General features: G+C 71.1%; 53 protein-coding genes and 1 riboswitch. Of the genes, 28 read left to right on the top strand and 25 right to left on the bottom strand.

Going from position 1 to position 56,051, the window contains the following annotated elements:
* Positions 1-102: 102 nt before the first annotated feature.
* Positions 103-1,047, bottom strand: a complete 945-nt coding sequence (locus ACWGN5_RS10445; protein WP_453513267.1) for an alpha/beta fold hydrolase — start codon at positions 1,045-1,047, stop codon at positions 103-105.
* Positions 1,048-1,409: 362 nt separating this feature from the next.
* Here ACWGN5_RS10445 and ACWGN5_RS10440 point away from each other — a divergent pair, with 362 nt between their 5' ends.
* From ACWGN5_RS10440 to ACWGN5_RS10425, 4 genes are read left to right on the top strand one after another with little or no spacing between them, the layout of a single operon-like run.
* Positions 1,410-2,567, top strand: a complete 1,158-nt coding sequence (locus ACWGN5_RS10440) for an acyl-CoA dehydrogenase family protein (RefSeq protein WP_453513265.1) — start codon at positions 1,410-1,412, stop codon at positions 2,565-2,567.
* A 39-nt stretch (positions 2,568-2,606) separates the two neighbouring features.
* Entirely contained in the window at positions 2,607-3,773 is a 1,167-nt protein-coding gene (locus tag ACWGN5_RS10435) for a thiolase family protein (protein WP_453513263.1), read from the top strand.
* 16 nt (positions 3,774-3,789) lie between these two features.
* Positions 3,790-4,659 (top strand): acyl-CoA thioesterase, encoded by an 870-nt coding sequence (locus ACWGN5_RS10430; protein ID WP_453513262.1) that lies wholly within the window; start codon positions 3,790-3,792, stop codon positions 4,657-4,659.
* Between the two features lie 46 nt (positions 4,660-4,705).
* Entirely contained in the window at positions 4,706-5,863 is a 1,158-nt protein-coding gene (locus ACWGN5_RS10425; protein WP_453513261.1) for an acetyl-CoA C-acyltransferase, read from the top strand.
* Between the two features lie 154 nt (positions 5,864-6,017).
* Here the strand turns inward: ACWGN5_RS10425 and ACWGN5_RS10420 are convergent, their stop codons facing one another.
* The 6 genes from ACWGN5_RS10420 to ACWGN5_RS10395 all read right to left on the bottom strand — a co-directional run bounded on the left by ACWGN5_RS10420 (position 6,018) and on the right by ACWGN5_RS10395 (position 11,281).
* Positions 6,018-7,148 (bottom strand): CaiB/BaiF CoA transferase family protein, encoded by a 1,131-nt coding sequence (locus tag ACWGN5_RS10420; RefSeq protein ID WP_453513259.1) that lies wholly within the window; start codon positions 7,146-7,148, stop codon positions 6,018-6,020.
* The gene (locus tag ACWGN5_RS10415; protein ID WP_453513257.1) at positions 7,145-8,302 is read right to left on the bottom strand and encodes an acyl-CoA dehydrogenase family protein; all 1,158 of its coding nucleotides are present in this window, start codon (positions 8,300-8,302) and stop codon (positions 7,145-7,147) included. The genes ACWGN5_RS10420 and ACWGN5_RS10415 overlap by 4 nt, the downstream gene beginning before the upstream one ends.
* A 110-nt stretch (positions 8,303-8,412) precedes the next feature.
* Entirely contained in the window at positions 8,413-9,219 is an 807-nt protein-coding gene (locus tag ACWGN5_RS10410) for an SDR family NAD(P)-dependent oxidoreductase (protein ID WP_453513256.1), read from the bottom strand.
* A gap of 27 nt (positions 9,220-9,246) precedes the next feature.
* Positions 9,247-9,636: a MaoC/PaaZ C-terminal domain-containing protein gene (locus tag ACWGN5_RS10405; RefSeq protein ID WP_453513255.1), complete on the bottom strand. Its 390-nt coding sequence runs from the start codon at positions 9,634-9,636 to the stop codon at positions 9,247-9,249.
* Positions 9,636-10,091 (bottom strand): MaoC family dehydratase N-terminal domain-containing protein, encoded by a 456-nt coding sequence (locus ACWGN5_RS10400; protein WP_453513253.1) that lies wholly within the window; start codon positions 10,089-10,091, stop codon positions 9,636-9,638. The genes ACWGN5_RS10405 and ACWGN5_RS10400 overlap by 1 nt, the downstream gene beginning before the upstream one ends.
* Before the next feature lie 2 nt (positions 10,092-10,093).
* Positions 10,094-11,281, bottom strand: a complete 1,188-nt coding sequence (locus ACWGN5_RS10395) for a lipid-transfer protein (protein WP_453513250.1) — start codon at positions 11,279-11,281, stop codon at positions 10,094-10,096.
* Positions 11,282-11,480: 199 nt separating this feature from the next.
* Between ACWGN5_RS10395 and ACWGN5_RS10390 the strand changes: the two genes are divergently transcribed.
* The 10 genes from ACWGN5_RS10390 (at position 11,481) to ACWGN5_RS10345 (ending at position 21,915) form a co-directional block, all read left to right on the top strand.
* Positions 11,481-13,652: a SpoIIE family protein phosphatase gene (locus ACWGN5_RS10390; protein ID WP_453513248.1), complete on the top strand. Its 2,172-nt coding sequence runs from the start codon at positions 11,481-11,483 to the stop codon at positions 13,650-13,652.
* 64 nt (positions 13,653-13,716) lie between these two features.
* Positions 13,717-13,845 (top strand): hypothetical protein, encoded by a 129-nt coding sequence (locus ACWGN5_RS10385; RefSeq protein WP_453513246.1) that lies wholly within the window; start codon positions 13,717-13,719, stop codon positions 13,843-13,845.
* Positions 13,846-14,247: 402 nt separating this feature from the next.
* Positions 14,248-15,039 carry a fatty acid desaturase gene (locus ACWGN5_RS10380; RefSeq protein ID WP_453513244.1) on the top strand — a complete coding sequence of 264 codons (792 nt, stop codon included), beginning with the start codon at positions 14,248-14,250 and terminating at the stop codon, positions 15,037-15,039.
* Positions 15,040-15,147: 108 nt separating this feature from the next.
* Complete coding sequence (locus ACWGN5_RS10375; RefSeq protein WP_453513243.1) at positions 15,148-16,281, top strand: inosamine-phosphate amidinotransferase 1; 1,134 nt, start codon at positions 15,148-15,150, stop codon at positions 16,279-16,281.
* Positions 16,282-16,357: 76 nt separating this feature from the next.
* Positions 16,358-17,641 carry a hypothetical protein gene (locus ACWGN5_RS10370; RefSeq protein ID WP_453513241.1) on the top strand — a complete coding sequence of 428 codons (1,284 nt, stop codon included), beginning with the start codon at positions 16,358-16,360 and terminating at the stop codon, positions 17,639-17,641.
* Positions 17,638-18,501, top strand: a complete 864-nt coding sequence (locus ACWGN5_RS10365) for a DUF3865 domain-containing protein (protein ID WP_453513239.1) — start codon at positions 17,638-17,640, stop codon at positions 18,499-18,501. The genes ACWGN5_RS10370 and ACWGN5_RS10365 overlap by 4 nt, the downstream gene beginning before the upstream one ends.
* Positions 18,501-18,935 carry a GFA family protein gene (locus ACWGN5_RS10360; RefSeq protein WP_453513237.1) on the top strand — a complete coding sequence of 145 codons (435 nt, stop codon included), beginning with the start codon at positions 18,501-18,503 and terminating at the stop codon, positions 18,933-18,935. Before ACWGN5_RS10365 ends, ACWGN5_RS10360 begins: the two co-directional genes overlap by 1 nt.
* Before the next feature lie 128 nt (positions 18,936-19,063).
* Positions 19,064-19,936, top strand: coding sequence for a dimethylarginine dimethylaminohydrolase family protein (locus ACWGN5_RS10355; RefSeq protein WP_453513234.1), 873 nt, complete (start codon positions 19,064-19,066; stop codon positions 19,934-19,936).
* Positions 19,937-20,047: 111 nt separating this feature from the next.
* Positions 20,048-21,328, top strand: a complete 1,281-nt coding sequence (locus tag ACWGN5_RS10350) for a cation:proton antiporter (protein WP_453513232.1) — start codon at positions 20,048-20,050, stop codon at positions 21,326-21,328.
* A complete protein-coding gene (locus tag ACWGN5_RS10345) occupies positions 21,325-21,915 on the top strand; it encodes a nitroreductase family protein (RefSeq protein WP_453513229.1) in 591 nt (196 codons plus the stop codon). Before ACWGN5_RS10350 ends, ACWGN5_RS10345 begins: the two co-directional genes overlap by 4 nt.
* A gap of 55 nt (positions 21,916-21,970) precedes the next feature.
* On the opposite strand, the gene ACWGN5_RS10340 is transcribed toward ACWGN5_RS10345, so the two are convergent.
* The 10 genes from ACWGN5_RS10340 to ACWGN5_RS10295 all read right to left on the bottom strand — a co-directional run bounded on the left by ACWGN5_RS10340 (position 21,971) and on the right by ACWGN5_RS10295 (position 31,738).
* Complete coding sequence (locus ACWGN5_RS10340) at positions 21,971-23,290, bottom strand: transcriptional regulator (RefSeq protein ID WP_453513227.1); 1,320 nt, start codon at positions 23,288-23,290, stop codon at positions 21,971-21,973.
* Positions 23,291-23,564: 274 nt separating this feature from the next.
* Positions 23,565-24,179 (bottom strand): DUF6624 domain-containing protein, encoded by a 615-nt coding sequence (locus tag ACWGN5_RS10335; protein ID WP_453513226.1) that lies wholly within the window; start codon positions 24,177-24,179, stop codon positions 23,565-23,567.
* Positions 24,180-24,420: 241 nt separating this feature from the next.
* Positions 24,421-25,002, bottom strand: a complete 582-nt coding sequence (locus tag ACWGN5_RS10330; RefSeq protein WP_453513225.1) for a DNA-binding protein — start codon at positions 25,000-25,002, stop codon at positions 24,421-24,423.
* Positions 24,999-25,943 (bottom strand): helix-turn-helix domain-containing protein, encoded by a 945-nt coding sequence (locus ACWGN5_RS10325; RefSeq protein WP_453513224.1) that lies wholly within the window; start codon positions 25,941-25,943, stop codon positions 24,999-25,001. The genes ACWGN5_RS10330 and ACWGN5_RS10325 overlap by 4 nt, the downstream gene beginning before the upstream one ends.
* Positions 25,940-27,847 (bottom strand): glycoside hydrolase family 15 protein, encoded by a 1,908-nt coding sequence (locus tag ACWGN5_RS10320; protein WP_453513223.1) that lies wholly within the window; start codon positions 27,845-27,847, stop codon positions 25,940-25,942. The genes ACWGN5_RS10325 and ACWGN5_RS10320 overlap by 4 nt, the downstream gene beginning before the upstream one ends.
* Positions 27,844-28,041, bottom strand: a complete 198-nt coding sequence (locus ACWGN5_RS10315) for a DUF5999 family protein (protein WP_453513221.1) — start codon at positions 28,039-28,041, stop codon at positions 27,844-27,846. The genes ACWGN5_RS10320 and ACWGN5_RS10315 overlap by 4 nt, the downstream gene beginning before the upstream one ends.
* Positions 28,042-28,209: 168 nt before the next feature.
* Positions 28,210-29,103, bottom strand: a complete 894-nt coding sequence (locus ACWGN5_RS10310) for an endonuclease/exonuclease/phosphatase family protein (protein ID WP_453513218.1) — start codon at positions 29,101-29,103, stop codon at positions 28,210-28,212.
* An 82-nt stretch (positions 29,104-29,185) separates the two neighbouring features.
* The gene (locus ACWGN5_RS10305) at positions 29,186-29,920 is read right to left on the bottom strand and encodes a hypothetical protein (protein WP_453513216.1); all 735 of its coding nucleotides are present in this window, start codon (positions 29,918-29,920) and stop codon (positions 29,186-29,188) included.
* 413 nt (positions 29,921-30,333) lie between these two features.
* Positions 30,334-30,798 (bottom strand): hypothetical protein, encoded by a 465-nt coding sequence (locus ACWGN5_RS10300; protein ID WP_453513214.1) that lies wholly within the window; start codon positions 30,796-30,798, stop codon positions 30,334-30,336.
* A 253-nt stretch (positions 30,799-31,051) separates the two neighbouring features.
* A complete protein-coding gene (locus ACWGN5_RS10295; protein ID WP_453513212.1) occupies positions 31,052-31,738 on the bottom strand; it encodes an ATP-binding protein in 687 nt (228 codons plus the stop codon).
* 207 nt (positions 31,739-31,945) lie between these two features.
* Between ACWGN5_RS10295 and ACWGN5_RS10290 the strand changes: the two genes are divergently transcribed.
* Together ACWGN5_RS10290 and ACWGN5_RS10285 are read left to right on the top strand one after the other, a co-directional pair.
* The gene (locus ACWGN5_RS10290; RefSeq protein ID WP_453513211.1) at positions 31,946-33,328 is read left to right on the top strand and encodes a Tat pathway signal protein; all 1,383 of its coding nucleotides are present in this window, start codon (positions 31,946-31,948) and stop codon (positions 33,326-33,328) included.
* 72 nt (positions 33,329-33,400) lie between these two features.
* The gene (locus ACWGN5_RS10285) at positions 33,401-33,889 is read left to right on the top strand and encodes a TrmO family methyltransferase domain-containing protein (protein ID WP_453513209.1); all 489 of its coding nucleotides are present in this window, start codon (positions 33,401-33,403) and stop codon (positions 33,887-33,889) included.
* Positions 33,890-33,984: 95 nt separating this feature from the next.
* Here ACWGN5_RS10285 and ACWGN5_RS10280 read toward each other — a convergent pair whose 3' ends face one another.
* Positions 33,985-34,884 carry an ATP-binding protein gene (locus ACWGN5_RS10280; RefSeq protein ID WP_453513207.1) on the bottom strand — a complete coding sequence of 300 codons (900 nt, stop codon included), beginning with the start codon at positions 34,882-34,884 and terminating at the stop codon, positions 33,985-33,987.
* A gap of 156 nt (positions 34,885-35,040) precedes the next feature.
* Between ACWGN5_RS10280 and ACWGN5_RS10275 the strand changes: the two genes are divergently transcribed.
* The 6 genes from ACWGN5_RS10275 to ACWGN5_RS10250 all read left to right on the top strand — a co-directional run bounded on the left by ACWGN5_RS10275 (position 35,041) and on the right by ACWGN5_RS10250 (position 39,393).
* Complete coding sequence (locus tag ACWGN5_RS10275) at positions 35,041-36,144, top strand: helix-turn-helix domain-containing protein (RefSeq protein ID WP_453513205.1); 1,104 nt, start codon at positions 35,041-35,043, stop codon at positions 36,142-36,144.
* Positions 36,145-36,160: 16 nt separating this feature from the next.
* The gene (locus ACWGN5_RS10270) at positions 36,161-36,826 is read left to right on the top strand and encodes a YdcF family protein (RefSeq protein WP_453513203.1); all 666 of its coding nucleotides are present in this window, start codon (positions 36,161-36,163) and stop codon (positions 36,824-36,826) included.
* On the top strand, positions 36,795-37,655 hold the full coding sequence (locus ACWGN5_RS10265; RefSeq protein WP_453513201.1) for a WbqC family protein: 861 nt from the start codon (positions 36,795-36,797) through the stop codon (positions 37,653-37,655). The genes ACWGN5_RS10270 and ACWGN5_RS10265 overlap by 32 nt, the downstream gene beginning before the upstream one ends.
* 83 nt (positions 37,656-37,738) lie before the next feature.
* Positions 37,739-38,212 (top strand): NUDIX domain-containing protein, encoded by a 474-nt coding sequence (locus ACWGN5_RS10260; RefSeq protein ID WP_453513199.1) that lies wholly within the window; start codon positions 37,739-37,741, stop codon positions 38,210-38,212.
* Between the two features lie 72 nt (positions 38,213-38,284).
* Positions 38,285-38,782 (top strand): GNAT family N-acetyltransferase, encoded by a 498-nt coding sequence (locus ACWGN5_RS10255; protein ID WP_453513197.1) that lies wholly within the window; start codon positions 38,285-38,287, stop codon positions 38,780-38,782.
* Positions 38,776-39,393 carry a nucleotidyltransferase domain-containing protein gene (locus ACWGN5_RS10250; RefSeq protein WP_453513195.1) on the top strand — a complete coding sequence of 206 codons (618 nt, stop codon included), beginning with the start codon at positions 38,776-38,778 and terminating at the stop codon, positions 39,391-39,393. Before ACWGN5_RS10255 ends, ACWGN5_RS10250 begins: the two co-directional genes overlap by 7 nt.
* A gap of 18 nt (positions 39,394-39,411) precedes the next feature.
* Here ACWGN5_RS10250 and ACWGN5_RS10245 read toward each other — a convergent pair whose 3' ends face one another.
* Entirely contained in the window at positions 39,412-39,534 is a 123-nt protein-coding gene (locus tag ACWGN5_RS10245) for an Lsr2 family DNA-binding protein (RefSeq protein WP_453513192.1), read from the bottom strand.
* Between the two features lie 948 nt (positions 39,535-40,482).
* On the opposite strand from ACWGN5_RS10245, the gene ACWGN5_RS10240 reads away from it, so the two are divergent.
* Together ACWGN5_RS10240 and ACWGN5_RS10235 are read left to right on the top strand one after the other, a co-directional pair.
* Positions 40,483-40,680, top strand: coding sequence for a helix-turn-helix transcriptional regulator (locus tag ACWGN5_RS10240; protein WP_073224270.1), 198 nt, complete (start codon positions 40,483-40,485; stop codon positions 40,678-40,680).
* Positions 40,671-42,065 (top strand): tyrosine-type recombinase/integrase, encoded by a 1,395-nt coding sequence (locus ACWGN5_RS10235; protein ID WP_453513190.1) that lies wholly within the window; start codon positions 40,671-40,673, stop codon positions 42,063-42,065. The genes ACWGN5_RS10240 and ACWGN5_RS10235 overlap by 10 nt, the downstream gene beginning before the upstream one ends.
* Positions 42,066-42,237: 172 nt before the next feature.
* Here the strand turns inward: ACWGN5_RS10235 and exaC are convergent, their stop codons facing one another.
* Positions 42,238-43,761, bottom strand: coding sequence for an acetaldehyde dehydrogenase ExaC (gene exaC, locus ACWGN5_RS10230; protein ID WP_453513188.1), 1,524 nt, complete (start codon positions 43,759-43,761; stop codon positions 42,238-42,240).
* Between the two features lie 42 nt (positions 43,762-43,803).
* Positions 43,804-45,126: a GAF domain-containing protein gene (locus ACWGN5_RS10225; protein ID WP_453513185.1), complete on the bottom strand. Its 1,323-nt coding sequence runs from the start codon at positions 45,124-45,126 to the stop codon at positions 43,804-43,806.
* 92 nt (positions 45,127-45,218) lie between these two features.
* Positions 45,219-45,326: riboswitch (ZMP/ZTP riboswitch) on the top strand.
* 28 nt (positions 45,327-45,354) lie between these two features.
* Here ACWGN5_RS10225 and ACWGN5_RS10220 point away from each other — a divergent pair.
* On the top strand, positions 45,355-46,209 hold the full coding sequence (locus ACWGN5_RS10220) for a bifunctional 5,10-methylenetetrahydrofolate dehydrogenase/5,10-methenyltetrahydrofolate cyclohydrolase (RefSeq protein ID WP_041133111.1): 855 nt from the start codon (positions 45,355-45,357) through the stop codon (positions 46,207-46,209).
* A gap of 239 nt (positions 46,210-46,448) precedes the next feature.
* Positions 46,449-47,432, top strand: a complete 984-nt coding sequence (locus ACWGN5_RS10215; protein ID WP_453513181.1) for a hypothetical protein — start codon at positions 46,449-46,451, stop codon at positions 47,430-47,432.
* Here the strand turns inward: ACWGN5_RS10215 and ACWGN5_RS10210 are convergent.
* Both ACWGN5_RS10210 and ACWGN5_RS10205 read right to left on the bottom strand, forming a co-directional pair.
* On the bottom strand, positions 47,413-48,777 hold the full coding sequence (locus ACWGN5_RS10210; protein WP_453513179.1) for an SWIM zinc finger family protein: 1,365 nt from the start codon (positions 48,775-48,777) through the stop codon (positions 47,413-47,415). The two genes, ACWGN5_RS10215 and ACWGN5_RS10210, sit on opposite strands and share 20 nt — an antisense overlap.
* Positions 48,774-51,821, bottom strand: a complete 3,048-nt coding sequence (locus ACWGN5_RS10205) for a DEAD/DEAH box helicase (RefSeq protein WP_453513176.1) — start codon at positions 51,819-51,821, stop codon at positions 48,774-48,776. Before ACWGN5_RS10205 ends, ACWGN5_RS10210 begins: the two co-directional genes overlap by 4 nt.
* A 345-nt stretch (positions 51,822-52,166) precedes the next feature.
* Here ACWGN5_RS10205 and ACWGN5_RS10200 point away from each other — a divergent pair, with 345 nt between their 5' ends.
* Both ACWGN5_RS10200 and ACWGN5_RS10195 read left to right on the top strand, forming a co-directional pair.
* On the top strand, positions 52,167-53,255 hold the full coding sequence (locus ACWGN5_RS10200) for a fatty acid desaturase family protein (protein ID WP_453513173.1): 1,089 nt from the start codon (positions 52,167-52,169) through the stop codon (positions 53,253-53,255).
* Between the two features lie 83 nt (positions 53,256-53,338).
* Positions 53,339-53,884, top strand: a complete 546-nt coding sequence (locus tag ACWGN5_RS10195; protein WP_453513170.1) for an MOSC domain-containing protein — start codon at positions 53,339-53,341, stop codon at positions 53,882-53,884.
* 13 nt (positions 53,885-53,897) lie between these two features.
* Here ACWGN5_RS10195 and ACWGN5_RS10190 read toward each other — a convergent pair whose 3' ends face one another.
* Both ACWGN5_RS10190 and ACWGN5_RS10185 read right to left on the bottom strand, forming a co-directional pair.
* Positions 53,898-55,274: a tannase/feruloyl esterase family alpha/beta hydrolase gene (locus ACWGN5_RS10190; RefSeq protein WP_453513167.1), complete on the bottom strand. Its 1,377-nt coding sequence runs from the start codon at positions 55,272-55,274 to the stop codon at positions 53,898-53,900.
* A gap of 132 nt (positions 55,275-55,406) precedes the next feature.
* Positions 55,407-56,051: hypothetical protein (locus tag ACWGN5_RS10185; RefSeq protein ID WP_453513164.1), on the bottom strand; the 645-nt coding region annotated here is incomplete at its 5' end.

Here is a 56,051-nt window from a genome sequence, read left to right as displayed (position 1 = left end):
ACTGGGGTCACGCGCGGCGGAGGCCTCCACACATGGTGTCCCCCGGGGGGGGGGGCCCCCCCCCCGTGGGGGCCCCGCCCCGTCCGCATTCCCGTGAGGATGTCAGCCGTTGAAGGAGACCGGGTAGCAGGGGACGGAGCGGGGGTGCGCCGGGTCGAGGGCGTTGAGCACCATGGCCAGCGCCCGGTGGCCGAAGGCGATCTCGATGTGGCCGGAGAAGTCGATCGGACAGCCGTCCTGCAGCGTGATGTTCGTGGTGTTGGGGCCGCTGAGGAAGGCCGTGGTGTACGGGGAGGCCAGCTCGTCGTATCGGGTGGCGATCACGGTGTAGTTCACCCCGGGGACGGTGTCGCCGCCGGTGTTCAGGTCGGTCAGGAACTGCGATCCGGTGTACTGCTGGGCGCAGCCGGGGCAGCCGACGGCGGTGAGGTCGGCGTACATGTCCAGGGTGCCCAGGAACTCCTGGAGGGTGATGAAGCCACTGATCGAGCCACCGTGGTTGGTGGGGGCGATGCCGACCAGGGTGTGGACCTTGGCGGCGCCCCCGAGGTTCTTGACGTAGTAGCGGGGCATCAGGCCGCCCTGGGAGTGGCCCACGATGTCGACCTCGGACGAACCGGTGGCCGCCAGCACCTGGTCGACGAAGTCGCGGAGCTGCACGGCGCTGCTCTCGATCGGCCACAGGGCCTTGGTGATCACCAGGTCGGAGGCCCCGTAGTTGAGGGCGAAGACGCAGTAGCCGTTGTTGCGCAGCAGTGGGGAGAGGGAGTCCCAGTTCATCCGGGCGTTGGCCGCCGTGCCGTGGACGAGGACCACGGGCCGAGGGTGAGCGGCGCTCGGCTTGCAGGACCAGTCGTTGGCGCCGGGCGGCGAGGAGTTCGGCGCCAGGTTCCCCGCGGCGGCTCCGGTGGTGAAGAGGTACGGAACCGGCAGCGGGTCGTCCGCGGCAGCGGAGGACGCTCCTGTGAGGGCGAACGCCGCGGTGGCGACGAGGGTGGTGGCGAGCGTGGTGAGGAAACGAGGTCGGGGGATCCCGAACGTGCGCATGGCGACCTCCTGAGTGGGCTGTGTAGGGTTCGCTGGAATGCCAGCCGGAAGTGTGCGTCGAATCACATCTGACGTCTACGCCTCGGAGCATGCGCCTCATCCGGCCGGGCTGATCTTGTGTGAAAGCACACCGAGCGCACGCTGGAACTGTGCTCCCCGCCACTGTCGACACCTTGTGTACCAGCGACTTCGACTCTCAGGACGGATGAGACGGGCTCTCGCGGTTCAGGGGGGCGCCACAGGAAGTGGGTGCTTCGGGCAACTTTCTGGCCCTGGTGGAGTCATGGACGTCATGGTTATTGTGGATTAACTTATCGTTGCCTGGTCAGCTACCGGGCCAGGGAGAGAGAGGGCGACGTCCCGTGCGCCGTAACGTCTTCACCGAGGACCACGAGGCATTCCGGTCCACCATCAGAGAGTTCATCGCCAAGGAGGTCGTCCCGGACTACCCGGACTGGGAGCGCCAGGGCCACGTGCCCCGCGACCTGTACCGAAAGCTCGGCGACCTCGGTGTCTTCGGCATTCAGGTTCCCGAGGAGTACGGCGGGGCCGGCGTGACCGACTTCAAGTACCAGGCCGTGCTGCGGGAGGAGACCGCGCGGGCCGGAGTGGGCTTCGGCGCGGAGTCGGTGCACACCTGCCTGGTGCTGCCGTACCTGCTGGAGTTCGGCAGCGAGGAGCAGAAGAGACGCTGGCTGCCCTCATTCCTCTCGGGCGAGATGATGACCGCCATCGCCATGACCGAGCCGGGCACCGGCTCCGACCTGGCCGGCATCAGCACCCGCGCCCTGCTCGCCGAGGACGGCACTCACTACGTCCTCAACGGCGCCAAGACCTTCATCACCGGCGGCGCACAGGCCGACCTGATCCTGGTGGTCTGCCGCACCTCGCCGTACGACCCCGAGAACCGGCGTGCGGGACTGTCCATCCTGTGTGTGGACACCACCTCGGAGGGCTTCGCCGTCGGCCGCAAGCTCGACAAGATCGGCCTGCGCGCCCAGGACACCGCCGAACTGTCCTTCACCGACGTCAGGGTCCCGGTCGAGAACCTGCTGGGGGAGGAGGGCCGGGCGTTCGCGTATCTCAGTCACAACCTGGCGGTGGAGCGGCTGGGCGCGGCGCTCGGCGGCTACGCCTCTGCCGCCGCCGCGGTCCGGTTCGCCAAGGAGTACGTCCAGGAGCGCCAGGTCTTCGGCAGGCCGGTCGCCGCCTTCCAGAACACCAAGTTCGTCCTCGCCGAGTGCGCCACCGAGGTCGAGGCCGCAGAGGCCATGGTCGACCGAGCGCTGGAGCTGCACGCGAACGGCGAGCTGACCCCCGCGGACGCGGCCAAGGCCAAGCTGTTCTGCACCGAGGTCGCCGGCCGGGTCATCGACAAGTGCCTCCAGCTGCACGGCGGTTACGGGTACATGCTCGAGTACCCCATCGCCCGCCTGTACGCCGACACCCGTGTCTCCCGGATCTACGCCGGGACCAGCGAGGTCATGAAGTCGATCATCGCCAAGGACCTCGGCCTGTAGGGCCCCTTCCCTCCCGCTTCCTCACCAAGGAGATCCCTCATGCGCGACGCAGTGATCGTCGACGCCGTGCGTACGGCCGTCGGCAAGCGCAACGGCTCACTGTCCCAACTGCACTCGGCCTCCCTCTCCGCCCATGTGCTCAAGGCCCTCACCGAGCGGACGGGGCTCGACCCCGCCCTCGTCGACGACGTGATCTGGGGCTGCGCCGGGACCGTGGGCATGCAGACCGGCTGTGTCGGTCGGGCCGCGGTGCTCGCCGCAGGCTGGCCGGAGTCCGTGCCCGGTGTGACCATCGACCGGCAGTGCGGCTCGTCCCAACAGGCCGTCCACCAGGCCGCGGCGGGTGTCATCTCGGGGCAGTACGACGTGGCGGTGGCCGGTGGCGTGGAGATCATGAGCACGATCCCGCTCGGCTCCACCCGGGCCGACGGCCGCTTCGGCGAGCCCATGGGACCGGACGTCTGGGCCCGCTACGACGGCATCCGCTTCAGCCAGGGCATGGGCGCGCAGATGATCGCCGACGAGTACGGCATCACCCGCGCCGAGATGGACCAGCACGGCCTCGACTCCCACGAACGCGCGGCCCGCGCCATCGACGAGGGGCGCTTCAAGGACCAGATCGCCCCGATCACCGTCACCGGCACCGATGGTGCGGCCCGCGTCTTCGACACCGACGAGGGCGTACGCCGCGGCTCCACGATGGAGACGCTCGCGGGCCTCAAGCCCGCGTTCAAGGAGGACGGCACCATCACCGCCGGCAACGCCTCCCAGGTCTCGGACGGGACGGGAGCCCTCCTCGTCACCACCAGCGAGTTCGCGCGGTCCCAGGGCTGGACCCCGATGGCCCGCATCCACACCGCCGTGGTCGCCGGGACCGACCCCGTCACCATGCTCAAGGGCCCCATCCCCGCCACCGCCAAGGCACTCAAGAAGGCCGGTCTCACCCTCGACGAGATCGGGGTCTACGAGATCAACGAGGCGTTCGCCTCCGTCACCCTGGCCTGGCTCCGTGAGACCGGAGCCGACTACGACCGCATGAACCCGCTCGGCGGCGCGATGGCCCTCGGCCACCCCATCGGCGGCTCCGGCGCCCGCATCATGACCACCCTCGTCCACCACATGCGCGACAACAACATCCGCTACGGCCTCCAGTCCATGTGCGAAGGCGGTGGCATGGCCAACGCCACCATCCTCGAACTTCTGTAACCACCGGAGGCAACCGATGCTCGACACCGTCCCTCCACACGACCCGGGCCTGGTCGACTTCCTGTCCCTGGAGGCGCATGAACCGGACCTGTTCCGGGGCTGGTGCCACGAAGGCATGCCGATGCGTGCCTTCGGTGGGCAGGTCGCGGCCCAGGCGCTCACCGCGGCCGGCCGGACCGTGCCGGAGGGACGGTCCGTGCACTCCCTGCACGGCTACTTCCTGCGGGCCGGCAACACCACCCGTCCCATCGTCTACGCGGTGGACCGACTGCGCGACGGCGGCTCGTACCACACCCGCCAGGTGTCGGCCTCACAGGACGGAGAGCTGATCTTCTCCCTCAACGCGTCGTTCAAGCGCCCCGAGGAGACCTGGCAACGGCAGGCCGTGATGCCGCACACCCCCGGGCCCGACGCCACCCCGGACCTCTTCGAACTCTGGGCGGCGGCCGACCCGGAGGACTGCTCCCGGACGCCGTACCACCAAGTCCTGGAGATGCGCCACGTGCCCCCGAGCGCCGAACCCGGAGCGGCCGGAGTCACCGAGCAGAAGCTGTGGATCCGCGCCGCCGACCGGCTCCCGGACGATCCGCTGCTCCACGCCTGCGCTCTCGCCTACGTCTCGGACCTCTTCCTCTCGCCGTCCACCGCGTTGCCGATCGAGCCGCCGAGGCCGCTGCGCGAGCAGCCGTCGACGGTGTATCTGACATCGCTCGACCACGCCGTCTGGTACCACCGCCCGTTCCGCGCCGACGAGTGGATGCTCTTCTCCCAGCGCAGCCCGACGGCGGGTGACGGCCGCGCCCTGGCATTCGCCGACGTCTGGGACCGCGACGGCCGGCTCATCGCCGGCGTGGTGCAGGAAACCGTGCTGCGCCCCCTGCGATGAGACGGCGTACCTCCGTAAGAAGCAGACACCAACGATGGGAGTCAGTATGCGCGACGCAGTGATCGTCGACGCGGTCCGCACACCGATCGGCAAGAGAGGCGGAGTACCGTCCGGCATCCACCCCGTGGACCTCTCCGCCCATGTGCTGGGCGCGCTCGCCGACCGCACCGGGCTGGACCCCGCCGCCGTCGACGACGTGGTCTGGGGGTGCGTCAGCCAGATCGGCGAACAGGCGTCCAACGTCGGCCGTTACGCGGTCCTCGCGGCCGGCTGGCCCGAGGAGGTGCCCGGCGTCACCGTCGACCGCGCCTGCGGCTCGTCCCAGCAGGCCGTGCACTTCGCCGCCGCCGGCGTCGTCTCCGGACAGTACGGCATCGTCGTCGCCGGCGGAGTGGAGTCGATGAGCCGGGTGCCGATCGGCTCCGCACGCAACGCCACCCAGTACGGCCGTCCTTTCGGCCCCAAGGTGCGCGAGCGGTACGGCGTCGAGGAGTTCAACCAGGGCCTCGGCGCCGAAATGATCGCCGAACGCTACGGCTTCACCCGCGCCGAACTCGACCAGCTGGCGCTCGACTCCCACGAGCGCGCCGCACGGGCGATCGACGAGGGCCGATTCGACACCCAGATCGTCCCGGTCACCACGACCGACGACGGCACTGTCGTCACGACGGACGAGGGGGTCCGCCGCGGCTCGACCCTCGAAGGCATGGCCGGGTTGAAGACCCCGTTCAAGGCGGACGGAGTGATCAGCGCAGCCAACTCCTCTCAGATATCTGATGGTTCGGCGGCCCTGCTCATCACCACCAGCGAGATCGCCGCCCAGCGGGGCTGGCACCCCTTGGCCCGCATTCACACGGCGGTCCTGGCCGGCGCCGACCCGATCACCATGGCCCTCGGCCCCATCCCGGCCACGGCCAAGGCGTTGAAGCGCTCCGGCCTGACTCTCGACGACATCGGCGCCTACGAGATCAATGAGGCGTTCGCCCCCGTTCCGGCAGCCTGGCTGCGGGAGACCGGTGCCGCATACAGCCGGATGAACCCCAACGGAGGCGCCATGGCCCTCGGCCATCCCCTCGGCGGCTCGGGCGCACGCCTGATGGCCACGCTCGTCCACCACATGCGCGACAACGGCATCCGCTACGGCCTCCAGGCCATGTGCGAAGCGGGCGGTCTGGCCAACGCCACCGTCCTGGAACACCTCTGACCCGGCCCGCAAAGACATCGCTGACGACGGCCCGTACAGCCTCCGAAGGGGCTGTACGGGCCGTCGTCGTGTTGGCGGGTCGGGGCGCGGAAGGAGAGGCGTTCCCCTCGACGGGAACGCCCCTCCGGAGTTGCGGCGAATCAGCTCCTCGACGTCAGGCCCTCGACATCAGACCCTCGATGTCAGCGGCGTTCAGACCGATCTCGGTGAGCACCTCGCGGGTGTGGCTGCCGATGACCGGGGCGGGCGCGGGCCTGGCCGCCGGGGTGCCCTGGTAGCGGGGCGCGGGTGCGGGCTGGAGCAGGCCCGCTTCGGTGTAGTAGGTGCCGCGGGCGACGTTGTGCGGATGGGTGGCGGACTCGGTCAGCCCGTACACCGGCGTGACGCAGGATTCCGTTCCGTCGAAGGCCGCGGCCCACTGGTCGCGTGTACGGGTGGCGAAGACCTCGTCCAGCCGTGCGCACATGGCCGGCCATGCCTCACGGTCGAGTTGTGCGGCGAACAGCGGCTCGTCGGTGAGCCCCAGCACATCGAGCAGTACGGCGTAGAACTGCGGCTCGACGCTGCCGACGGCCATGTAGCGGGCGTCGGCGGTGCGGTAGGTGCGGTAGAAGGGAGCAGCGCCGTCGAAGAGGTTCGCGTCCCGCTCGTCCTTCCACCGCCCGACCGCGAGAAGCCCGTGGATCAGGGAGAGTTGGACGGCGGTTCCATCGGTCATGGCCGCGTCGACGACCTGCCCCCGACCGGTGCGCTGGGCGTGGACCAGCGCGGTGGTGACGCCGAGGGCGAGCAGCATGCCGCCGCCGCCCATGTCGCCGAAGAGGTTCAGCGGCACGGGTGGGTTCTCGTCGGCGCGGCCGAGCGCACCCAGCGCACCGGCGACGGCGATGTAGTTGATGTCGTGCCCGGGTGCCTGAGCGAGAGGGCCGTCCTGGCCCCAGCCGGTCATCCGGCCATAGACCAGTCTCGGGTTGCGCTCCAGGCAGGTCTTTGGTCCGAGGCCGAGACGTTCGGCGACGCCGGGGCGGAAGCCCTCGATGAGGGCGTCGGCAGTGTCGGTGATCGCCAGGACGGCCTCGGCGCCGGCCGGGTCCTTCAGGTCCAGGGCGACCGAGCGCCGTCCACGGTGGAGCACCGGGTGGCCGGAGGCCCGGCCGGCATCGGCGGGGCGATCGATGCGGATGACCTCGGCGCCCTGATCGGCCAGGAGCATGCCGGCGAACGGGCCGGGGCCGATGCCGCCGAGTTCGACGACGCGGATGCCGTCCAGCGGTCCCGCGCTCACAGCCCGAGGTCCTTGGCGATGATGGTCTTCATGACCTCGCTGGTGCCGCCGTAGATGCGGGAGACGCGCGTGTCGGCGTACAGGCGGGCGATCGGGTACTCCAGCATGTAGCCGTAACCGCCGTGGAGCTGCAGGCACTTGTCGATGACCCGGCCGGCGACCTCGGTGCAGAACAACTTCACCTTCGCCGCGTCGGCCGCGGACAGCTCGCCGGAGTCGTCGAGTTCGATGGCCTTGTCGACCAGCGACTGCAGCGCCTCGACCTCGGTCGCGCATTCGGCGAGCACGAACTTGGTGTTCTGGAACGCGGCGACGGGCTTGCCGAAGACCTTGCGCTCCAGGGTGTACGTACGGGCGAAGTCGATCGCGGCCGTGGCCGTGGCGACGGCACCCACGCCGATGTGGAGTCGTTCACGGGCCAGATTCCGGCCGAGATAGGAGAAGCCCTTGTCCTGCTCGCCGAGGAGGTTGCCGACGGGCACGCGGACGTCCGTGAAGGACAGCTCGGACGTGTCGGAGGACTTGAGGCCGATCTTGTCCAGCTTCCGGCCGAACTCGAAGCCCTCGCTGTCGGTCGGGACGACGAGCAGGCTGAGCCCGTGACGCCGGTCGCTCTCGGTCGGTGCGGAGGTGCGGGCCACGACGACGCACAGCTCGGAGTTCCGGGCGCCGGTGATGAACGTCTTCGAGCCGTTGAGGACGTAGTGAGTGCCGTCCTCGGAGAGCCGCGCCGTGGTCCGGATCCCCGCCAGGTCGGATCCGGTGCCGGGCTCGGTCATGGCGATGCACAGCATCGTGTCACCGGACGCGATGCCGGGGAACCACCGCTTCTTCTGTTCGTCGTTCGCGAGATCGAGCAGGTACGGAAGGACGATGCCGGTGGAGACTCCGTAGTGGCCGAGAGTGACCGCGGCACGGGCGCATTCCTCGGTGATGACGACCTGGTACTTGTAGCTGATGTCGCCCGAGCCGCCGAACTCCTCGGGAATGTCGAAGCCCATCACGCCGAGCGCGCCGAGCTTGCGGAAGATCTCGCGGTCGACCAGATTGTCCTTCTCCCAGCTCTCGAAGTGGGGCTTCACCTCCTTGGCCACGAACTCCCGGATCATCGCCCGGAAGTCGTCGTGCTCCTGGGTGTAGATGCTGCGCTTCATGAAGTGGTCCTTGTGGTCGTGTGAACTCGGTCGTACACGTGCGCCCCGTCGGCGTGATCGTGCTGCCGACGGGGCGCTGTCTGTGCTGCTGCGGCGTGGGTGGCCTGCGGTCAGCGGGAGGCACCGTCCACGTTGAGAACCTGGCCCGCGACGTAGTTGGTCTCCTGCAGGCACAGCGCGTAGATCGCGCCGGCGGCCTCGGCGGGGGTGCCGGGGCGACCGAAGGGGTTGGTGCGCTTGACAGCCTCGGCGATCTGCGGGCTGACGCCCACCTTGATCTGACGGCCCTCGATCTCGACGGTGGCGTCGCCGTCACCCGCGACGGCTTCGGTCATCCGGGTCAGGATGAAGCCGAACGCAACTGCGTTGACATTGACCTTGTAGCGGCCCCATTCCTTGGCCAGGGTCTTGGTCAGACCGATGACACCGGCCTTGGCGGAGGAGTAGTTCGCCTGCCCGGCGTTTCCGAAGACACCGGAGACCGAGGAGACGTTGACCACCTTGCGGTGGTACGCCGTCGGGTTGGCCTTGATATAGGGCTGGGCGGCGCGCAGGATCCGGAACGGGGCCTTGAGGTGGACGTCGAGGATGGCGTCCCACTGCTCGTCGGTCATCTTCTGGATGACGGTGTCCCAGGTGTATCCGGCGTTGTTGACGATGATGTCGAGCCCGCCGAAGGAGTCGACGGCGGTGTTCACGAAGCGCTCCGCGAAGTCCTCCTCCGTCACCGAGCCGACGCAGGCGACCGCCTTGCCGCCGGCGGCGACGATATCGGCGACCGTCTCCTCCGCGGGCTCCTTGTCCAGGTCGTTGATGACGACCGCCGCGCCTTCGGAGGCGAGCTTGAGCGCGACTTCGCGGCCGATGCCCCGGCCCGAGCCGGAGACGAGGGCGACCTTGCCGTCCAGGGTTCCCATGATTTCGGTGTCCTTAGCTGTGAAGGGTCAGTTGGCGGTGACGACGGCGGAACCCTGAAGGGTCACGGTGCCGTCGGGCAGCGAGACGGTGAGGTCGAGGTGCGCGAGCCCGTCCTCGACCGTGGTGACGGTGCCGTGGCAGACAGGCTCCGTATTGACCGGGGTGATCGCGGAGAACCGCACCCCGTAGGAGCGGATGCGATCCTGCGGCACCCAGTCGGTGAGCAGTCGGCCGAGGTAGGCCATCGAGAGCATGCCGTGGGCGAAGACGTCCGGGATGCCGACGGCCTCGCAGGCGTCGATGTCGATGTGGACCGGGTTGTGGTCGCCGGAGGCGCCCGCGTACAGGGCGAGCGCGGTGCGGGTGACCTTCGGGGCGGCGAGGGTGAGGCTGTCGCCGGGGTTCAGCGTGGTCATCACTTGACCGCCTTCGGGTCGCGCACGACAGTCGTGCTGGTGAGCGTGGCGATCGGCTGTCCGTCGCGGGTGACATGGGTCTCCCGCACGATGAACTCCAGCGCGCCGCCCTTCTTGGCGTACACGTCCTTGATCTCGGTGCTGAACGTCAAGGTGTCGCCGGCGTATGCCTGGGCGTGGTAGGTGAACTCCTGGCCGCCGTGCAGGATCGTGCGGATGTCGATGCCCAGATCGGTGAGGAACTTGCCGCGCTCGGGGTTGTCCATCTCCAGACAGAACAGGAACGTCGGCGGGATCGGCAGGTCGGGATGGCCCGCGGTCCCAGCGGCCTCGACCTCGGTGTACACCGGGTCGTGCTGTCCGGTCGCCTTGGCGAAGAACCGGAGCCGGCCGCGCTCGGCGGTGGTGGAGAACGCGTCGGTTCGGCTGCCGATGACGGAGGGGTCGATGGGCATGTTCAGCTCACCTTCTCGAACAGGGTGACGACGCCGGCGGTGCCGAGACCGAGGTTGTGCTGGAGGCCGAGCGTCGCGCCCTCGACCTGGCGGGGACCGGCCGCGCCGCGCAGCTGCCAGGTGATCTCGGCGGTCTGGGCCAGGCCCGTGGCGCCGAGCGGGTGGCCCTTGGAGAGCAGGCCGCCGGAGGGGTTGGTGACGACGCGGCCGCCGTAGGTGTTGTCGCCGTCGAGGATGAACTTCTCCGCGCCGCCCTCGGGGCACAGTCCAAGGCCCTCGTACGTGAGGACCTCGTTGACGGTGAAGCAGTCGTGCAGTTCGACGACCTTGATGTCGCGCGGGTCGACGCCGGCCTTCTCGTAGACCTCCTGGGCTGCGGCGCGGGTGACGTCGCCGCCCACCAGGGAGATGGCGCTCTGCTTGTCGAAGAGGTCGTCGGCGTCGGACTGCAGCGTCTGGGCGGCGATGGCCACCTTCGGTGCGAGGCCGTTGGCCAGGGCGAACTCCTCGGAGCAGACGATCGCCGCCGCGGCGCCGCAGGTGGGTGGACAGCACTGCAGCCGGGTCAGTGGTCCCGCGACGCGCGGCGAGCCCAGCACCTCGTCGAGGGTGATCGGGTCACGGAAGACGGCGTACGGATTGCCGGCCGCGTGGGTGCGCGCCTTGACGGAGACCTTGGCGAAGGTCTCCGGCTTCATCCCGTACTTCTCCATGTACTCGACACCGGCGGCGGCGAAGTACTGCGGGGTCGTCGGCAGGTCCGGGTCGACGTCGTAGACGTCTCTCAGCGACGACATGAAGTCGGTCAGGGGAGCGGGCCGGTCCGCCCACTTCGCACCCAGAGCTCCCGGCGGCATCTGCTCGAATCCCACCGCCAGTGCACAGTCCACCGCGCCGCTCTCGACCGCCTGGCGGGCCAGCCACAGCGCCGACGAGCCCGAGGCGCAGTTGTTGTTGACGTTCAGCACCGGCACCCGGGTCCTGCCGAACCGGTAGACCACACGCTGACCGCAGGTGGAGTCACCGTAGACGTACCCGGCGTAGACCTGCTGGACCTTGTCGTACGGCAGTCCGGCGTCCGCGAGGACGGCCTGTACCGCGTCCGCGCCCATGTCGTCGTACGACTTGCCGGCGCTGGGTTTGGCGAACGGGACCATGCCGACCCCGGCCACCAGCACTCTGCGACCCATCAGACCTCCATCGAGTGGTTATTGCTCCTTCACTTTCTACGGGTGCTTACCTGCTGTCAAGGGATTCTCATAGAGGTGAAGGGGTTTCTCGTTCATAGCATCGGTGAGGAGGGGCGCGCTGCCGCCGGAGTGCCGAGCCAGAGGTCCGCAGCTACGCTTCGGGTACCGACTGAGGCGAGCCGGCGAGAGCGAGGGCGCGATGCCAGAGCCCGTTGCCGTGACCGACGAACACGGTGTCGTGATCCGGTTCAGCCGCTCTGGAGAGCGTCTGCTCGGCCCGGACGTCGCCGCCGTCGGCCGCCCCCTCATGGACCTGCTCGCGGTGATCGACTTCGACGCCCTCGACCAGGGGCTGACGATCGCCCCCGCACCACCCGACGAGCCGGACGCCCGATGGGCCCTGTGGCCCTCGGGCCCCCTTCCCGGAGGGGTCCGTGAAGGGGTGCTGGAGGCGATGTTCACCCGGTCGCACTTCGGGCTTCACGTCATCGGGACCGATCTGCGTGTGCTGCGCGTCAACTCCAGGGCCGTCGGTATGCGAGGAGTGCCGGAGTCAGAGATCGTCGGCCGCCCGTTCCTCGAGGTCTATGCCCGCTACGCCCCTCCCGGGAGAGCGCCGGACGACCGGTTCGTACGGGAGGTGCTGGAGACCGGGACCCCCGTCATCGACCGGCTGGTGCGAGGCCGTCCGCTCTCCGACCCGAACCGTGAGCACGTCTTCTCCGTCTCCGTGTTCCGGCTGGAGGACGACGGCGGCCGCACCCTCGGCGCGGTGGCCGCAACCGTCGACGTCACGGACCGTGAGCGCGCCCGCCAACGGCTCTCCGTCCTCCACCGTGCCCACGAGCGCATCGGCCGCAGCCTGGACGCCCGGAGCTGCGCATACGACCTGGTCGAGAGCGCTGTGCCCCTGCTTGCCGACGCGGCCGCCGTCGCCCTGGCGGACGCGGTGCTGCGTGGCCCGGCCGCCGGTGATGTCGCACCGCACGGGGCGCATCCGGAGCTGCGGTGTACGGCGGCCTGGCCCCCCGGCGCGACCGCCGTCCCCGCAGTCGGTGAGGCTGTCCGCGCGGAGACGTACACCCGGACGCCGGCTCGACTCGACCCGCATCTCGAGGGCGCGAGCACGGACTGCCCCACACTCGTCGCGCCGCTCGTGTACAGAGGGACGCAACTGGGACTGGCGCTGTTCCGGCGGCCCGACCGCACGGAACCGTTCGACGCGGAAGACCTGCACCTCGCGGCGAACCTCGCCGCCTACACCGCACTCTGCATCGACAACGCCCGCCGCTACGAGCACGCGCATGCCGTCGCCCTCGCGCTGCAAGGCCACCTGCTCCGCCCCGCTCCCACGCCGCAGAGCGTTGTCCGGACCTTCCACCGCTACCTGCCCACGGGACGAGGCGCCGGTGCGTGGCTCGACACCATGCCACTGTCCGGCGCAAGGGTGGCGCTGACGGTCGGTCAGGTGTACGGGCAGGGCCCCGAGGCAACAGCGGCGATGGTCCAGCTGCGTTCCGCCGTCTTCGCCCTGTCCTCACTCGACCTCGACCCTCACGAGCTACTCGCCAGGCTGAACGAGACGGCACGTCGGCTGAATGAAGAGCGCACCGCCACTGGTGGCAACCCGCTGAAAGCCGGGTGCGTCTATGCCGTCCACAGCCCCGTGACGCAGGAGTGCTCCGTTGCTCGGGCAGGCGCAGTGCGTCTCATGATCGGGCAGCCTGACGGCACCTGGGAGGAGACGGTCCATCAGGACGCACCGGCGCTGGGGGCGGACTCACCGCCTTTCACGACGGACGAGTTCATCCTCCCCACCGCGAGCACCCTCGTCCTGCTGTCCGGTGACCCGGCGCCCGTCGACGAGACGTTGCACCGGCTGCGCGAGCTCCTGGCGGACGACGCCGACATCGCCACACAGGACGCGCTGGATTCCCTGACCTACGACCAGGCGGCCGTGCTGGTCGCGAGAATCGGTGCGCTCGACCCTGAGGATGTGGCCTCCTGGGACATCTCGGCTGAACCCGAGGCGGTCGCCGACGCGCGCCGCGGCGCGGTCCGGCGACTCGAGGAGTGGGGCCTGCCGGACCTGGCCTTCGCCACCGAACTCATCGTGAGCGAACTGGTCACCAACGCCATCCGGTACGGCCGTCCCCCCGTGCGTCTCCGCCTTGTCCGTGACACCTGCCGGCGCACACTGACATGCGAGGTGTCAGACGCCAGCGCGGCGGCGCCGCATCTGCGGCACGCCCGGGCCGGTGACGAAGGAGGCCGCGGCCTCTTCCTGTGCGGCGAGGTGTCCGACCAATGGGGGGTGCGATGGTCGGGCGGCGGCAAGACCGTCTGGACGGAGTCCGGCTTCGGCTCCTGAATTCCCGGGTGCGGCAGAGAACCCGAGCGACGGGCGCACGCGAACATTGGCCGCACCGCCGGGTATGCGTCGATCGGGCGTCATCATCCGAACCGTCGAGATGACCTCCGGCCTCGACACGGTGACCCGGCGCGCCCTGCTGAACCTGCTCGCGGACCTTCAGCACGGCAGCCCCTTCCTGACCTCGTGCTGATCACCCACGATCTCGACGTCGCCGCGTTGGGTACTCGTATCGCCATCCTGAACGCCGGCGAGCTCGTCGAATTGGGACCGAATCACGAGGTGCTGACAACGCCACGCCATCCGTTCACCGTCTCTCTCACGGAGACTTCGGCGCGCATGACAGAGGCGATGCGGGCGTATCGCTCGGGTCCTGCGCGCCTCGCCGGCCTGCATGGTGCGGTATCTCCAGGCCGGGCTGGCGCTCGATGCGCCCATGTGACAGCTGCCGAGCTGCGCGGCTCGGCAATACTGCTGCGGGGAAGCTGTGGTTCGTGGCGACTGACTGGCCCGTGTATGGCCCGGATCTTGATAATAGGGCGCGGTGCGAGGCAGCGCTCTCTAGAAGAGGCCGAGACTCTTCGCTGAATAAGATATGAGCAAGTTCTTCCATGCGAAACTGATGGCCACCAAGCGCGGCAACCGCCTGGTGGGGTACATGCTGACCGGGATGCTCGGCGAAGGGATGCGGCCCTATAGGGCCACCCATGGGGTGCACCACGCGCAGTTGGGCACCGGATCCGACCCGATGTTCCAGTCGTACCAGGCCGGTCGCCTGCACACGGTCCGGGCGTCGATGAGTCGGACCGCCTTCGTGCTCCGGGTGATCGTCAAGGCCGCGCTGTGGCGGCTGCCGACGTCGGCGCTGCGGGTGCTGGTTACCCGCGGTCCGCGGGAGAGCCGGTGGGCACCGGTCGCCCGCGCGGTGCTGTGGGCGGGCGTCGCCGCCGTGTTCTGGTCCTTCGGCGTCCTCGGCGACCTGCTGCTGTACTGGCTGGTCCCGCTAGTGCTCGTGCGGCCGGTGGTCACCTGGATCACCGACCTCGGCAACCACGCCGGCCTGATCGAGGACGATGACGTGCTGCTGCAGACCCGCGGCTGGTCCTCGCACTGGCTCACCCGGCACCTGCTCGGCGGCCACCTCGACGACATGTACCACCCGGTGCACCACTGGTGCCCCAAGATCCCCTGGCGGCGCCTACCCGAAGCCACCGCCCTCCTCTCCGAGCGCCTGGAGCGCTGGGACGAGGTGCCGTGGTGCTCCGGCTACTTCTTCCGCCGCCGCTCCACCCCCGACGTGCCGTGCGTGATCGAGGACATCCTCGCCCACCTCACCTCCAAGCCCGCGCCCCAGCAGGCCGTGGCCGCCGAGCGCACGGCCGCCTGACCGATCCCCTTCGTCCTGTCCACGACCGGCCCGCCGCAGTGCCGTCCGGGCGGCACCCCCTGTCCGCCCGGGCCGTGCCGGCACTCGCCGCCGAGGAGGCGGCTACCCATGACCCAGCCTCAGCTCGCCCCGCCCGCTGCGGGCGTGCACAGCTTCGACGACTTCACCCGGCTGCGCGAGGTAGTGGTCGGCCGCGCCGACCACTACACCACGCACGATGCCGACCCGACCTGGCGGCTGTTCTACTACGAGAACGTCGCCCCGCATCTGGCCGACGGACAGCGGCAGCTGTCGATCCCGCAGCAGATCGTCGACGAGCTGAACGAGGACGTCGCCGGGTTCGCCGACGCCTTGGCCGGCTGCGGGGTGAGCGTGCTGCGCCCCTCCGCCCCGGGCAAGGACGTTGAGGTGTCCTCCCCATGGTGGAGCAGCGGAGCGACACCGCCGCTGAACGTCCGAGACAACGCGATCATCCTCGGGGAAACGATCGTGGAGACCGCCCCGCACATCCGCGGCCGGATCTTCGAGAACGACCACCTCAAGCCCCACTTCACCCGCTACTTCGAGCAGGGAGCGAACTGGCTGTCCATGCCGCGCCCCGCGCTCGCCGCCGGCTCCCTCGACACCACCTACTTCGACCAGCAGGGCGTCGACGTCACCGCGGCGACCGCTGACGAGGCCGGCCTGCCGATCGACGGCCTGGGCCTGGAGATGGTCTTCGACGGCGCGCAGTGCATCCGCCTGGGCCGCGACGTGCTGGTCAACGTCGCCAACCACAACCACGAGCTCGCCTACCGATGGCTGGCCCGCAACTTCCCCGGCCTGCGCCTGCACCGGCTGCCGGGTATCGCCGACAACCACGTCGATTCCATTGTGGTCCCGCTGCGCCCGGGCCTGATGCTGCTGCGCTCCCCGCACTACCTGCAGTTCCTGCCGGAGGCGATGCGTGGCTGGGAGGCGATCTACCCGCCGCCGAGCTCCGTGCCCGAGCAGGACTATGACGAGTTCGGGTTCGTGATCCCCACCGCGTCCCGGTACATCGACATCAACGTCCTGTCGATCGACGAAAACACGGTGGTCGTCAACTCCCTCTACCCGGAGTTGGTCGAGGTGCTGGAGCAGCGCGGCTTCACCGTCGTCCCGGTTCGCCACCGCCACCGGCGTTTGTTCGGCGGCGGGCACCACTGCTTCACCCTCGACACCGTCCGCGACGGCGGCCTCGAGGACTACCTCGCGGCGTAGGCCGCGCTCGCCCTGCACCCCGCGCACGCCCGTCCGGCCGCACCCGCGCGGCCCGAACCTCAAGGAGTACCCGGCCATGAGCAGCAGCACCGGAGCGTGGCCTCCGCCCCGCGCCTTCTGGACCGACACCCTGCCCGAGAAGACCGACGGCATGAGGCGCCCGTACCTGTTCAAGGGCGTCATCCCCGCCTCGGCGGCGAACGCGGACACCGTCCTGGACGGCTTCGCCGCCATCCGCCGTGCCCACGCCGCCGGGGTGGAGATCACCTCGAACGCCCGGGTGTACGTGGGCGAGGAGCACCGCCCCGACCTGGTGGTCAAGGTGCTGGCCACCGACGGCTGGCCGGAGGGCGGCTTTACTGCCTGGATGCAGGAGCAGGTCGGCGCCGAGCGGTTCAGTCTGGTCCTCAACACCCTGGAGAGCGTCAGCGACCCGTTGGCCGCGGGCCTGGGCGAGTTCGTCGGCGCGCTGATCGACGGCTGGGGTGTCCCGGCCGGCGGTGCCGAGCTGGTCGCCTTTGTCGGCAACTACAGCGGGACCGCGTTCGGCGTCCACGAGGGCTACGAGAACGCGTTCCTCACCCATTACGGGCCCGCCACCAAGGACTTCTACTGCTGGCCGGCCGAGGAGTACCGCAAGCTCACCGGCGGCAGCGACCCGCTTTACGGCGACTACACGTGGCTGCTGGAGCGCGGCGAGCACTTCGCCCTGGAGCCCGGCGACGCGCTGTTCCTGCCCGAGCGGGTCTTCCACGTAGGGCGGCAGAGCGAGTTCTCCGTCTCCGTCGCCATCCCCCTCTACACCTTCCCCGATGCCGCGATCGCCCGGGCCTGGATCGCGCCGGACCTGCTCGGCGCCCTGCTGGTCAGTGAGCCGGACACCGACGCGGGCAGGCCGTCCCCGATGCAGCCGCTGACAGCCGGCCCCGATGAGCTCGCCCGCCGCCTGAGCACAGTGACCGCCGCTGCGTTTGCCGCCGCCGCCGAGCAGGCGCCGTCCGCCGCCGAGGCGCACGCCCACCAGCGCTGGTACACCGTGCTCAGCAACGGCGGCTGGCAGCAGAGTGAGAACGACCTCGCCCGCGACGAGGCCGCTGCCGCGTTCGCCGCCGCCAGCCTCACGTCCGGCACGAGCGTCGCGGTCCGCGCCCCCTACCGGCTGATGGTCACCGGCGAGCAGGCGTTCCTTCGCGGCTGCGAGACGGCGACCGACCCCGCCGTCCTCACCCCCGATCTGGTCGAGCGCCTCAACAACGGCCCGACCACCCTTCCCGACGACCCGAAGGTGATCGCCGTGATCCGCACGCTCGGCGCCACCGGCGGCCTGACCGTCACCACCACGAACGAGGAGACCGAGTGACCACCACCGCACCCATTCCCACGCTCGACACCCTGTGCGGCACCAGCCTCGTCGAGGCGTACCTGAAGGCGAACCCGGAGACACGCGGCTACATCCACGCCACCCTCCAGGGCACCCGCGACAGCGGTGACGACCTCGTCGACAAGCACCTCAAGCCCATGATCGACACGGTCTACCGGCAGATCCGCACCCTGGTCGACCCCGGCACCCTCACCGCCGCCCAGGCCCGCATGTACATCGCCGAGCTCGCCGTTTTCGCCCGGCACAACGCGCAGTTCCTGCGTCTGGCCGCCGCGCAAGTCTACGGATCCTGCCCGGCCCTCGGTCACGAGTTCGACCGGAACTTCCTGGAGGAGGGAGGCGAGCCCGGCAAGGTCCCCGCGCATTACATCCTCTACACCCGCGCGCTCCTCGCCGACCTCGGCCTGCTCGTCAACGGCCACGTTCCCGCCGACGAGACCGCCAAGCTGGTCCTCCAGCACCAGGTCCTCGTGAACTCCCACATGACCTCCCTCATCGCCGGCGGCTACTACGCCACCGAGGGTGTCGCCGTCGCCGAGACGGAGATCCTCAGGGAGATCACCGACCGGTACGGCGAGCTGACCATCCAGGCCAGTGGCGCGGAGTTGGCGAACCTGGACTACTACTACCGGCTCCACCTCGACGAGGGTCACGAGGCCGCGCAGGTCGGTGGCATGAGCGTGGAAGAGGCGCACATCGAGGGCCTGGCCCGCTTCGTTCGTCAGAGTGAGCTCTTCCACCTCGACCTGCCGCAGGCCGTTGAGGGCTTCCTGCAGATCTTCAACGCGATGGCACACTGGTGGACCCAACTGGCCTACCGCTCAAGGGAATTGAACTAGTGTCCGAGATTGTCGCCGCCAACGGCTCCGGCCCCGAGGTCCGCTCCGGCGGCTGCCTGTGCGGGAAGGTCCGATTCACCGTCACCGGCCCGGTGGATGACCCGCACATCTGCGCCTGTGAGCATTGCGCCAAGCGCTCCGGCGCGCCGTTCCAGTGGTGGGTCGGCTTCCCGATGGCCGGGCTGGAGTGGACCGGTGCCGAGCCGACCTGGTTCGACACCTACCCCGGCAAGACCGCTCGAGGCTTCTGCGGCGCGTGCGGCAGCCACATCGCCGCCCGCGACTACGGCGACGACACGATCATCGGCATCCTCGCCACCGCCCTCGACGACCACGCCACCGCCCTGGCCCTGGTGCCCACCAACCTGAACCGGCTCGCCGAGGCCGCCCCCTGGCTCGCCCAGTACGACAACCGGCACGCGGCGACCGGCTGACCCCCGCCCCCTGCGGGGGCAGGCGCACCTGACGGCGCCTGCCCCCGCAGGACTCTGCCACCGGGCCGTGCGGGGGCCGCCTCCACCTCGCACCACCAGCGCCCGCACCGACCGCCCCCGGAGGACCCGTGCCCACCGCCACCCATGTCGCCACCGAGTACGGGATCCTGCGCCGTGTCGCCATGCGACATGCCGGCGACTTCACCCGCTCCTTGACCGGCCCCGGCGTTCACCCCGTTCTCGCCCGCCAGCAAGTCACCAGCTCCTGGACCTCCTACGATCCCGCCACTGTTCGCGCCCAGCAGGACGAGCTGATCGGCCTGCTGCGCGACCGCGGCGCCGACGTGGTCCTGCTCGCCGCGGCGCCGGGCTGCTCCGCTCAGCACTACCCCCGCGACATCGCCTTCGCCGTCGACCACGTCCTGGTCCGGGCCCGCCTGAACTCCCCGCACCGCCTTCCCGAGACCGACGCCCTCACCGACCCCGCTCTCGACGTGCAACCCGTCGACCTCAAGCGCGGCACGATCGAGGGCGGTGACGTCCTGCTCCCCGACACAGGCCACGTCCTCGTCGGCCTGAGCGAGGAGACCAGCCCCGACGGTGCGGCAGCCCTTCAGGAGGCCCTCTCCCAGCACAGCGTCGACCGCGAGGTCGTCCCCGTGTACTTCGCGGTCAAGGGGATCGTCCACCTCGACGACCACCTCGCCGTGGTCGCGCCCGGCACCGCCCTCATCCACCGCGAGGCGTTCACCGCCGACCAGAACCGCTGGTTCGACGCCCACTTCGACGACCTCCTCGCGGTCACCGACGCCGAGGCCCGCGCAGTCCAGGTCAACGTCCTGGCTATCGCCCCCACCACGATCGTGGTCGCCGCCGGAAGCGACCGGATCGCCGCCGCCCTGGCCGCCCGCGGACTCGAGGTCCTGACCGTCGACTACCGCGAGGTCACCCGCATCCCCGGCTCCCTGCGCTGCACCACCCTGCCCCTACTGCGCACCTGAACCCAGCTCGCCTTCTCGAGACTGCCCGCGCCCGACTCGGCCACTCCGAACTGCCAGGCCGCTCGCGCACGCCCGTCGGCCCCTCGCCGCCGTCCCCGGAGGATCCCTGTGTTGTCCAGTCCCCTCTCTCTCGTCCTCGTCGCCGTCCCCGCCGTGGTGCTGGCCTGCCAGGCCGGCGGCTGGGCCGCCCGCCGCCTCGGTCAGCCGCCCGTCATCGGTGAGATGGCCGTCGGCATCCTCCTCGGCCCCTCCTTTCTCGGCTGGCTCGCCCCCGGCCTCCAGCACTTCCTGCTGCCGCCCGCCGTCCTGCCCTACACCTCCGTGCTCGGCAACCTCGCCCTGCTCGTCTTCCTCTTCCTCATCGGCCTCGAACTCGACCTGGGCTCCTTGCGCGCCGCCCGCCGCGCCGTCGCCTCCGTCGCTGCGGGCAGCATCCTGCTGCCCCTCGTGCTCGGGGCCGCCCTCGCGCTCGCCATGTACCCGGCCCTCGCGCCCCCCGGCGTGCAGCGACTGCCGTTCGTCCTGTTCGTCGGCACCGCGCTGTCCATCACCGCCTTCCCCGTCCTCGCGCGGATCCTCACTGACCGGGGCCTCGCCACCACCCGCCTGGGCACCTTCGTCCTCGCGTGCGCGGCCGCAGACGATGCACTCGCCTGGTGCCTGCTCATCGCCGTCACCTCCCTGGCCACCGCCGGCTCCCCGGTGGACGCGCTCACCGCGCTCGCCCTGGCCGCCGCCCTCACCGCCGTGCTGGCGGCGGCGCGCCCCGTTGTGAAGCGGACGCTGGAGCGCGCCGCCCGCACCTCCGACGACCTGGTGACGGTGCTGCTGGTCACCGGGCTGCTCCTGGCCGCGTGCGCCACCGACCGGATCGGCGTTCACCCCGCGATCGGCGCGTTGCTGGTCGGCGCGACCGTGCCGCGCGGGGTGCCGGCCGTCGAACGCAGCGCTGCTCGCCTCCAGGCGGTGGTCGTCCCGGTGCTGCTGCCGCTGTTCTTCGTCGACATCGGTCTGCACACGGACCTCGCCGCACTCCCGGCCGGCCAGTGGGGGTGGGCCGCGCTTGTTCTGGCCGTCGCCGTGACGGGTAAGTGGGTCGGCGCCACCGGGGCAGCCCGGCTCGCCGGCTGTGACTGGCGGTGGTCGGCAATGATGGGCACCTTGATGAACTGCCGCGGGATCACCGAGATCGTCGTCCTCGGCATCGGCCTCCAACTCGGCGTCATCTCCACGAACCTGTTCACGATGATGGTCGTCATGGCCGTCGTGACTACCGCCGCCACCGCGCCGCTGCTCGACCGTCTCACCCGCAACGCCCCCGACCTCACCGCCACGGCCCATGCCGGCAAGCCGGTCGCCGTGCTGCCCGGCAGCCCGGGAGCGGCCCGATGACCACCGTCCCCGCCGCACGGGCCGCCACGGGCATCGTCGAGACGGCGATCCGCGCCCGGCGCAGCACCATCCGCCTCACCGAGCCCGCCCCGGGCCCGGACGAACTCCTCGACCTGCTGGCGGCCGCGGCCACCGCGCCCGACCACGGGCAGCTGCGCCCCTGGCGTCTGATCGCGATCTGCGGCGACGCCCGCGCCCGGCTCGGTGAAGCCGCCGCCGAGGCCGCGCCCACCGCGGGCCTTGCCGAGAGGATCGCCGCCAAGCACCTGCGCGCGCCGCTGATGCTCGCCGTCGTCTTCCAGCCCCGCGACCATCCGACCATCCCACGCTGGGAGCAGTTGGCTGCGACGTCCGCGATGGCCACCACCCTGCTGCTGCTCCTCGACGCCCGCGGCTGGGGCGGTGTCTGGTTCGGCGGGCCCTGCCCGGACGCGCCACAGGTTCGCAAGCAGCTCGGCATTGGCGACGGCGAACAACTGCTCGGTTACCTGTACGTCGGCACCCCCATCCCCGGCGAGGCGCCCCAACTCCGTGCCGCTGCCGACGTCCGCTCCAAGCTCAGCTGGCTCGGCGGCACCGCCCCCTGAACCCCGCCCCGTGATCGACCCGACCGGTTCACTCCCGGGTCTGGCCGGCCCGGGGTCAGAAGGCGCGGAGCGGTCCCCCCTCGGCGGCGTCGGCCAGGCGCCGCGCCAAGCGCCGACTCTTGAGGTGCTGAGCAGCCGTCTTCGCCTTCGCCAGCGACTCCTCCCACTCCGCCCGGTCACCACGCAGCCGCGCCAGCTCCGCACCGGTGATCAACAGCTCCACACTGTCGCGCGTACGCTCCGGCGACAGGCCCAACGCCACCTTCAGAGCCTGCTCGCCCTCCTCGGCCAGCCCGGCCATCGCCAGCGCCCACGCGGCCTGCCCCTCCAACTCCGGGCGGTCCAGCCACGCCAGCCACCTCGGCTCCGACCCGCTCCCTGCCCGGTCGAACGCGGCACGCGCCCGCTCCACCGCCGCCTGGCACTGCGCGCCGTCACCGTTGTAGGCCCACGCCCTCGCCTCCGTCACCGCTACGTAGGCCCGCACCAGCGCCGGCGCGCCAGTCGCCGCGACCACCGCGCTGCGGGCGTGGGTCAGCACCTCCCGGCCGTCGCCCCGTACCGCTGCCAGCCGGGCCTGATGAATGCAGCCGCGCGCCAGCCGGCCGCGATCCCCGATCGCCTGCGCCAGCCGCATCGCCTGCAGGTCGTAGCGCTGAGCCAGGCCCGGCAGCTGGTCGTCGTAGGCCATGCTCGCCAGCGCGAGCACCGCGTCGGCGACGCCGCCATACAGCAGCCGGCCACGCCCGGCGTTGAAACCCCCTTCGAGGAGCGGAACGGCGTGCGCGGCGAGGAAGGCGGCGAACACGGAGCGGAACTGCCCGCCTCCGTGCCGGGCGTCCGTCCTGCCGTACAAGTCGGTGTGCGCGTCCAGCAGCTCGATGTCCGCGACGGTCACCCGCCGCTGTCCGCACCCGGCGATCTCCGTGTCGGGCAGCATGACCAGGGCCTCGACCGCAGAGGGCGTCGAGGCAAACGGCAACCTCCGCACAGCCGCGCTCCTGGGCACGGCGTCCATCTGCCACAGCCGCCGCAGCATCCGCACCGCGTGTCTCAGGTCGCCGTACTGGAGCGCTTGCTCGGCGACATCCGTGTCCTCGGACGACCATCCCAGGCTCTCTGGGGTCACCTGGCGCTTGCACGCCCGGGTCAGTACGTTGCACGCCGCAGCCGCCAGTTCCGGACCCGGCTGCGCCCCTGCGCACCACCGCGACACCGTGCTCGTGCTCACCGACCGGGGATGACCGGTGGCCGCGCAGTGCTCGCGGATCCTCTTGGCGAACCCCGACATCGACCACTTGAGCTCATCCAGCACGATCTGCTCGAGGTCCCCGTTCCGCTGTGAGGCGCCGCGCACTGACGTCGACCCGTTCATGCGGCTGCCCCCGGGATCTGGGTGACCGTCACGCCTGCGTCCATGGCGGTCAGGCGGTGAACGGGGGAGCACCTCACTACCCGGCCGCCTAAGAAACCGGGCGGACAGGTGTGGATCTCGGGTGCCGCTGTCATAGAAGGTGCTCCGGGAGACAGTGGGTGGGATGGGAGAAAGGCTGGCGGCCTCCGGGGGACGAGCTCGGCGCGTACGGCCGCGGGTTGGGTGACGCCCCCGGCCGCATGCCATCGCCGGGGCGCCGCATCAGGCCCGTCCGTCAAGCTGCGCGACTGCTGCTCAGGACCACGGTCGGTGCGTCGGGCAGGAGGTGGCGGCGCTCCAGGGCGGCGCGCCGGTCATGGTGGGGAGGCAGTCCGACACGAGCCCGGCGCGTGTCGAGCGCCTCGGGTTCGGCGACCGGGCACATCTCGATCTGTCCGTCGTGCAGCCGGTACTGCGTGCCGTACTGCTGCGGCTGACCGCTTCTCACCAGGCACCGGTCGTAGAGGTGGGCCCATTGTGCGGTGGTGGCATCGCCCATACGGCTGGCGGCATGGAGCGAACGGAGCAGGGTGATCTGGAAGTTCAGGTCGTGGTCGCTGTTCAGGGCGATCACCAGTGCGGCCTCGCACGCGGCGTCGCCGACCAGGGACCGTCCGGGCCATCCGCCCAGCCGTTCGATGATCCGGCACAGGGCCTGCGCGTCCTGGGCAGCGTGCTTGGCGACGTCCATGGCGCCACGCTGATGTGCGGGGGCTCTCCAGGTCTTTCCCGCGTCGGTCAAGCGGCCGACAAGGTCCTGGGCGATGTCGAGGTGGGCCGACGACTGGGCCTCGCCCGACCTGCCGATGGCACCGGGAGGCGCTGCGGGAGGCGCGAACAGGGGTTTCACGGGGCATCCTTCGGGGCGATGTGACACGTGGGTGATGGGGCGGTGCCGTACGCAACCCGGCCTTGCCGGTACTGCTGGCGAGGGTGTTCGAGCGCGGACAGCGGGATCAGCTGCGGCCGTGGCGTTGCTCGACGCGATCGACGGCTGCTCTTCGGCGGGCAGATGATCCAGACGGTCCAACGCGAAGCCGGGGGCCGGAGGGGGCGGCCTTCCCAACTGGAGGTCCTTGGCTGGCTGCGGCTCACCGCCCGAAACCGCGGTGCCGGCGCGTCTGAGGTGTACGGGCGGTGAGGGTGTGGCTATCGGGCTGGGTGAGCGGACTGGTCTGCCTCGCCGGACGGGGCGAGTCGGCCGAGGTCGGCGTGGGTCCGTTCTCGCCCAGCGGCTCCAGGAGCCCCCAGGCGTGGGCGAGACCGATCAGGTGCACCGGATCGGCTGCACCGGCCGTGGACAGGAGAGCCTGCGTCTTCGTGCGCAGATCGGCGGGGGCGATCCTTGCAGCGAGCGCTATGTCGGCCTGGCGGGACTGCGTGGCGATGGCCCGAAGGAGCAGCTTGTCGTCCGCAGTGAGCGCCGGTGCCGGCCTTCCCTGTTCGGGCGCCGTCGCCTCGCCGCGCCTCAGCAAGGCGTGCGCGATGGCGGCCCGGCTCGCTCTGGGAGGCAGGCCGAGGTGCTGGCGGATGTCCTTCAAGTACGCGTGGACCGTCGAGGCCGACAGCCTCTCGACGGCCGCGATGTCGGCGTTGGTGGCGTTGTGCATGAGGTGTTCGGCGACGCGGCGGAGCGAGGGGATCAGGGGGGATACCTTGGATGTCTCGGTCATAGGGATTCCAGGTGCTTGTCGGTGGGTTCGGCGCTCTGGCGGCGGCGGTTCGGGCCACCGCGGGGGCGGAAGTCGGTCCCGGCTTCGGCCAGGAGGGCATGGACGAGGCCGTAGGAGCGGCGCACGGTTGCCACGAGGGCGGGGATGGAGGCGCCGGCCTGGTAGTGCTCGGCCAGCCACGTGCCGGCGGCCTCGCGCTCGGCGGGGTCGGTAAGGCGCCGTCCGGAGGTCAGGCACTCGGGCGGCGGACTTGCGAAGGCGAATCCCTTCTCGGGCTCCAAGTGGGCGAGAAGCTCAAAATGGGCTTCCAGCAGGGCCAGGGTCGCCAAGCCGAGCCAGGCGATGTGCCAGGGCCGGGCCCACGCGGGAAACGGACCAGGAACCACGGCAAGGAATCGGGCCCGGGCCAGAGCCAGGCTCGGGTGCTGTGACGTCTCGCCCGAGAGCGTTTCGGCCAACGTCCCCAGGACCGAGCGCAGCCGGGCCTGCTGAGCGTCGAGCGCGTGGGGCTTGCGGGCCTCGTGTCGGCGCCAGCCCAGCAGTGCGTCGCCCGCAGCGGCCACGACCTGTGCGAGGTCGAGGACTTCCTCGTGCTTGACGGCCATGGAGGCGTCACTGCACCAAGGGGACACGGAGGCCGTCGGGGCGCCCCGACGGTCGGCGGAGATGTGGCCCTGCTCAGCGAGCTGACGAACGGCCTCGTCGGCCTGCGAGTAGTCGATCTCGAAGAAGCGTGCCACCATGCCGCTCTCGGGCATGCCACCCTCCAAGGCGTAGACCCCGGCGCGTACTTCGTCGGCGAGCCAGCGGACGAGCACCTCGACCTGCCATTCAGCCGGGACGAGCGGATCGCGGCGCCGGGCCCGCGGGACGGGCGGTCGGGTCGTGTGCCGGCGTACGGGGGCGAGGCCCGGCCGGTGGCTCTGGCTGGAGCGCGTCATACCCGGGCCGCCTTGGCGGTGAGCCGGCCGGTGCTCGCGGTGCGGGCCGCAGTGACGGCCAGGACGGCCTGGACGATTCCGACGTGGGAGAACGCCTGGGGAGTGTTGCCGAGCTGGCGACCGGCGTAGGGGTCCCACTCCTCGGCGAGGAGGCCGAGGTCGCTGCGGATGCCCAGCAGGACGCCCAGGTGGATCTCGGCCTCGTCCACGCGGCCGATCGTGGCGAGCGCGGCGATCAGCCAGGCCAGGCAGATGACGAAGGTGCCCTCGTCGCCCGTCAATCCGTCGACGCCCGGCGTCTGGCCGTCGGTGCGGTAGCGCATCAGGAAGCCACCCTGCGCGGACAGCTCGCGCTGGACCGCCTCCACCGTGCCGATGATCCGCTTGTCCTCCGGAGGTAGGAAGCCGGAGGTCACGATCTGGAGCAGGGAGGCGTCCAGCTCCGTCGAGCCGTAGGACTGGGTGAAGGTGTTGCGCTGCTCGTCGTACCCGCGCTCACAGACCTGCAGGTGGATCTCGTTGCGCAGCACTCGCCAACGCTCCAGAGGCCCCTCGGCACGGCCCATCTCGATGAGTCGGACGGCCCGGTCGACCGCGACCCAGGCCATCACCTTGGAGTGCGTGAAGTGCCGGCGCGGCCCGCGGACCTCCCAGATCCCCTCGTCCGGCCGCTCCCAGCGCTGCTCCAGGCACACCACGAGGTCGATGACGAGAGGGGCCACGATCGGCGTGAGCTCCGGATCGTGCTCCTGCGCCGCGTACAGGGCGCCGACGATCTCGCCGTACACGTCCAGCTGGAGCTGTCCGGCCGCGCCGTTCCCCGTACGCACGGGAGCGGAGCCCTCGAAGCCCGGCAGCCAGCCGAGTTCGGTCTCGGTCATCTCCCTGCCGCCGTCGATCCGGTAGATCGCCTGCATGGGTTCCGGCTGGCCGCCGATGGCCGACTTCAGCCAGCCGACCCAGGCCCTCGCCTCTTCCTTGTATCCGCAGGAGAGGAGGGCCTCGACGGTAAGGGCGGAGTCCCGAGGCCAGCAGAACCGGTAGTCCCACTGCCGGGTGCCGCCGATCTCCTCGGGCAGCGAGGTCGTCGCGGCGGCCACGAAGGCGCCGGTCGGCTGGTACTGGAGGGCCTTCAGCGTGATCAGTGACTGCTCGACCGCGTCCCAGTGTGGACCCGAGTAGGTGGACTGGCCTGCCCAGGCCATCCAGAAGTCCCGGGTGCCCTTCAGCAGGCCGGCCGGGGTCGGGGTCGGCGGCGGTTCGTCGCGCCCGCTCCGCCACGACAGGACGAAGGCGACTTCCTCGCCTTCCGACACGGTGAACTCGGACACGATGTCGGGACCGTCCGCACGGCAAGGGGCCTGCGTGTCGAGCCACAGGCGCCCGTCGCCCTGGTCGGTGACGGAGAGCCGGCCGGACGCGTGGACCTGCGGCCTGCCGGGTTTCTGGTTGGGGCGGCCGTAGCCGGGGCGTGCCCGCAGTGTGGACCGCATCGGCACCCGGCCGCTGACACCCCGGACGATCCGGACCAGACGGAGGACGCCGTCATCGCCCGTCACCGGCATGAAATCCACGACCTGAGCAGTGCCGTCGGTGGTGATCCAGGAGGTCTCCAGGATGAGGGTGCCGTCGGCGTAACGCCGCCGGTCCGCCGGTGCGGGCGACTGCCCGCTGGGCCCGGCGGGGCCGACACGCCAGACGCCGTGCTTCTCTGTGCCCAGCAGCGCGGCGAAGTGCGTAGGCGAGTCGAAACGCGGCCAGCACATCCAGCTGATGCTGCCGTCGCGGTCGACCAGCGCGCCCGAGCGCAGGTCGGAGAGGTAGGCCAGGTCTTCGATGCGGCCGACACGCGGTACGGGGCGGATGCCTTCCGCGGAGGTACGGGGGGAAGGGATGCCGATCACGCCGCCACCGCCGGCGGCAGGACGCGGTGCGGGGCGACGATCTCGCCGTTGGGGAGCAGCTCACCGGTGTCCTCGAAGAGCAGCACCCCGTTGCACAGCAGGCTCCACCCCTGTTCGGGGTGGTGGACGGTGAGGCGAGCGGCCTCACGGTCAGGGGACACAGCGCTCGGGCACGTCGGCCGGTGTTTACACATGGAGAGGTCCTTGGAGAAGGCGGGGCAAGCGGAAATGACTCGCGGTGATGGGGACGCGGAGCAGGCAAGAGCCAGGCGACGGTCAGGAAGCCGCCCGCGCGGCAGGAACAGGACCCGCGCGTCGGTCGCACTTCACCGCCTCTTCGGCGGTCCGGGGTGTGGGCATGGTCAGCTCGCCCCGGCCGTGACCGAGCCGTGCGGCCGGACCAGCGCCCGTACCTTGTCCGAGTCCAGGGTGAGCAGAACCGGAAGGTGGTCGGAGAGCGCTCCGACGGTGGAGGCGTCGCCTACTTGGACGTCCGTGATCGCGGAGGCGAGCTCATGGCTCACGTAGACGCGGTCGATTCGCCACTGGCCGCCCTGGCGTTCCAGGTCGCCGTGTCCCGTGGTCGGGTTCATGGCCAGGTCCTGGCCCAGCTCGTCGCGGGCGTAGCGGGCGGCGTCGACGAAGCCGGCGGCCCGCAGGAGCCGGTCGGGCCGGTCGTCGGTGTGTCGGGTGCCGCGCTCTTCGTACGTACGGTTCACGTACAGGGCCCGGTCCCGGGACGGATTCTCGTCCTCGAGCAGGCTCGCCCACAGCGAGGGAGCCGGGCCCGCACCCGACGGGTAGCTGTTCCAGTCGCCGCCGATGATCGCGAGCCACCCCGGCTTGGCGAGCGTCGTGCACCACTCGGCCTCCGCCGCGCGCCGGTCGGCCGAGAAATAGCACAGGTGATGGGACACCAGGGAGACCCGGCGGGCCCCCGACTCGTCGTGGCAGGTGGCATCCCGGACCGCCAGGTTCGCCGGCGGGTGCCACGTGCCGTCCGGGTGCATGTACTCCTCGGCCACCTCGAACCGGCTCCCGGGCCGGATGAAGACCGCATTGTCGTTCGGGGACGTCGTGGCGGCTGCGGCCGGGTAACAGCGCATGTCCGTGGCCAGCTCGAACGGGGCGACGTGACGCGGGAGAATCTCCTGGGCAAGCCACACGTCCGGACGCACGTCGGCGACGTACGCGCCGGCCTTCGCCAGGTGCTCGCCCTTCATCACGTTCCAGACGAGCACGCGTAACGCAGTCATGAGGAAGACTCCTTCGGCAACGGGGGCATGGAGACCACGAGCGGCTGAGCGGTGATGCTCGCGGCGCCGTGGAGAACGGCGTTCATGAGGCCCTCATCAAGAACCGGGCCAGCGCCTCGGTAAGGGCCTCCGCCTGCGCGGCCGTCAGCGGGCCGACTTCGAGCAGTTCGTCCAGGCAGGCGCTGCACAGGTCCCCGCGCGAGGGCCTCGCGGTCACGTCGATCCGCTGGCCACCGAGCCGATCGTGCAGGAGGCCGGCGAGCGCGTCCGCGATCACGTACAGCTCCCGACCGCCGAAGGCGATCAGCTCGACGTCGGGCTCGCCCAGCGCCACGCGGACCCGCCTTGCGTCGTCGAGGGTGAGGCGCAGTCCCCAGACTCGGTCGTGTACCGTCCGCAAAGCTCCTGCATGTACGAAGCCGCACGCCTCCAGGACCTTGGACATCTCCCGGACCAGAGCGCGCAGCGGCGACAGCCCGGCGATCACGACTTGGACGAGCTTCCTGACGTCATCGACGGTCCGCAGCGTCACGACCACACCACGGCTGAAGTCGTGGCAGTGCTGCTCGACCTCGGCGTGGACTCCGGCTCGGTCGAGCACGTGGCGGACGGTCTCGACGACGTCGGGCGCCGTCGCGTCGAGACCGGGGCACGCCAGCACGTCGCCCTCGTACGACAGGACCCGCACGCGGTGTTCGGAGCTGTACAGGAGCGTGTGGGCACCGGGGGCGTCGTGCAGGACGTCTCGAAGGTCGTTGACGGCGTCACCCAGACTGGCGCTCCAGCCCTGGGAACGGGCGGTGGGACCTGTGGGCATGATGGGCTCCGTGGATTGCGAAGCTGCACGCAGGGCGGACAGGTGATTCCCTGCCACCGCGACGAGGCCGAAGGCGGCCAGAATCAGCAGTGAGATCGGGTTCACCCGTGTACCTCCATCGCAGTTGATGGCCCTCCGCCGGGCGCTGCCGGATTCGCACGGGGTCGCTTCTCCGGGTGCGCCCGGCGGAGAGGGCTTGGGGCGCAAGAGCCGACCGACTGTGGGGGCAGATCGGCAGCTTGGCGCCGACGCAGCGCCACGCCGCGGTGCCGGGCCCGGGGGAGAAGGAGCGCGTCCGCCGCCGAGGAGCCTCGGTTTCCCCGGCAGCGACGGAAGAGCCGGCCTCTCCTGGCGCCGGACGGACGGCCGGACCGCCGGGCAGAGCGATTCGACGATCACGGAGGGAGGGCGCGTCATAAGGCGTCACCTGCCGCCAGGTCGAGCAGGTCTAGAAGGGCCTGGGCGTAGCGACGCAGGTAACCGACCACGTCGTCCCCACGGGGCATCTCCTCGTGGAGCGCACGCGCCTGTTCGATCAGCCCGGTCGGGACCGGACAGACCTGGACAATCACTCGGTTGATGGTCGGCTCGGTCGCGCGCCTGAACTGGAAGACGATCCAGGACACATCGTCCTCGGAGAACGCAGCGGCCTTCATCGTGATGTCCCGGCGGCGCCGTGGCCGGTACGGAAGGCGGTCCAGCAGAGCACTGGCGGTGGACGGTGCCGCAGGGGACGCCGGCGCGCGACAGGGGTCCATGACCGCGTCGATGGCGGCGAGCAGGCCCTCCTCGTCGTCCGGCGTGCCGTCCGCCACGGACCGACGGAGCGCCGTCACCACCTTGGCCATCGTGCTCACGTCACGGCTGGCGACCAGCATCAGAAGCCTTCCGTCGGGACCGGCAGGACGGCCGGGGCCGCGCCGTCGTTCGCGCTCGTACCCCAATGCCGCGTCAGGACCGCTCCCCGGCGAAGCCCCCGCCCGCCGAGGTCGGACGAGACCCATATCTGGGCGGGCACGAGGCTGTTGTCACGGACAAGGGCGACGGTTTCTCGGGCCGACGAGACGACGGAGCGGGACCCCACAAGGCGGCTGGCGCAACTGCTGTGGACAGCAGTACGGCGGCGGAGGTTCACAACCTTGTCCCTTCACCGGGGACGTCCACTTCCATCCAGACCGTCTTTCCGCGGCCCGGGCCAAGCTGGACTCCCCAGGCCGTGGCCAACGCGTCGACCAGAAACAGGCCCCGGCCTCCCTCACGCTCGTCGCTCGGCGGGCGCTGGGACGGCTGCTTGCTGGAAGGGTCCTGCACCTCGACCCGGAGGCGTCCGCCGGAGTGGGTGACCTTCACCGCGAACGCCTTCACCGCCTGGTGACGGCAACCGTGGGTCACGGCATTTGCCATCAGTTCATGGGCTCCCAGGGCAACAGCGTCCGCGATTGTCTCCAGTCCCGTAAGCGCCATCAACCGGTGAAGCTGATGCCGCGCCTGGGAGACCGCTGCCGCCTCCGCTGGGTACACCGCCACAACCTCGAAGGCACGCCTCCGACCCGAGACCGGCACGGTTTCGACGAGGTCAATGGGATGGGGACCACTGAGTTTGCGAACTGCCACCTCAAGGACTCCGCCCAGTCGCTGAAGAGCGGCGTCGGAGGATTGCACGTTCGTCAGCTCCCCGTCACACGGCGTCGGCTCAGCGGTGCTGGCGGGGGTGCCGAGATGTATGTCGACGATGTTGCGCACCTGCGGGCGACCGTCGTGCACCACCGTGGCGGTGCCCAGCTGATGGAGGCCGGTCGTGCGGTAGTTCACGTTCATCAGCTCCCCTTCTCGAACCCCATGGGGGCCAATTCCGGTCACTGTCCGAGCTCGTAGGCGTGACGTGGCCGATTCCGTTGCATCGCGGGCGGGTTGGAGGAATATCGTCTTCACGAGACAACCGCGTTCGAGGACCAGTCGGTATCCCGCAGGGGTCACGGACCCAATGAACGCGATGAAAGATCGTTTCGGGGACAGGGGCGCACCATGGGGCGCACGCGCAACCTCAAGCTGGAGACCGTCGCACGGGAGCTGGGCCTGTCGCAGAGCCGTCTGGCCGCGCGTATGAGCGCCGTAGCTGCCGAGAACGGAGCCAGCGAACTGCAGAACGTGACGCAGTCGCACATCGCCCGCTGGATCGGAGGAACGCGTCCCACCGGGCGGGCACCCGTTATTTTGGCCGAGACGCTCTCGCGCGGCCTGGGCCGCGTCATCACGCTCGCCGACATCGGGCTGGAACCGGAAGACGGTGCTGCGCCGCAGGCTCCAGGGTGGAGCGTCGACACCCTCACGACGCTGGCGACCCTCGGGAGCACGGACATGGACATAGAACGGCGCCGGGTGCTGGTGCAGTCGGCCTACTCGGTCGCAGGTCTGGCGCTCCCATCCGAGACGTGGTGGCAGGAAGCTGCGGAGCGCGCCCGCGCGAGGAAGCCCCTCTCGCAGCACACCGTCACCGTCGCCGACGTCGACAGCGTGCGCGAGATGACGGTGTTCCTCTCGCGCCGGGACCAGGAGCGCGGCGGCCGCGGCGTAGGGCGGGCAGCCCTCGTTGCATACCTGCGCACCGACGTCGCCGAACTCCTCGCCGGCCGGTTCCCGACTGACGACGTGCGTCGGGCCATGACCTCTGCCGCAGCCGAGCTCGCCTACCTCGCGGGGTGGACATCCTTCGATGCGGGCGAGCACCCCATCGCCCTGCGGTGGCTGACCCTGGCGACCGAGCTCGCTGAGGAGGCCGGCGACGCTCCGCTCGCCGGACACGTGCTGCGGGCCATGGCCCACCAGGCTGTCGATCTGAAACAGCCGGCGGAAGCCGTACGCCTGGCCGAGGGGTCGCTCTCCGGTCGTCGCTACGCGGAGGCGTGCTGGCGGGAGAAGGCACTTCTGGGCGTTGTTCACGCCCGCGGCCTCGCGGCCGCGGGGTACAAGAAGGAGGCTGCAGCCGCGCTCCTTCAGGCCGAGAGCGACCTCGGCCGGGCCACCGACGGGGGTGAACCGGCCCGTGTCTGGTTCTTCGGCGAGGCAAGCCTCGCCCACGAAACGGCTGCCGCACTGAGGGACCTCGGCGACATGAAGGGCGCCGAGCGCGAGTTCAAGCGCAGCGTCCGCACCCGCCGGGAGCAGTTCAAGCGGACGCACTCCGTGACACTGGGGTACCTCGGCGATGTCCAGGTCCGGCAAGGACAACTCGAGGCGGCCTGCTCCACTTGGTCCCAGGCGCTCGATGCGATGACCGGAGTGCAGTCCGGCCGCGCTCGGGAGACCGTCGTGCAGATGCGCCGTGCCCTGAGCCCGTTCCGCAACCGGGGCGGCAGCCCGGCGGCCGAACTCGACGCAAGGGCCCGAGCAGTGCTCCAAGTCGGCTGACCCGTACGGTAAGGAAGCCCGGTTCAGGGGGCATCCGCCCCCGAACTGCAGCCATCTCAGGAGAGGCAGCGCGTGTTCAACGAGTACATTCAGGTGCCCGTGATCGCCACCGTCGTCGGAGGCCAGACAGGCCGCCTCGACGACTACAAGGGTGGCGTCGAGTCGATCATCCGTCTCGTCCCGAGCATCCCCGAGAGTGCCCTGGAAGGCATCGACGAGTTCAGCCACCTCGAAGTGATCTGGCACTTCAGCCTGGGCTCGGACAGCGACGTCGAGTTCGAACCGCGAAGCCCGCGAGGAAACCCGGACTGGCCTGCCACCGGCGGGCTCGTACACCGAAACCACCGCCGCCCGGCCCGCATCGGCACTTCGTACCCCCGGCTGCTGCGAGTGGAAGGCCGAGACCTGCACGTCACGGACCTCGACGCCGACGAAGGCACTCCTGTCATCGACTTGGCACCAGTCTTCCGCGAGATGCTGCCCCGCGGCTCCGTCCACCAGCCCGAATGGCCCACCGACATGCTGCAGAACTACTGGAAGGACGCCGGCGAGCGCCCCTGAGGCGCACCGCGTTCCCGAGCTGATGCCGGGAGCAGGCGGACGGCTGCCGACGAGGGGCCTGGACCGGAGTGCGAGGCTGCTGCGCTCCCATGGGCTCATGGGCGCTCCGGTCGAGATGATGCGGGCGTGGTGGGATCGCAGGCCCTGAACGGCTCGGATGGCAGGGCCGGCGGGGTGGTGGGGAAGTGGGTCCAGACGATCTTCCCGCGTGGCCGGCGGGGTTCGATGCCCCAGCGGTCGGCGAGTTCGGTGACGATCACCAGACCCCGGCCGGTCTCGTCCGCCGAGGCCGAGCTGGCGGGTTCGAGCTGGGGCTGGCGCGCGTTGCGGCTGTCGTGGACTTCCAGGCGGATCCCGTCGGCGTCGGGCTCAAGGCGGACGAGGAAACCGTGCTCGGCATCACTGCCGTGGGCGAGCGCGTTCGTGGCGAGTTCCGAGACGACCAGGCGCATGTCGCTGGTGTCCTCCAGGCCCCATGCCGTCAGCGTCCGGGTGGTGAAGTCACGTGCTGCTTTGACCGATTCGGGTTGGTGCTCGAAGAACCTCTGTGTCGCTTCAGGCATGGGGGCCTCACGTGTCGTGGTCCATGGCGGGGGCGGGGCTGCGGCGGCGGGCTCGTGGGGCCTGGCCCCAGCAAGGCCGGAGGCATCCGAGCGAGGGCCCCGGACCAGCAGCAGCCGGGCGCCGGAGGTGGTAATCCGGGCTTGGCGGGGGGCGGCTATCGCCTTCGGCCCGAGGTGCGAGAGGGCGGGCAGGACGACGCCGTACGTGCCGTGCAGTTCCAGGACGTCCAGCAGACCGGTGAACGCGGCCGACCGCTCGGTGTCGGCCGTCCGTTCGGTGAAGACCCCGTGCAGGGCGAGCTCGTGCCGACGGCAGTACTCGGCCAGAGCGTCGTGCAGCGCGTCCTGACGGGCCCGGGAGCCCCGCACCAGCCTCAGGAAGCCATAGACGACCGGGCCGCTGACGCCGCGATGCTCGGTGAGGGGCTCCATCGTTCGCAACCATCCAAAGGTCCGGTAACTGGTATCACCGGTCAGCCTGGCCTGGCCCTAACCAGGGGGGAATGACCGCCTGTTGCACTTCCGTGGCACTTGCGTCCCCCCGCCCCGGCCCGACGTGCTTCGATGACGGCGGGAAGGGAGCGACGTGTGGCGACCGTGCACCACTGGACCGGGCTGGAGGCCAAGGCACTCCGGCTCGCGCTGCGGCTGAGCGTCCGCGCCTTCGCCGAACATCTCGGCGTCGGCGTGAGGACCGTCTCCAAGTGGGAGAAGCTCCAGGCGTTAACCGAGCCCCGCCCGGATACCCAGGCGATCCTCGACACGGCGCTGGCCCGCGCGGACGCCGCCGCCCATCTGCGGTTCGAGACGTTCCTGTCCGAAACCGGACGCCCCGGGACCGAGACTGCAGACCGGCGGGTGACGCCTGCCGGGCCGCTGGCCTGGGAGTACGAGTCGTGGACCGACGACCTCGACCGGGCCGTGGTTGCTCTGTCCCGGCAGGACTTCACCTTCGCCGAGAGCCTTATCAGCAGGTGGACCAGCCGCTTCACCCCGCTCAGGCTCGATGATCGGGGCCTGTATCTCTTCGCCCGCTCGACCGCCCTCCTCGGCGACCTCCAGCGCGACCAGGGCAGCGTGGTCGGGCCGCTGTCCGCCCAGCGCTCGTATGTCACCGCCAAGTCGCTGTTCACCCAGCTCGACATCCCCCGCCGGATCGCCCAGCTCGACCTGTCCCTGGCCGTCGTCGCCGAGATGTCCGGGAAGCTGGAGACAGCCGCCGGCCAGTACGAGCACCTCGCGGTCGACGACCGGCTCTCCCGCCGCGACCGGGCCAGATCCCGACTGTGGGTGGGGACCGCGCTGAGCAAGGACGGCCAGCACGACTACGCGACCCGCGTGATGCTGGCCGCGACCCGCGACTTCGAGGACCTCGCCGAACCGGAGGACTGGTCGGTGGCCCACCAGAAGATCGCTCTGGCCCACCGAGGCGCCGGCGACCTCTCCTCCGCCCTGCACTTCATCACCGTCGCCCGCGGCACCGCCACCACCGACGCCCCCATGCAGAAGGTCCGCCTGGACACCGCCCACGGCCACATCCTGCTGAGCGACCCCGCGACCCGCGATGATGGCCTTCACGTCCTCGACAAGGCCGCGAACATGGCCGCCCGCTTCGGGCTGTCCCACCAGCTGGCCAGCATCGAGAACATCAAGGCCATGAGCACGGGGCCGTCCGGCCCCGTCATCCGGTGACCAGGGAGAGACCAGCGTGGGCGACAACCAGCAGACCATCACCGAGGACCAGTGGCGCCGGACCAAGCTGATCTGGGACTACCACCTCATGGGCCACCAGCTGCGGCCCACCGACGTGGCGATCGGCCTGGGCAGCCACGACCTCGGCGTCGCCGCGGCCACCGCAGACCTCTATCATCGCGGCCTGTTCCCGACGCTGGTGTTCACCGGCGGCAACAGCCCCACCACTCGGGCTCGGTTCCCCCGCGGTGAGGCCGTCCACTTCCGCGAGCACGCGCTCGAACTCGGCGTCCCCGACGCCGCGATCCTCGTCGAGCCGAACGCCGCCAACACCGGCCAGAACATCACCCTCACCCGCGAGCTGCTGGCCGCGGCCGGCATCGTCCCGACGACGGTGCTGCTGGTCTCCAAGCCCTATATGGAGAGGCGGTCCTTCGCCACCGCCCGCAAGCTGTGGCCCGACGTCGAGATCGTGTGCGCGTCGGAACCGCTCGAGCTGGACGACTACTTCAAGAGCATCGGCGACGAGAAGCTCGTGGTGGACATGCTCGTCGGCGATCTCCAGCGAGTGATCGAGTATCCGAAGCAGGGCTTCGCCATCGCCCAGGATGTCCCGGAGGACGTGCATGCTGCATACGAGTCCCTCATCCGTGACGGCTTCACCAGCCGCCTCATCTCCTGACCAGCCCGCCTCCGGCGGGCTGTGTGCGATCCACCAGCCCAATCTGTTCCCGAGGCTGACGACGCTGGCCAAGCTGTTCGCGGCGGACACCTGGATCGTCCTCGACGACGTCCAGTTCACCCGCCGCGACTACCAGCACCGCACCCGCTTGGCGGCCCTGGAGGACGCGGATCGATGGAGGTGGCTGTCCATCCCCACCCACCTGCCCCAGGGCCGCCAGACTTCCATCCGGGACGCTCTGATCGCCGATCCCGCCCTGGCCAGGCGACGAACCGCGGCGATGATCCGGCAGGAATACCGGACCAGCCCTCACTGGGCTGCTCTCCAGACGGTTCTGGAGCCTGTCTGGGCCGCATTCGACAGCGGCCGGACCGCAGCCGTCGCCGAGACGTCCACCCGTGTCCTGCTGGACCTCCTCGGCTGGCAGGGCCGCGTCCTGACCGCCAGCCGGCTGCCCACCCGGCCGGGCCGATCCCAGCGGCTCGCTGACCTAACCAACGAGGCCAGGGCCGGCACATATCTGTGCGGGACCGGCGGGATGACCTATCTCGACCTTGCCCCGTTCACCGCCCGCGGCATCACCGTCGCCCCGTTCCTGCCCCCGGCCGCCGGCATCTGGGCCTCCGCCCGGCGCGTCACCGCACTGTGGGCCATGGCCCACCTCGGTCCCGCTGACCTGGCCGCCCAGCTCCGGGCCTTCACCGACGCCCGGGCCTCGCCCAAGCCGTTGCCTGGGCACGGGGCGGCGAACCGGGTGGAAGTGTCGTGCGCATCGCGGAAGTTCGAGGAGCACATCCGCACCGAAGCCCTGATCGCCACCCGTCCATAGGCCGATAGTGCCGGGGCCGAAATCGGCCGCCCGTCACGGAGGTGCCCTGTAGCGTGACCCGCCTTGACGATCGGAGGAGAGCCATGCCTGAGAAGACCGCAGAGTCCGGCCGTGCGTACGCCGCTCACTACGCCGACGTTCACCTGATCGTCCGCCGGGGCGACGAGTTTCTGATGGGGCGACGCCGCAGTCAGCCGGTGTTTCCCGGCATGTACCAGGTACCAGCCGGGCTGATGGAGGAACACGAGCCCGCCACGCTGGCAGCCGCCCGGGAGTTCACCGAGGAGACGGGCACCACCGTCGACCTCTCCGACGTGCGGTTCGTGCACCTGATGCACCACGTCTCCACCCACGATGGGTCACGGCGGATCGCCTTCTTCTTCGAGGTCGACCGCTGGCACGGCCAGATCGGGAACCCCGAGCCGGACAAGTGCGAGGGCTGGCAGTGGTGCAAGCCCAGCAGCCTTCCCGTGCCTCTGCCTCCGTACCTCGCGGTCGCGCTGCAGCACATCGCCGACGGCGTCACGTACAGCGAATGCGCCTGGCCATCCGCATGAGTGCCGGCGACACGTGGATGCGGCCGGTGCGCAGTACCGGGCACCAGCCGCACGCTGCTGAAATCTCTGAGAATGGAAGAACGCATGCCAGTCCGGGAGTTGGCCCGTCGGGCCGTGGTCGCCGATGCGCCCGAGCTGGTCAGGCTGCGATGGATCATGTTTGGGTCGCCTGGTACAGCGCCGGCCCCGCGATGGGCGGCGGACTGCACGGCGGCATTCGCCCAGCGCCTCGACGACCCGCTGTTCGCCATCTTCGTCGTTGACACCGGGAGAGGCGGCCTGGCCGCGTGCGCCGCAGGAACCTGCACTCCTCGACTCCCCAGCCCGGGGAACAGTGCCCCCTATGCCGGGCACATCGGGTCAGTGGCCACCGACCCGGCGCACCGCCGCCGTGGATACGGCCGGGCCTGCGTCACGGCCGCGCGTGATTGGCTAGCCGGACAGGGCTGCACAGTCATCGATCTGTACGCCTCGGCGGACGGCCGCCCCTTGTACGACACGATGGGCTTCGTTGTCCGGCCCGATGTCGCGATGATCTGGCGCGCACCGAGCGCGAGCCGCGAATGGTGATCGGCCAGACCCCCGGGCAGGACTGGCAGCCCGCACCGCTGAGTGAGGTCGCCACGCTGTTCTCGAAGACGGCTGTCCCATGGTGGATCGCGGGCGGTCATGCCATCGAGCTCGCCACAGGCCGGTCGTTCCGCGAGCACCACGACATCGACGTCCTCATGCTGCGCCGAGACCAGCTCGCTGTTCAGGAGGTACTCGCCGGGTGGCAGTGCTGGGCTGCTGACCCGCCCGGGAACCTGCGGCCTTGGCGGCCCGGCGAGCTGCTACCGGTCGGCGTGCATGACGTCTGGTCCCGACCCACGGCGTCGGCGCCGTGGCGGATTCAAGTGATGCTCGACGAGGCCGAGGGCGACGAATGGGTGTCGAGGCGGGACCGCCACGTGCGGTACGGCCTCGCGGACCTGGGGGCAGTTTCCGCGGCCGGCATCCCCTACCTGCGGCCGGAGATCCAGCTCTACTACAAGGCGAAGCAGCCGCGGCCCAGGGACGCGCTCGACTTCGCCGCGGTGCTGCCGATCCTCGACGCCGGACAGCGGGCATGGCTCGTGCAGTCGATCGGCAGCACGTACGGGCCGCACCCGTGGATCGAGCAGCTCGGCGGTAGGTGCTGAGTCCGTCGCAGCGCCGGCTCAGCTGACCGGCTGGGCGTGGGGATGGGCCTCGTGCCAGGCATCCCAGACGTCGCTGTGGAGTCGGCCTCGCGGTGGCACGTCCATGCCCTGGTCCTTGGCCCACCGCCGCACCTCGGCCACTGCCGGTGTCGTCGCGGTCTTTTAGGGCTCTGGTCGGCGGCGCGCGGCGGTCACCTCGTGACCTGCGGGGGAGAGATAGTCGGCGCCCTCCGGACAACCGAACCAAGCCTTCCAGTCGATCGCCCGGAGGCCCTGGTCGATGGCCCGCCATATCTCTTCGTCGCGAGGGTGCATGCCCGTGATCATGACGCATCCGCAGGCGAGGATGCGGGGATTTTCCCGAACGTCTGGTGCATCTTCCTGGCCTGCCCTGGATCAATCCCTCGTCCGGTCCACACCACACCACAGCAATAGCGGACAGCGACCGCGGATCGCGCGACGGCGACCCTCGTATGTCTATTTGCGGGGCAGTTCTTATCGCTCCCAAAGTGGTCGACTTCCCGGCGGATTGATAGTGCACATTCGCCCACGGCAGACGAGAACCGACGGCAAAAGACTGGAACCTCGGCTGGGGCCATGTCAATGTACAACGTCCCGAAGATGAAAGTCGGACGAGGAGCTGCTCGACGGGCAGGGAGGAAGATATGGAAATCCCAGACTTGTGCGATTGGCGGTCTGGAGTGGTTCCTGCCTAGGAGGTTCGCGTGTCTGATCCCGCTATTTGATCTGCTCGTTTCTCGCCCCTGTCCTCTTTGTTCGCGGCGGATTGAGCGCATGGTCCGGAAAAATTTCTGGTGGCGAAGGCGCGGTCACCGCCGACTGTGCGTCTGCGCCTGCGCGGCTGGCCTATTTGGTGATCCAAGGTGTTGCGAGCTCATCGGCGCGGGGCGCGCAACATAGCCCACGATCGCCGGTTGGCCAAACCGGCGATCCTCGCGACCATTGATGTTCGTCCGCATCGGCCGTGCTTGGTAGTGGAGCCGACGGACGCACTGTCCCGGGACTACGCAGTGCTTCCTTGCGATTTGCACCTGTGTAGCCCTTCCTGTCCCCGACTGAAAGGAAGAAATGGCTCGTCCCCCTGCGCTGAAACTCGCTGAGGTCCTGGCGGAGATCCGCATGAGTCCCTCGGCGTTCTACCGTCTGCGTGCCCGCAACCAGGCTCCTCGAATGATCAAGCTGCCGAACGGCGAACTCCGCTGCCGTCGTGCCGACCTTGACGCCTGGTGGCAGGCGTGCGAAAGGGATACGCCTGAATGGCGATGAGTTACAAGGTCCGCTTCTGGGATATCCGGGAGCGGCCGAAGCGTCGCAAGCCGTTCGAGGTCCGATGGACGGTCAACGGCCGCGAGCGGTCGGAGTCCTTCATCACCAAGGGACTGGCCGAGAGTCGACGAGCGAAGCTCATGACGGCCGCGCGTGACGGTGAGGCGTTCGACGAGCAGACTGGTCTGCCGGCCTCCGAGATCCGCGCCATTCGGCAGCGGACCACCTGGTACGACCTGGCTCATGCCTACATCGATGAGCGATGGGACCGAACGCCTGGCAACACCCGTCGTACCCTCGCTGATGCACTCGCCACCATCACGCCCGCGCTGGTGAGGCGCGAAGCGTGCTACTCGGAGCCGAGGGTTCTGCGGCGCGCGCTGTATTCATGGGCGTTCAACAAGCGAGCCTGGGAGAGTGAGCCGTCCGCCGAATGGCAGCATGCCCTCGACTGGATGAAGCGGCACTCCCTGCCCGTCAGTGAGCTGATGGAACCAGACGTCGTGCGCAGGGCGTTGGACGCGCTCGGCCGGAAGGTCGACGGAGAGTCCGCCGCGGCGAAGACCGCCCTGCGGAAGCGATCGGCCTTCAGCGAGGTCCTCGGAACTGCCGTCGACAAGGGATACTTCGCGGAGAATCCGCTCGCAAGGGTCAAGTGGCAGGCTCCTGGGGTGAGCGAGGAAGTGGACCCGGCCTGCGTGCCGAACCCGACCCAGGTTGCTCGCCTGCTGACCGCTGTTGGCAAACAACAGGGCCGCGGCCCGCACCTTGAGGCGTTCTTCGGCTGCATGTACTACGCGGCCATGCGTCCGGCGGAGGTCATCCACCTGCAGATCTCACAGTGCCATCTGCCGAAGAGTGGCTGGGGCATGCTCAACCTGAGCGGAGGTGTCGTCACGGCCGGCAAGGAGTGGACGGACGATGGCGCGGTCCACGAAGTGCACTCCTTGAAGCGGCGAGCCGTCAAGGCCACACGTCCCGTGCCGATACCGCCGTCGTTCGTGCACACACTGCGAAAACACGTCGATCGCTTCGGCGTTGCGTCCGATGGCCGAGTGTTTCGCAATGAGGCCGGCGGCTACGTTGATGCAGCGGCCTACGGCAAGACGTGGGAGCGGGCTCGTAAGAAGGTCCTGGCTACCAATGAGCAGCCGACGCTGCTAGCCAAGAGGCCCTATGACCTCCGGCACGCCGGGATCTCGTTCTGGCTGCACTCCGGCGTGGATCCTGCCGAATGCGCGCGCCGGGCTGGTCAGAGCATCCAAGTGCTCTTCCAGTACTACGCCAAGTTCCTGGACGGTCTTCAGGAGCATTCCAACCGGCTCATCGAGGAGTCGATGCAGGAGTGGAGCCAGCGCAGCGAGGACAGCAGCGCCAAGGGCTGAGCCGCAATCTGGCCCGTGTATGGCCCGGAACTGCTGGTCAGGACTGGGATACGGGTGGGATGAACTGGAAGAAGAGGGGTATTTCGACGCCTCCCCCATGGAAAGGCTTGAGCGCTCCAAGAAGGCACTTGACCCGGGGAAAACCCCAGGTCAGGCGCCTTCTTCCGTGCCGCTAGAAGAAGCCCAGCTTCTTCGGCGAGTAGCTCACCAGCAGATTTTTCGTCTGCTGGTAGTGCTCCAGCATCATCTTGTGGGTCTCTCGGCCGATGCCCGACTGCTTGTAGCCGCCGAAGGCCGCGTGGGCCGGGTAGGCGTGGTAGCAGTTCGTCCAGACGCGGCCCGCCTGGATCGCGCGGCCCGCGCGGTAGGCGGTGTTCGTGTCGCGGGTCCAGACGCCGGCGCCGAGGCCGTAGAGGGTGTCGTTGGCCGTGCGGATCGCGTCGTCGAAGTCGGTGAAGGACGTCACCGCCACCACCGGGCCGAAGATCTCCTCCTGGAAGATCCGCATGCGGTTGTCGCCTTCGAAGATGGTGGGCTGGACGTAGTAGCCGCCCGACAACTCGCCGCCGTGTTCGACGATCTGGCCGCCCGTCAGGATCTTCGCGCCCTCCTGCTGGCCGATCTCCAGGTACGAGAGGATCTTCTTGAGCTGGTCGGCGGAGGCCTGTGCGCCGATCATCGTGTCCTTGTCCAGGGGGTGGCCCGGGACGATCTTCTCCGTGCGGGCGACCGCCGCTTCCAGGAAGTCGGCGTAGTGGCCGCGCTGGACGAGGGCGCGCGAGGGGCAGGTGCAGACCTCGCCCTGGTTCAGGGCGAACATCGTGAAGCCTTCCAGGGCCTTGTCCCGGAAGTCGTCGTCCGCCGCCCACACGTCGTCGAAGAAGATGTTGGGGGACTTGCCGCCGAGTTCGAGGGTGACCGGCTTCAGGTTCTCGGAGGCGTACCCCATGATGAGGCGGCCTGTCGTCGTCTCGCCCGTGAAGGCGATCTTCGCCACCCGCGGGCTGGACGCCAGCGGCTTGCCCGCCTCCTCGCCGAAGCCGTTGACGACGTTCAGGACGCCCGGCGGCAGCAGGTCCGCGACCAGGCTCAGCCAGAAGTGCACCGAGGCCGGGGTCTGTTCGGCCGGCTTGAGGATCACCGCGTTGCCGGCGGCCAGCGCCGGGGCCAGCTTCCAGACCGCCATGAGGATCGGGAAGTTCCACGGGATGATCTGCGCGACCACGCCCAGCGGCTCGTGGAAGTGGTACGCGACGGTGTCGTCGTCGATCTCGCTCAGCGCACCCTCCTGGGCCCGCAGCGCCCCCGCGAAGTAGCGGAAGTGGTCGATCGCGAGCGGGATGTCCGCGGCCAGCGTCTCCCGGACGGGCTTGCCGTTGTCCCAGGTCTCGGCGACCGCGAGCGCCTCCAGGTTGCTCTCCATGCGGTCCGCGATCCGCAGCAGGACCGCCGCCCGCTCGGCCGGAGCCGTCCGCCCCCACGCCGGGGCCGCCGCGTGCGCCGCGTCGAGGGCGCGTTCCACGTCCTCGGCGGTGCCGCGCGCGACCTCCGTGAAGGGCCTGCCGTCGACCGGGCTCGGGTTCTCGAAGTAGCGGCCGGCCGCCGGGGCGACGTACTCGCCGCCGATCCAGTGGTCGTAGCGGGCCTGGTACGACATGAGCGCGCCCTCGGTACCGGGTGCGGCGTAACGGGTCATGGATGGCCTCCCTGGGACGCGCCGGCCGTCCCTGGCCGGCGCTCACGCCCGAGTGTGCGGGCGCCTACGTTGCAAGTCCGTTGCACCGGCGGACAGTTCCGACTCCAGGGCGTCCAGCCTCGCCCGTACGGGAGAAAGCTGGGGCGCCGGTACCGCCGCGCACAGCGCCCGCCAGACCACCACGTCGTCCTCGCCCCAGGCGCTGTACGCCCAGTCGGCGAGCAGCCCCGGATCACCCCGGTCGACCAGCGCCGCCCGCAGCCGGTCCGCGAGCCGTTCCCGCAGTCGTACGACCCCGGGCGCGGTCGACGCGGGAAGCAGCGGCCCCGCGTAGTCCCCGGCCGCCGCCGCGACGGCCCCCGAGGCGAGCCGCCGGTCGACCGTCGCGAAGTCCGCGTCCACCGCCCCCGAGAGCCGGTACGGACGCGACCGCAGCGCGTCCGGACCGAGCAGCGCACGCAGCCGGGACAGCTCCGCCCGCAGCGTCACCGGGGTCACCGACTCGTCCTCGTACAGGAGGGTCAGGAGTTCGTCGCCGCCCACGCCCTCCGGGCGGTGCGCCAGGACCACCAGGATCTCGCTGTGCCGGCGGCTGAGCCGCAACCGCCGCCCGCCCACCGACAGCACCGCCTCGTCCCGGCCGAGCGCCGACAGCCGCAGCCGGTCCGGATCCGGGGCGGGCCCGAGCAGCGCCAGTTGGGACTCCGCCGCGCGCGCCACCGCCTGGACGAAGCCGAGGCTGTGCGGGTGCGCGAGCCGCTCCCCGCCGGTGATGTCGACCGCGCCCAGCACCCGTCCGGTGCGCGGGTCGTGCACGGGGGCCGCCGCACAGGTCCAGGCCCGCACCGAGTGCCGGAAGTGCTCCGCGGAGACCACCTGGACGGGACGGTCGACGGCCAGGGCGGTACCCGGGGCGTTCGTGCCCGCTGCCGCTTCCGACCAGCGGGCCCCGGCCACGAAGTTCATCCCCCGGGCCTTGCGCAGGGTCCCCGGATGCCCTTCCACCCAGAGCATCCGCCCGGCCGCGTCGCAGACCGCGAGGAGGTGCTCCCCGTCCGTCGCGTACGCCCCCATCAGCTCCCGGATCACCGGCATCGCCGCGGAGAGGGGGTGCTCGTCCCGGTACGCGGCGAGCTCGTCCTCGTCCAGTTCCACCCGCGCCGCCCCGTCGGGGCTCACGCGCGCGCGCACCGACCGGCGCCAGGACGCGGCCACCAGCGGGCGGGCGTCCGGGGTGGGCCGGCCGGCCTCCCCGGTCGGGCCGACGTCCCCCGCCGGCGCCCGCTCCGTCCGTGGCTCCCCGCCCACCCGCGCATCGTTCAACTCGGCCTCCTCGTCGAGGTCGTCCCGGCCCGTCGCGCTCATCGTGGTGCGCCCGCGGGCCGCCGACAAGCCACCCCGCACCACGGCATATGCACCCTGTCCGGGACCGGCCCCCGACCGCTCACGTAGAGTGGGGCTCGGGCCGTGACTGGCGCTTGAGGTGGATCACCACCGGGGAGCGGCCCGGCGGAGCGTGCCCCCGTGGCGCGACCGTGCCGATGCCGTGCGCCTGGGCGAACCACCGGTCAGAGACGACGCCCAGGAGCAGCCATGTCCACCAGCACCGCCACCCTCATGGACGGTACGGCCCTCGCCCGCCGCACGGTCGAGGAGACCGCCGCCCGAGCCGCCGAGATCACCCGCCGCACCGGCGTCACCCCGTGTCTCGCGACCGTCCTCGTCGGCGCGGACCCGGCCTCCGTCACGTACGTGAAGATGAAGCAGAACCGCTGCGCGAAGGCCGGAATCCGCTCCAAGCACGTCGAGCTGCCCGCCGAGACGACGACCGAGGAGCTCGTCGCCGCCATCACCGCCCTGTCGGAGGACCCCGAAGTCCACGGCATCCTGCTGCAGCACCCGGTCGGCCCGCACATCGACGAGCGCGCCGCCTTCGAGGCGATCGCCCCCGAGAAGGACGTCGACGGCGTCACCATGGCCTCCTTCGCCGCCATGGGCTTCGGTCTGCCCGGCTTCGTCTCCTGCACGCCCGGCGGCATCATGCGTCTCCTCGACGCCTACGACGTCGAGCTCAGCGGCAAGCGCGCGGTCGTCGTCGGCCGCAGCGCCATCCTCGGCAAGCCCGCCGGTCTGCTCCTCCTCGGCCGCGACGCCACCGTCACCTACTGCCACTCCCGCACCCAGGACCTCTCCTCGGTCGTCCGCGAGGCCGACGTCCTCGTCGCCGCCGTCGGCAAGCCGAACTTCATCAAGGGCGAGGACATCAAGCCGGGCGCCGTCGTCATCGACGCCGGCTACAACCCGGGGAACATCGGCGACGTCGACTTCGCCTCCGCCGCCGAGCGCGCCTCCCTCATCACCCCGGTCCCCGGCGGTGTCGGCCCCATGACCATCGCCGTGCTCCTCGCCCAGACGGTCGAGGGCGCGGAGCGCCAGCTCGGCCTGTAGGCAGTCATGACCGGGCGGCGGCGGTGACGGGGGAGCGGCGGTGGCGGGAGCGCGTGCGCTCGGCGATGGTCACGATTCCGTACCTGCCGCGTCCGACGGGCGGTGAACGCCCGCCGCGCCGCCGCCGAGGGGCGATCCTGGTCCCTGTGCCCCACCCGCCGAACGTCACTCCGCCGACCGAACCGCGCCGCCCGGGCGTGTCCGGTCCCGCCAGCGGGGAACCTTCGACACGCCCGAACGTGGCGGGCCAGTGCGAGCCGGGCCAGTGCGAGCCGGGCCAGAGCGAGCCGGGACAGAGCGGGTCGGGCCTGAACCCGCCGGGCCTGACAGCGCAGGGCTCGAACGCGCCCGGCCCGAGCGCGCCGGACCTGAACGCGCCTGGCCCGAGCGCGCCGGGACCGATCGACGGCCACAGCGCCGACCCTCGCCTCACCGAGCAGCTCGTGCCGGGTGCCGAAGCCGGGTGGCCGGCCCGTCTCGTGCGGCTCGGCGCGCCCCGGCCGGGACCGGCGGCGCGGCGCGCCCGCTGGTTCGGCGTGCCGCTGGTGCCGCTGCTCACGGCCGCCCTGGTGGCCGGCGCCTTCCTGACCGCCCGGGGCGGCGCGGAGGGCGGCGGACTCGCCGACGGCCGACCGGGCGGCGACCCCGTCGGAGTGCCGTCCCCCGTCGTCACCGGCGGTACGGGATCGCCCGCCCCCGCCCCGACGACGGGAGCGCCGAGGGCCGACACGCCGACCCGTACCGCACCCGAGGACCGCGCGGAGCACCCGCGGGGCAGCACCTCAGCGGGCCCCTCCCGGTCCGGGACGGCCGGCCCCACGCCCACCGCCGCCACGCCCACCGCCCCCACGCCCACGGCCGCCGGCTCCCCGGCGAAGGAACAGCCGGTCTCCTACGAGGTGCTGCGGGTCGGCGACTGCTTCGACATCGACCGCGACGCGCCCGGCACCGCCCTCCGTCGCGCATGCGACACGCCGCACCACGCCGAACTCGTCGCCCGGCTCCCCCTGGTCGGCACCTTCGCCACCGACCAGGCCGTACGCGAGGCGGCCACCCTGCTCTGCCGCGAACCGCTCCGCCGCAAGGCCGCCCGGCAGCCGCTCGGCACGCGCTGGACGACCTTCGCCCAGTACCCGTACCTGACGAGCCACCTCCTCGGCGCGGACACCGTCGCCTGCAGCCTGGCCGCCACGAGCGGCACGATCAGCCACCGCCTCCAGTAGCACCGGCGGCGAACGCCGCCGCCAGGGCCGCCGCCGGGTCACGTTCCGCCGGACCGGCCGGGGACCAGCGGGCCCCGGCCTTCAGGTACGGCCACCAGCGACCGTCCTCGCCGAGCCGCAGCTGCGCCTCCGCGCCCACGACCGTCCACCGGGCACCGCCCGCGCGCCGGAGCGCCGGCCGCTCGTCGTCCGCCCAGGCCTCCGCGAGCCGGACCCCGGCCCGGTCGAGCGCCTCCGCGTCCGGCGTCCACTCCTCCTCCAGTACGGCGAGGGCGGCGGCGCCCCCGAACCGCCACGCGCGCGTGGCCAGGTCCAGCTCCGTCCGCGACCGGCCCGAACCGGACGCGAGGCGCCCCGCGATCCACGGAACGGGAGCGCCCGCCGCCAGCCTGACCGCGTCCTGAGCGACGGTCAGCGGAGCCTCGACCGGATCCGCCGAGGTCCCGTGCGCGCCACCGGCCCCCAGCGCCGCGCCGAGCAGTCGGTACGCGCGCGTGGCCGCGTCCTGCGCCAGGAACTCGAGGGCCGCCGGATCGACGCCCGGCTCCGGCGGCGTGTCCGTGTCCAGGGACGGCGGCCGCCCCGGCGCGGCCGGGGCGGCCGGAGGGGCGGGCAGCGGCGGCACGAGGAAGGCCGCCGCGAACACCTCCTCGGCCGACACGCCGGGCATCCCGCCGGCCCCGTCGAACCCGCCGCCCGTCTCCTCCCCGCCCCGCGCGGACGGCGCGGCGGCTCGCGCCGCACTGCGCTCCTGCAACTGCTCCAGGAGGATGCGCTCGCCGCGCCCCCGCATCAGCAGAAGGACGAAGGGGTCCTCGTCGAGGAGGCGGGCGACCTGGTAGCAGAGCGCCGCCGTGTGCGCGCAGTGGTCCCAGGCCTCGCAGCCGCACTCCGGGTCCAGGTCGCCGATGCCCGGCAGCAGGTCGAGCCCGGCCGCCGCCGCGTCCTCCACCAGGTGCGGCGGCATGTCGCGGTCGAGGAGAGCGGCGATGTGGCCCGCGCTGTCGACGGCGAGGCCGAGGAGCCGCTCCCACTGCTCCTCCGAGAACTCCCGCACCAGCACGTCGGCGCGGTACGCCGTGCCGTCGCGGTCCTTGACCAGGGCCGTGATCCGGCCGGGCCGCACCGAGACGGCGCCCACCGCCCCCGCGCGCGCGTGGCGCCGCCCCGCCTTGAGCTGCTGCCCGTCGAGCGCGGAGTCCTCCAGGGCCTTCAGCCACGCGCGTCCCCACCAGGTGCGGGTGAAGCCGCCGCCGAGCACCGGCGGAAGCGCCGCGAAGGTCTGTTCGTCGTCCCCACGGCCGTGGCCATGACCGTGGCCGTGGGCCTCTCCGTACGCGCTCATCGTCCGTCCCCTCGCAGTCGCACCAGCTCCGCCAGTTCGGCATCGGTCAGTTCGGTCAGTTCCGGCGGCGCGTCCCCGCCGGTTCCGAGGACGGTGTCCGCCAGTTCGCGCTTGCGGTCGAGCATCGCGGCGATCCGGTCCTCGATCGTGCCCTCGGCGATCAGCCGGTGGACCTGCACCGGCCTGTCCTGCCCGATCCGGTACGCACGGTCGGTGGCCTGTGCCTCCACCGCGGGGTTCCACCACCGGTCGTAGTGCACGACATGTTCGGCGCGGGTCAGGTTGAGCCCCGTCCCGGCGGCCTTCAGGGAGAGCAGGAAGACAGGGACGTCACCGCTCTGGAAGCGGGCGACCATCGCCTCGCGTTCGGCGACCGGCGTGCCGCCGTGCAGGAACTGCGTGCGCACGCCCCGAGCCGAGAGGTGCGCCTCCAGGAGCCGCGCCAACCCCACGTACTGGGTGAAGACCAGGGTGCAGGCGCCCTCGGCGAGGATCGTGTCGAGGAGTTCGTCGAGCAGCTCCAGCTTGCCCGAGCGGCCCTCGATCCGCGGCCGCTCCTCCTTGAGGTACTGGGCGGGGTGGTTGCAGATCTGCTTGAGGCCCGTCAGGAGCTTCACGACCAGGCCCCGGCGCTCCATGCCGTCGGCCTCGGCGATCGCCGCGAGGGTCTCCCGCACCACCGCCTCGTACAGACCGGTCTGTTCGGGCGTCAGGGAGACGGTCCGGTCGGTCTCGGTCTTCGGCGGCAGCTCGGGTGCGATGCCGGGGTCGGACTTGCGCCGGCGCAGCAGGAAGGGGCGTACGAGCGCACCGAGCCGCTCCGCTGCGGCCGGGTCCTGCCCGCCCTCGACGGCGGCGGCGAAGCGGGTCCGGAAGGCGCCCAGGCCGCCGAGCAGCCCCGGCGTGGTCCAGTCGAGGATGGCCCACAGCTCGGAGAGGTTGTTCTCCACCGGCGTGCCGGACAGCGCCACGCGCGCGCGTGCGCGGATGGTCCGCAGCTGACGGGCCGTCGCCGAGTACGGGTTCTTGACGTGCTGGGCCTCGTCCGCGACGACGAGCCCCCAGTTCCGGGCGGCGAGCCGCTCGGCGTCCAGGCGCATCGTGCCGTACGTGGTGAGCACGAAGCCGCCGTCGGCGACCTCGTCCAGGTCGCGGGCCGCGCCGTGGAAGCGGCCCACCGGGGTGCCCGGCGCGAACTTCTCGATCTCCCGCTGCCAGTTGCCCATGAGCGAGGTCGGACAGACGACGAGGGTGGGGCCGGCGGACGCCGGGTCGGTCTGCCGGTGCAGATGCAGGGCGATGACCGTGATCGTCTTGCCGAGGCCCATGTCGTCGGCCAGACAGCCACCAAGGCCGAGCGAGGTCATCCGGTGGAGCCAGTCGAGCCCGCGCAGCTGGTAGTCGCGCAGGGTCGCGGCCAGCGCCGGGGGCTGGGTGACCTCCGGCCGGCCGCCCTCGGGTTCGGCGAGGCGCTCCCGCAGTCGCTCCAGCCAGCCGGTGGCGGCCACCTCGACGGAGCGCCCGTCGATCTCGGTCGTGCCGGTGAGGACGGCGGAGAGGGCGTCCACCGGAGTGACCTTCCGGTCCTGCTGGGCACGGGCCCGGCGCACCTCGGCCGGATCGACGAGGACCCAGCGGTCGCGCAGCCGGACCAGTGGCCGTCCGGCCTCGGCGAGCCGGTCGAGCTCGGCCCGGGAGAGCACGTGGTCGCCCACGGCGAAGCGCCAGTTGAAGGCGAGCAGGGAGTCCGCGGCGAGGAAGGAGGGCAGGGCGGACCCGGAGACTCGCGCGCCCTCGGTCTCGGAGGAGCCGTCCGCCTCGGAGGCGCTGTTCGCCTCGGCGGAGCCCGATCCCACCGTGCCGTCGACAGCCCGTCCGAGACCGTCAGGGAGCCCGGGGCTCCCGTCTGAGGCCTCCTGCGGGCCGATCACCGCGCCGGCGGTCAGCCGGTCCGCGAGCTCGCGCGGCCAGTGGATCTCGACGCCCGATGCGGCGAGGGCCTCGGCGGCCGGGCCCAGGAGCTCGGCGACCTCCTCGTCGGCGAGTTCGACGGTGTCGGGCACGGCCGCCGACAGGAGCGGAGACAGCGGCGGCCAGGCCCGGGCGGCGCGCCGGAGCGCGAGGAGGGCGTCCATGCGCGCGCGGGGGCCGAACGCGGCCCCGGCCCGGCCGGAGCCCGCCCACACCTCCGCCGCGTCCGCGACCAGGGTCGGGTCGGCGACCCCGTGCAGCTGGAGCACCGCCCGGAAGGCGGGCGCCTCCTGCGGGTCCGCGCGGAATCCGGGCAGTTCGAGCCGGAGGGAGAGCCGGACGCCCGCGTCGTGCACCGCCGCCACATCGGCGGCCCAGGCGCGCTGTTCGGGCAGGCTCTGCGGTGCGTCGGCCGCGAAGGCGGGCCCGCCGGCGGCGAGCGGGGCCGCCGGGGTACGCGGCAGCGTGTCGGCCACCGCGTCGGCGAACGCCCGGAGCAGCGCCTCGGGCTCGGGCAGCAGCAGCGGTTCGTCGCCCACGAGGGGCACGGCGTCGGACGAGGCTGCGTGGACCGACAGGGGTACGGAGTGCGCCTCGGGCGGCATCGAGGCGGCGAGGGTGCGGAGTTCGGCCAGATCCGCGGGGCCCAGCGGGCCTGCGCGCCAGGCGTCGTGGTCGCCGGGCGTGAGGCCGGGCAGCAGCAGACCGCGCGAGACGAGGTCCAGGGCGAGCAGGGACGCGGCACCCCAGAAGGCGGCCGCGGGGGAGGCGGTGTCCGAGAACCGGGCGCGGGCGAGCAACGGCAGGGCGTCCCGTACCGACAGGGTGCGGGCGGGGACGGTCACGGCCCGGAGCGGGTCGCCCTCCACGACCGTGATCGTCGTGTCGCCCGGGCCGGCGCCGGCGGCGTCCGGCAGGGGCTCGCCGTCCGGTGACCAGAAGGCGACCCGTCCGGCGCGGGGCGGATCGGCGGGGAGGAAGACGGCGGAGTGAAGGAGGAGTTCGGGGCTGGGGGAGGGTGTTCGGGGGGCGGGTTCGCGGGCCGGTTCATGGGATCCGTGCGAGAGCGACAACGCATTCCTCAAATTTGACTACCTGACGACCGAGTCGCCGAGGATACCCCGCGAAGTCGCCGGACGTGCGCCCCCGCCGAGTGATCCGCGCCACACGCGCCCGGCGCTCGTGCAGGGGGAGGGCCGGCCGCCCGCCACACGCGCCCGGCGCTCGTGGAGAGGGAGGACTCACCCACCGCCGCACGCGCTCGGCGCTCCTGGAGGGTAGGGCTCGCCCCACCCCCGCCCCCCGGTGCGCCCCCGGCGGTGGACGGGTGGTGACGCCATGGCCGCGGACGATCACGGATCCGTACGTTTCTGACAGGCGCCCACCGACCCACCGACCGACAGAAACCGGAGCCCGCCATGTCCCAGGCCACCGTCCTGCCCCCGGCCGCCGCACCCCTCGCGGCGCCCGCCCGCGCCCGGGGCGGCAGCGAGTTCAGCCCGCTCCTGCGGACGGTCAGGGAACAGGGCCTCCTCGAACACCGCCCCGGCTGGTACGCCCGCGGCATCGTCGTCAACCTCCTCGGCATCGCCGCCGTCGTGGCCGGACTCGTCCTGACCGGCCCTTCCTGGTGGGCGCTGCTGCTCGCCGTCCCCCTCGCCCTGTTCTCCGCCCGAGCCGCCTTCGTCGGTCACGACGCGGGCCACGCGCAGATCACCGCGAACCGCAGGGCCGGCCGGATCCTCCAGCTCGTCCACGCCAACCTCCTCCTCGGCATGAGCCGGGAATGGTGGAACGACAAGCACAACCGCCACCACGCCAACCCCAACCACCTCGACAAGGACCCGGACGTCGTCGCCGACATCCTGGTCTTCGCCGAGCACCAGACGGCAGGCCGTACGGGTCTGCGCGGGTTCCTCACCCGCCACCAGGCCTGGCTGTTCTTCCCGCTGGCCACCCTGGAGGGCATCGCGCTCAAGGTGTACGGGATCCAGTCGCTGCTCGCGAAGGACGGCCCGTTCCGCACCCGGCGCGAGCGACTGGTCGAAGGCTCCCTCCTCCTCGCCCACTTCGCCGGATACGCGACGCTTCTCCTCACGCTCCTGACGCCCGCCCAGGCCCTCGTCTTCGCCCTCGTCCACCAGATGCTCCTGGGCGTGCACCTCGGCATGGCCTTCGCCCCGAACCACAAGGGAATGGACCGGCCGGACGAGCACGAGGACGGCGACAGCTGGGGCCACCTGCGCCGCCAGGTGCTCACCTCGCGCAACATCCGGGGCGGCGCCCTGACCGACTGGTTCCTCGGCGGGCTCAACTACCAGGTGGAGCACCATCTGTTCCCGAGCATGCCGCGCCCGAACCTCCGTCTGGCGCAGCCCGCCGTGCGCGCCCACTGCGCCGCGCTGGGCGTCCCGTACACGGAGACCGGCTTCGTGGACTCGTACCGCCAGGCCCTCGGTCATCTGCACGAGGTGGGCGCGCCGCTCCGTTCCGGGGCCGCCGAGTAGGGTCGTACACCGAGGCGCGATGTGATCATCGGTCCGGGCGGGCGCGTCGTCGCCCGGAGCGGCAGAGAAGGGGAGCTCTCAGCATGAGCAGCGGCACCGTCACCACGGTCAGCAGCAACGGCACGTACGCGTTCACCAAGCCCAACAAGGAGGGCATCACCCTCCTCGCCGGGCTCGGCGTGGAGGGCGACGTCCACGCGGGCGTGACGGTGAAGCACCGGTCCCGTGTCGCGCAGGACCCCACCCAGCCCAACCTGCGGCAGGTCCACCTCATCCACGCCGAGCTCTTCGACGAGGTCGCCGGCGCCGGTTTCGAGGTTGCCCCCGGCGACCTCGGCGAGAACGTCACGACCCGGGGGATCGACCTCCTGTCCCTGCCCACGGGCACCCTCCTGCACCTCGGCGCGGAGGCCGTCGTCGAGGTCACCGGACTGCGCAACCCCTGCGCGCAGATCGACAACTTCCGGCATGGTCTGCTCAAGCAGGTCCTCGGCCGCGACGAGAACGGCGAGATCGTGCGCAAGGCGGGCATCATGGGCGTCGTGCTCGCGGGCGGGGAGGTGCGGCCCGGCGACCCGATCCGGGCCGAGCTGCCGGCCGAGCCGCACCGCCCGCTCGAGCGGGTCTGAGGGGTCCCGGGTTTCACCCCTCCAGAGCGCAGGAATTGACCACGTCACCGCTCGTGGGCCGCGGAATCGTGCGGTCCGCGGGCGGCGTCGTCCCCTCCTCCACCCAGCGCGTGAGGGCGTCGAACGCGGAGCGGTAGCACGGCAGGATCGGGCGCAGCCGGTCCGGATACGTGTTGTACAGGCCGTCCGTGTGCGTCCCGTCCTGCACCGTGTAGTAGCGGTGCAGCCCGCCCCGGCCACGCTCGTCGATCATCCGCGCGTACACATCGGAGTCCGTGGAGATCGGCAGCAGCGTGTCGAGGTCGCCGTGGAGCGTGATCAGCGGCTTGCCGATCCGTCCGGTGAGCGCGACCTTCGCGACCGCGCGGTGCACGGACGCGGGCCGGGAGGCGTAGTCGTAGGAGGCGTCCGAGGCACAGGGCGCGAAGATCTGCTCCACGGTCCCGCCGGCCGTGGAGCCGGGGCAGGCCGGGTCGTACGAGGGGTCGAACTCGGCCCGGAAGAGCTTCTGCGTCAGACCCCAGTAGGCCTTCTCGTGGTACGGCCACAGGAAGCGCGAGCCGGGCGCGAAGCCCGCCGCGATCAGGTCCTCGTCGGTGGCAAGACGCTGGGTCCTGGCCACCGTCACCGGCAGGCTCGTCAGCAGGTTCGGGCCGCGTGTCGTCCACAGCACGCCCTCCCAGTCGACGCCGCCGTCGTACAGCTCGGGCCGGTTCTCCAGCTGCCAGCGCGTGAGGTAGCCGGCGTTGGAGATGCCGGTCATGTACGTGCGCTCCGGCGCCTGGCCGTAGCGCTGCCGTACGACCTTCTTGGCGGCCCGCGTCAGCTCGGTCACCCGGCGGTTCCACTCGGCGACCGCGTCGCCGGGCTCCCGCCCGTCGGTGAAGAAGTCCGGGCCGGTGTTGCCCTTGTCGGTCGCGGCGTAGGCGAAGCCGCGGGCGAGCACCTGGTCGGAGATCAGCGCGTCCGTGGAGTACTGGCGGCGTGAGCCCGGGGCGCCGGTGACGACGAGCCCGCCGTTCCAGTGGTCGGGCAGCCGGATGACGAACTGCGCGTCATGGGCCCAGCCGTGGGTGGCGTTGAGGCGGGAGTCGTCGGGGAAGTAGCCGTCGATCTGGACGCCCGGCACTCCCGAGGGGTTACGGGTCGCCTTCGAGGCCAGACCGGCCTGGTCGGCCAGGTCGGTGTACGGGGTGCCGGCGAGCCCGGTGGTCGTCAGGTCGTCCAGACAGGCGGACTGCTGACGCTCGGCGCCGGGCACATGGATCCGGTCCTGACGCGCACAGCGCGAGGCGGCAGGCGCCTCCGCCCCGGCGGGGCTCGCGGGGCCGAGGACGGTCACCCCGGTGAGGAGCGCGGCGAACAGGGAGACGCCTGGGAACAGGCGCATGGTGAGCCTCCGATGGGACGACGGAAAAGGGGTGCGGCGCCACATCGTGCGGCGCACCACCACCGTCGGACCATGGCTCGGAACCACACCGCGGGCCCTCGTCCTATGGGGCGTGGAGACGGGTGGAGGTCCTCAAGAGGCGCGTACGGCCATCGCGTCCAGCGCTTCGAGGAGGGCGGGCAGCTTCGGCCCCCGCGTCACGGGCAGCACCTCGCGCGGCGCCTCGTCGAGGAGGACGAACGCCATGTCGTCCGCCTTGGCCACGAGCGACCAGCCGGGACCGTCGGCGCGGAGCATCCCGGCGGACGCGCGGACCCTGCCGACCGGCGGAGGCTCCTCCAGATAGCCGCGCAGCTCGTCCAGGGCCTTCCGGACGCCGGTGTACGGGCCGGGGACGGCGCCGCCGGTAGCGGCAACGCCGGGTGCGGGGGTCTGGGACGGGGGCTCGGGCTGGGGCTGTGTCTGGGTCTGGCCCTCGTTCCGGCCCTGACCCTGGTCCCCGGCCCCGGCCGACGGCGGTCCGGCGGCCTCCGCGGGCTCCGGGACACGAGGGGCCGCGGGTTCCCCGCTCTCGTCGCCCACCCGGGCCCGCCAGGCCTCCCACTGGGCCGCCACCTCGTCGGCGCCCAGCCGGCGCTGCGCCGGGCCCCACTCCTCGCCGGAGGGCGGGGCGAGAGGCGCGGGATCGCCCTCCTCCGGCTCCGGGTCGTGCGGGGCCGGGACGCCGGGGGCGACGGTCGCCACGGGGAGCGGCCAGCCCGGCAGCCCGGCGACCGC

It is taken from the genome of Streptomyces sp. NPDC055815 (genome assembly GCF_053616475.1).
This window is presented reverse-complemented; position numbering and strand designations above follow the sequence as displayed.

What these genes read in the sequence shown, in the direction of transcription:
- ACWGN5_RS10295 (WP_453513212.1), bottom strand. Translation starts at nt 31,738, where the DNA reads ATGAACGTGAACTACCGCACGACCGGCCTCCATCAGCTGGGCACCGCC.
- ACWGN5_RS10395 (WP_453513250.1), bottom strand. Translation starts at nt 11,281, where the DNA reads ATGGGTCGCAGAGTGCTGGTGGCCGGGGTCGGCATGGTCCCGTTCGCC.
- ACWGN5_RS10325 (WP_453513224.1), bottom strand. Translation starts at nt 25,943, where the DNA reads ATGACGCGCTCCAGCCAGAGCCACCGGCCGGGCCTCGCCCCCGTACGC.
- ACWGN5_RS10340 (WP_453513227.1), bottom strand. Translation starts at nt 23,290, where the DNA reads ATGAACGGGTCGACGTCAGTGCGCGGCGCCTCACAGCGGAACGGGGAC.
- ACWGN5_RS10375 (WP_453513243.1), top strand. Translation starts at nt 15,148, where the DNA reads ATGACCCAGCCTCAGCTCGCCCCGCCCGCTGCGGGCGTGCACAGCTTC.
- ACWGN5_RS10290 (WP_453513211.1), top strand. Translation starts at nt 31,946, where the DNA reads ATGGGGCGCACGCGCAACCTCAAGCTGGAGACCGTCGCACGGGAGCTG.
- ACWGN5_RS10380 (WP_453513244.1), top strand. Translation starts at nt 14,248, where the DNA reads ATGAGCAAGTTCTTCCATGCGAAACTGATGGCCACCAAGCGCGGCAAC.
- ACWGN5_RS10400 (WP_453513253.1), bottom strand. Translation starts at nt 10,091, where the DNA reads ATGCCCATCGACCCCTCCGTCATCGGCAGCCGAACCGACGCGTTCTCC.
- ACWGN5_RS10430 (WP_453513262.1), top strand. Translation starts at nt 3,790, where the DNA reads ATGCTCGACACCGTCCCTCCACACGACCCGGGCCTGGTCGACTTCCTG.
- ACWGN5_RS10405 (WP_453513255.1), bottom strand. Translation starts at nt 9,636, where the DNA reads ATGACCACGCTGAACCCCGGCGACAGCCTCACCCTCGCCGCCCCGAAG.
- ACWGN5_RS10210 (WP_453513179.1), bottom strand. Translation starts at nt 48,777, where the DNA reads ATGAGCGCGTACGGAGAGGCCCACGGCCACGGTCATGGCCACGGCCGT.
- ACWGN5_RS10195 (WP_453513170.1), top strand. Translation starts at nt 53,339, where the DNA reads ATGAGCAGCGGCACCGTCACCACGGTCAGCAGCAACGGCACGTACGCG.
- ACWGN5_RS10260 (WP_453513199.1), top strand. Translation starts at nt 37,739, where the DNA reads ATGCCTGAGAAGACCGCAGAGTCCGGCCGTGCGTACGCCGCTCACTAC.
- ACWGN5_RS10390 (WP_453513248.1), top strand. Translation starts at nt 11,481, where the DNA reads ATGCCAGAGCCCGTTGCCGTGACCGACGAACACGGTGTCGTGATCCGG.
- ACWGN5_RS10250 (WP_453513195.1), top strand. Translation starts at nt 38,776, where the DNA reads ATGGTGATCGGCCAGACCCCCGGGCAGGACTGGCAGCCCGCACCGCTG.
- ACWGN5_RS10370 (WP_453513241.1), top strand. Translation starts at nt 16,358, where the DNA reads ATGAGCAGCAGCACCGGAGCGTGGCCTCCGCCCCGCGCCTTCTGGACC.
- ACWGN5_RS10220 (WP_041133111.1), top strand. Translation starts at nt 45,355, where the DNA reads ATGTCCACCAGCACCGCCACCCTCATGGACGGTACGGCCCTCGCCCGC.
- ACWGN5_RS10445 (WP_453513267.1), bottom strand. Translation starts at nt 1,047, where the DNA reads ATGCGCACGTTCGGGATCCCCCGACCTCGTTTCCTCACCACGCTCGCC.
- exaC (WP_453513188.1), bottom strand. Translation starts at nt 43,761, where the DNA reads ATGACCCGTTACGCCGCACCCGGTACCGAGGGCGCGCTCATGTCGTAC.
- ACWGN5_RS10190 (WP_453513167.1), bottom strand. Translation starts at nt 55,274, where the DNA reads ATGCGCCTGTTCCCAGGCGTCTCCCTGTTCGCCGCGCTCCTCACCGGG.
- ACWGN5_RS10280 (WP_453513207.1), bottom strand. Translation starts at nt 34,884, where the DNA reads ATGGAGCCCCTCACCGAGCATCGCGGCGTCAGCGGCCCGGTCGTCTAT.
- ACWGN5_RS10235 (WP_453513190.1), top strand. Translation starts at nt 40,671, where the DNA reads ATGGCGATGAGTTACAAGGTCCGCTTCTGGGATATCCGGGAGCGGCCG.
- ACWGN5_RS10240 (WP_073224270.1), top strand. Translation starts at nt 40,483, where the DNA reads ATGGCTCGTCCCCCTGCGCTGAAACTCGCTGAGGTCCTGGCGGAGATC.
- ACWGN5_RS10385 (WP_453513246.1), top strand. Translation starts at nt 13,717, where the DNA reads ATGCGTCGATCGGGCGTCATCATCCGAACCGTCGAGATGACCTCCGGC.
- ACWGN5_RS10425 (WP_453513261.1), top strand. Translation starts at nt 4,706, where the DNA reads ATGCGCGACGCAGTGATCGTCGACGCGGTCCGCACACCGATCGGCAAG.
- ACWGN5_RS10305 (WP_453513216.1), bottom strand. Translation starts at nt 29,920, where the DNA reads ATGCCCACAGGTCCCACCGCCCGTTCCCAGGGCTGGAGCGCCAGTCTG.
- ACWGN5_RS10225 (WP_453513185.1), bottom strand. Translation starts at nt 45,126, where the DNA reads ATGAGCGCGACGGGCCGGGACGACCTCGACGAGGAGGCCGAGTTGAAC.
- ACWGN5_RS10200 (WP_453513173.1), top strand. Translation starts at nt 52,167, where the DNA reads ATGTCCCAGGCCACCGTCCTGCCCCCGGCCGCCGCACCCCTCGCGGCG.
- ACWGN5_RS10435 (WP_453513263.1), top strand. Translation starts at nt 2,607, where the DNA reads ATGCGCGACGCAGTGATCGTCGACGCCGTGCGTACGGCCGTCGGCAAG.
- ACWGN5_RS10310 (WP_453513218.1), bottom strand. Translation starts at nt 29,103, where the DNA reads ATGACTGCGTTACGCGTGCTCGTCTGGAACGTGATGAAGGGCGAGCAC.
- ACWGN5_RS10415 (WP_453513257.1), bottom strand. Translation starts at nt 8,302, where the DNA reads ATGAAGCGCAGCATCTACACCCAGGAGCACGACGACTTCCGGGCGATG.
- ACWGN5_RS10410 (WP_453513256.1), bottom strand. Translation starts at nt 9,219, where the DNA reads ATGGGAACCCTGGACGGCAAGGTCGCCCTCGTCTCCGGCTCGGGCCGG.
- ACWGN5_RS10345 (WP_453513229.1), top strand. Translation starts at nt 21,325, where the DNA reads ATGACCACCGTCCCCGCCGCACGGGCCGCCACGGGCATCGTCGAGACG.
- ACWGN5_RS10255 (WP_453513197.1), top strand. Translation starts at nt 38,285, where the DNA reads ATGGAAGAACGCATGCCAGTCCGGGAGTTGGCCCGTCGGGCCGTGGTC.
- ACWGN5_RS10330 (WP_453513225.1), bottom strand. Translation starts at nt 25,002, where the DNA reads ATGACCGAGACATCCAAGGTATCCCCCCTGATCCCCTCGCTCCGCCGC.
- ACWGN5_RS10300 (WP_453513214.1), bottom strand. Translation starts at nt 30,798, where the DNA reads ATGCTGGTCGCCAGCCGTGACGTGAGCACGATGGCCAAGGTGGTGACG.
- ACWGN5_RS10315 (WP_453513221.1), bottom strand. Translation starts at nt 28,041, where the DNA reads ATGTGTAAACACCGGCCGACGTGCCCGAGCGCTGTGTCCCCTGACCGT.